The 50,287-nt window shown below is 45.5% G+C and carries 22 protein-coding genes and 2 pseudogenes; 19 read left to right on the forward strand and 5 right to left on the reverse strand.

Annotation, left to right across the window (positions count from 1 at the left end; all coding sequences use genetic code 11):
* The first annotated feature begins 32 nt into the window (after positions 1-32).
* The 5 genes from AB4503_RS11535 (at position 33) to AB4503_RS11555 (ending at position 6,167) form a co-directional block, all read left to right on the forward strand.
* Positions 33-1,097: an HlyD family secretion protein gene (locus AB4503_RS11535; RefSeq protein ID WP_017072190.1), complete on the forward strand. Its 1,065-nt coding sequence runs from the start codon at positions 33-35 to the stop codon at positions 1,095-1,097.
* Positions 1,098-1,100: 3 nt separating this feature from the next.
* Positions 1,101-2,651 carry a DHA2 family efflux MFS transporter permease subunit gene (locus tag AB4503_RS11540; protein WP_017060506.1) on the forward strand — a complete coding sequence of 517 codons (1,551 nt, stop codon included), beginning with the start codon at positions 1,101-1,103 and terminating at the stop codon, positions 2,649-2,651.
* Positions 2,652-2,940: 289 nt separating this feature from the next.
* Positions 2,941-4,530, forward strand: coding sequence for a response regulator (locus tag AB4503_RS11545; protein ID WP_017064673.1), 1,590 nt, complete (start codon positions 2,941-2,943; stop codon positions 4,528-4,530).
* Positions 4,524-4,856 carry an Hpt domain-containing protein gene (locus AB4503_RS11550; RefSeq protein ID WP_017060508.1) on the forward strand — a complete coding sequence of 111 codons (333 nt, stop codon included), beginning with the start codon at positions 4,524-4,526 and terminating at the stop codon, positions 4,854-4,856. Before AB4503_RS11545 ends, AB4503_RS11550 begins: the two co-directional genes overlap by 7 nt.
* Positions 4,857-5,270: 414 nt before the next feature.
* Complete coding sequence (locus AB4503_RS11555) at positions 5,271-6,167, forward strand: RNA polymerase sigma factor RpoD/SigA (protein WP_229647550.1); 897 nt, start codon at positions 5,271-5,273, stop codon at positions 6,165-6,167.
* Between the two features lie 201 nt (positions 6,168-6,368).
* Here AB4503_RS11555 and AB4503_RS11560 read toward each other — a convergent pair whose 3' ends face one another.
* From AB4503_RS11560 to AB4503_RS25730, 3 genes and pseudogenes are all read right to left on the reverse strand, one after another.
* Complete coding sequence (locus AB4503_RS11560) at positions 6,369-6,722, reverse strand: hypothetical protein (protein WP_372114707.1); 354 nt, start codon at positions 6,720-6,722, stop codon at positions 6,369-6,371.
* Between the two features lie 192 nt (positions 6,723-6,914).
* The gene (locus tag AB4503_RS11565) at positions 6,915-27,788 is read right to left on the reverse strand and encodes a tandem-95 repeat protein (protein ID WP_408063665.1); all 20,874 of its coding nucleotides are present in this window, start codon (positions 27,786-27,788) and stop codon (positions 6,915-6,917) included.
* 9 nt (positions 27,789-27,797) lie between these two features.
* Positions 27,798-29,579, reverse strand: a pseudogene (locus AB4503_RS25730) (cadherin-like domain-containing protein); the annotation flags it as partial.
* 186 nt (positions 29,580-29,765) lie between these two features.
* Here AB4503_RS25730 and AB4503_RS11570 point away from each other — a divergent pair.
* The 12 genes and pseudogenes from AB4503_RS11570 to AB4503_RS11625 all read left to right on the forward strand — a co-directional run.
* Entirely contained in the window at positions 29,766-30,128 is a 363-nt protein-coding gene (locus AB4503_RS11570; protein ID WP_016793662.1) for a hypothetical protein, read from the forward strand.
* A 2-nt stretch (positions 30,129-30,130) separates the two neighbouring features.
* Positions 30,131-31,480 carry an HlyD family type I secretion periplasmic adaptor subunit gene (locus AB4503_RS11575; RefSeq protein WP_372052464.1) on the forward strand — a complete coding sequence of 450 codons (1,350 nt, stop codon included), beginning with the start codon at positions 30,131-30,133 and terminating at the stop codon, positions 31,478-31,480.
* A gap of 3 nt (positions 31,481-31,483) precedes the next feature.
* Complete coding sequence (locus AB4503_RS11580; protein ID WP_102332850.1) at positions 31,484-33,715, forward strand: response regulator; 2,232 nt, start codon at positions 31,484-31,486, stop codon at positions 33,713-33,715.
* The gene (locus tag AB4503_RS11585; protein ID WP_372114712.1) at positions 33,690-35,114 is read left to right on the forward strand and encodes a TolC family protein; all 1,425 of its coding nucleotides are present in this window, start codon (positions 33,690-33,692) and stop codon (positions 35,112-35,114) included. The genes AB4503_RS11580 and AB4503_RS11585 overlap by 26 nt, the downstream gene beginning before the upstream one ends.
* On the forward strand, positions 35,104-36,690 hold the full coding sequence (locus AB4503_RS11590) for an ABC transporter transmembrane domain-containing protein (RefSeq protein ID WP_017060462.1): 1,587 nt from the start codon (positions 35,104-35,106) through the stop codon (positions 36,688-36,690). The genes AB4503_RS11585 and AB4503_RS11590 overlap by 11 nt, the downstream gene beginning before the upstream one ends.
* Positions 36,687-38,825, forward strand: a complete 2,139-nt coding sequence (locus AB4503_RS11595; RefSeq protein WP_372114714.1) for an ATP-binding cassette domain-containing protein — start codon at positions 36,687-36,689, stop codon at positions 38,823-38,825. The genes AB4503_RS11590 and AB4503_RS11595 overlap by 4 nt, the downstream gene beginning before the upstream one ends.
* A gap of 108 nt (positions 38,826-38,933) precedes the next feature.
* The gene (locus tag AB4503_RS11600; protein ID WP_017060464.1) at positions 38,934-39,308 is read left to right on the forward strand and encodes a hypothetical protein; all 375 of its coding nucleotides are present in this window, start codon (positions 38,934-38,936) and stop codon (positions 39,306-39,308) included.
* Positions 39,309-39,521: 213 nt separating this feature from the next.
* Positions 39,522-42,725: a response regulator gene (locus AB4503_RS11605; RefSeq protein ID WP_372114715.1), complete on the forward strand. Its 3,204-nt coding sequence runs from the start codon at positions 39,522-39,524 to the stop codon at positions 42,723-42,725.
* A gap of 10 nt (positions 42,726-42,735) precedes the next feature.
* Positions 42,736-43,212 (forward strand): hypothetical protein, encoded by a 477-nt coding sequence (locus AB4503_RS11610; RefSeq protein ID WP_017060466.1) that lies wholly within the window; start codon positions 42,736-42,738, stop codon positions 43,210-43,212.
* A 1-nt stretch (position 43,213) separates the two neighbouring features.
* On the forward strand, positions 43,214-44,305 hold the full coding sequence (locus AB4503_RS11615) for a sulfate ABC transporter permease (RefSeq protein ID WP_372114716.1): 1,092 nt from the start codon (positions 43,214-43,216) through the stop codon (positions 44,303-44,305).
* A 145-nt stretch (positions 44,306-44,450) separates the two neighbouring features.
* Positions 44,451-44,534, forward strand: coding sequence for a hypothetical protein (locus tag AB4503_RS11620; RefSeq protein WP_371726260.1), 84 nt, complete (start codon positions 44,451-44,453; stop codon positions 44,532-44,534).
* Positions 44,524-44,736: pseudogene (locus AB4503_RS11625) on the forward strand (gamma-glutamyltransferase); the annotation flags it as partial. The gene AB4503_RS11620 and the pseudogene AB4503_RS11625, both read left to right, overlap by 11 nt.
* A 147-nt stretch (positions 44,737-44,883) precedes the next feature.
* On the opposite strand, the gene AB4503_RS11630 reads toward AB4503_RS11625, so the two are convergent.
* On the reverse strand, positions 44,884-45,924 hold the full coding sequence (locus AB4503_RS11630; RefSeq protein ID WP_372114718.1) for a hypothetical protein: 1,041 nt from the start codon (positions 45,922-45,924) through the stop codon (positions 44,884-44,886).
* Positions 45,925-46,011: 87 nt separating this feature from the next.
* Positions 46,012-47,343 carry an anaerobic sulfatase maturase gene (locus AB4503_RS11635; RefSeq protein WP_017071217.1) on the reverse strand — a complete coding sequence of 444 codons (1,332 nt, stop codon included), beginning with the start codon at positions 47,341-47,343 and terminating at the stop codon, positions 46,012-46,014.
* A 137-nt stretch (positions 47,344-47,480) separates the two neighbouring features.
* On the opposite strand from AB4503_RS11635, the gene AB4503_RS11640 reads away from it, so the two are divergent.
* Both AB4503_RS11640 and AB4503_RS11645 read left to right on the forward strand, forming a co-directional pair.
* A complete protein-coding gene (locus AB4503_RS11640; RefSeq protein WP_017060470.1) occupies positions 47,481-48,269 on the forward strand; it encodes an SUMF1/EgtB/PvdO family nonheme iron enzyme in 789 nt (262 codons plus the stop codon).
* Positions 48,270-48,434: 165 nt separating this feature from the next.
* The gene (locus AB4503_RS11645; RefSeq protein WP_102332856.1) at positions 48,435-50,117 is read left to right on the forward strand and encodes an alkaline phosphatase family protein; all 1,683 of its coding nucleotides are present in this window, start codon (positions 48,435-48,437) and stop codon (positions 50,115-50,117) included.
* The last annotated feature ends 170 nt before the right edge of the window (positions 50,118-50,287 follow it).

Raw genomic sequence — 50,287 nt, forward strand, 5'->3', positions numbered from 1 at the left:
CATCTAAATAAAAACAAAATGAGAAAGAAAAAATGACAGAGAACAACAACGCTTCGCAAACAGTAAGCACAAAAAAACGTAAAAAAGCTCCGCTTATTGCTACTGCGATCATGCTGTCATTGGGTTTAGCCGGTGCTGGATACTGGTACGGCTATGGCCAGTACTTTGAATCTACCGACAATGCCTACCTACAAGGCGACATCACGAATATTAGCCCTAAGGTCTCTGGCTATATTGTTAAGTCTTATGTGAGTGATAACCAATCGGTTAAAGAAGGTGATTTGCTGGTTCAAATCGATGACCGTGATTACCAGTCAGCACTCGCTCAAGCAAACGCCCATTTAAGCGTCGTGCAATCAGACGTCAAAAATCTAGTGGCACAACAAACGTTACAACGTAGCAAGATCAATCAAGCAGAAAGCCGCGTTGATTCTGCACAAGCTGAATACGAACGCGCGATTCAACAAGTGGTACGTTCTCGTAGCTTACTAAAGCGTAACTACGCGTCTCAAGATGAAGTCGATAGCATGGTTGCACAACAAAAAGTAACTCAGGCAGATTTAGAAGAAGCAAAAGCAAACCTCGTTGCAACCAATGACCAATTAACCGTTATCGCTAGTGAGATTGAGCAAGCAAATGCATCCGTGACCGAAGCTCAAGCCCAGAGAGATCAAGCACAGCTTAACCTTGATTACACCAAAATTTACGCGCCAGCAGATGGCGTGATTGGTAAACGCAGCGTACGTGAAGGCTTGCTGATTCAAGCAGGCGCACCACTGATGAGCTTGGTACCAAACAACCAAGTGTGGATTGAAGCCAACTTCAAAGAGACACAGCTAAGTGGTATTCACAAAGGTCAGACGGTTGAAGTAGAGCTGGATGCGTTCCCGGGGCAGCCTCTTGAAGGTGTGGTAGACAGTTTCTCCCCTGCGACTGGCGCTAAATTTGCGCTCCTACCACCAGAAAACGCGACCGGTAACTTCACTAAAATCGTTCAACGTGTACCGGTTAAAATTACTATTCCAGATCAGCAAGAGTTGAAAGGTCGACTGCTTCCTGGTTTGTCTGTGGTAGCGACCATCGATAAACGAGGCTAGACCATGAGTAACGCTGGTGTTGTCACCCAAACAAATGATGATGACGAGGTTTCGAGACGCCATTGGATCGCCCTATTTGGCGGCTTGATTGGCGCGTTTATGGCGATCTTGGATATTCAGATCACCAACTCGTCTCTCAAAGATATTCAAGGTGCGCTATCAGCCACCTTGGATGAAAGCTCGTGGATCTCTACCTCTTACCTAGTCGCAGAGATGATCGCTATCCCACTCAGTGGTTGGCTTTCTAAAGCGCTCGGTAAACGCCGTTATATCACGTGGACGACAGCCATTTTCACCATTTCATCTTTGTTGTGTTCGTTCTCTTGGAACATGACCTCGATGATCGTGTTCCGCGCGATGCAAGGCTTCAGTGGTGGTGCTCTAATCCCGCTTGCTTTCTCGCTGGTGATTCAGTTATTGCCGGTCAACAAGCGTGCTGTGGGTATGGCACTGTTTGGTGTAACCGCGACCTTTGCTCCATCGATTGGCCCTACCTTTGGTGGCTGGCTGACGGAGAACTTCTCGTGGCACTATATTTTCTACATCAATATTCCGCCAGCTTTGCTTGTGATCACCATGATCCGATATGGCTTGGACGATGAAAAGCTCGACCTTGGCACGCTGAAAAAAGCCGATTGGTTTGGTATCGCCACCATGGCATTAGGGCTAGGTTGTTTGGAAGTGGTGTTAGAAGAAGGTAACCGTGAAGAGTGGTTCAGTTCGAGCTTTATTATTGGCTTGAGTATCGTGTCGGCGGTGAGTTTGGTTTACTTCGTGATAAACGAACTCCAACACAAGAAGCCATTGGTTAACCTGCGGCTATTGCGGGATGGGCAATTTGCGATGTCTTGTATCGCCTATTTGATTCTAGGAATGGCATTGCTCGGCTCTATCTATGTTCTACCGATGTATCTCACTCAAATTCAGCAATATAACGCGATGGAAATTGGTGAAGTGCTAATGTGGATGGGTTTCCCACAGCTTCTGATATTCCCAATTGTGCCAAAGCTAACACAGATCATTAAGCCTAAGTACTTGGTTACCTTTGGCTTCGCGATGTTCGGTTTTAGTTGTTACGTAAATACACACATGACAATCGATTTTGGCGGGCAACAGCTGATTTTATCTATGGTTCTGCGTGCTATTGGTAGTCCGTTCATCATGGTTCCGCTGTCTTTGGTTGCCATGAAGAACATCAGCAAAATGGACACGCCAGACGCATCAACGTTAACCAACGTAATGCGGAACTTAGGGGGCGCTTTCAGCATCGCGATTATCGCTACGCTATTGGATAACAAAACCCGTGAGCACTTAGCACACATCAAGGAGTCGCTACCTTCAGTGAGTCAACTTGGTTGGCAGACGCTTCAGCAACAACAAGCGTTTTTCATTCAGTCAGGAAGTGATGCCGCAACTGCGATGCAACAAGCACAAGCAAGTTTGCTCGGCACAATGCAACGTGACGCAGCCATCATGGCTTACAACGATGTGTTCTTAATGATGACGGCGTTCTTGGCTCTAGCGGCAGTATTGATTCTAAACATGCGTGATTAACGCTAGAGTTTCGGTAAATAAAACTTCAAGCAAAGAACAACATTTCGAATAAAAACTCGAACAATAAAACAGATAGGTGAGCTTATCGGCTTGCCTCTTTTTTATTTCTAAAACACGTATAACCCCACTAAAATCAGGTAAAAGTCACCTGCGTTTGAAGGCTTTCATAAATGTTATCTAATACTCTTTAATTACCAATAGTTTATTGAGTGTTTGTATGTGATATAGGCACCTTGACAATGTGCAACTTGACACCTAAATTAAAAAATAACATTTGGTATTAAGGAAAATGGATTTGACCTTACCAACAGACCTTCGAATTTTGATCGTCGACGACTCTAAAAGCGCAACAATACTTATTAAGCAGCAACTGGCTAGTTTGGGAGTTTCGCGCGACTGTATTTTTATTGCGACCGACTATCGAAAAGCAATTAAAGCGGTCGAGACACACTCTTTTCATGTACTCCTCATTGACTACCACTTAGAACAGTCTTTTACTGGCTTTGAGCTGTTGGGCATTCTGTATCGAAACCGCCTCATCGATCATACTGTGGCGACAATCTTGCTCTCTGGGGATATGCGTCAGGAAACAGTATTAACCGCCCTTTCAGGTGAAGCACACCACTTCGTTTCTAAACCGATTAATACTCAAACGTTGGGTAAAAAGATCCAAAGTGCCGTGTCCGTTTCAAAGAAACTCACCCAACTGAATGATTTGTATCCCATTGCCAGTCAAGAGAGATTAGCTCAAGCTTTGGCGATCTCCCCTAATGGTACTAGCGTTCAGTTCGAAGCGACATTGATTGAACATTTAATTGCAGGTAAGAAATGGCAGTTACTCTCTAGCGTCATTAACAACTCCAAAACCAACATGCACCCAACCAAATTGGTGGCTGAGGCGCTGATTCTCGACAGCTTAGGCAAGCCAAATTTAGCCATAGATAAGCTCCACAATTTTCTAATAGCACAGCCACTCTCATTGAGCGTGATTGACTGCTTAAGCTGTATCTATGAAAAACATAAAATGCTGCTGCCTGCTCTTAAATTAGCGATTCGTGCATTTGAGATGACTCCCAGCATCAGCCATCGTGCAATCAGGGCCATCGACTTAGCTGAGAACGCAGATAACACACATATGATCATAAAGTTAGGTGAGATGTATGCAACCCACATTTCAGCTGCTGACATTGATGTCATCCATTCCATTGGTGCGCACTTTAATTCCTTAAAAGCAACGTATCAGCGCGAGACGCAACTAAAGTACAAACGTATTTTGCTTGAGCACGCCAACCAATTCACCGAGTTGGTAAACCTGAAACTTCCGGTAAAACAACAGCAGCAAGTTTTGGCCAGCCTTGCCCTATTTCAGAGCAGCATATTGCTCATCGAAAATAGCCCTCAAATTGCCCACAAAAAAGTGATTAGAGCTTCGACACTGTTAGCGAACAATTTCCACAGCCAACCGACTTATTTGCTCACTCAGTTATTACCCATGCTCGCCCACTTTGGTGAGTACTCTCTTTATCATTTAACAGTGGAATGTCTCAAATCTCGTGGAGAAGCCATAAATCACCAACTTGAGTCCAAAAATGTCGACCCTTCAACGTGTATAAACATTGAAAATTTGGGTTCGATCCAAGAAATAAAGGACTACATTCACAGTTACCCATATTCAGTTGCCGCCAAACTTGACTATATATACGCCGTCAATAAAGCTCATATAGATGAGAAACTTAGCGACGACTATCTAGAAGAAATCTTACAGTTAGAACTTCCTCCAAAATGGAATCAATGGATTAGTGATTCATCAAGGTATGGTTTTTCCACTAAGCCGCCTAGCCCATTTTCAACATTCAGCCGACAGGAGTCCACATGCTAGACTTTGATGCTTTAAACGCCTATTTAGACAATGACAGAGACGTCATTTACGCCGTTTTGTCTACATATCAAGAAGACCATGGCAATTCGCTACAAGAGATCGAAGAGTTGGTTCAACAACAAGATTGGGGCAAGCTTCATTTTACCGTGCACACCTTAAAAGGCATTTTAGCCAGCTTTGGTGAAGAAACGGCCACAGTTGCATTGGAAAGAGTAGAACAAAACACACTCAATAAGCTTGCGCCGCAAGATGATGATCTTTCGGTTATCTACAGCGAAATGAAGATCATTAATCAGCAAATCGATGAGGTTCTTAGCACTTATTAGTCGATAGAATTAAAACGTGCATGGCGATACTTAACAGCCGACACAGCTAAAAGAGTTGAGGTGCTTGGAAACATTGAACCTCGACTCTTAACATTTTTCTCATCATTTCTCCTCTCAATTATAGTTCTAACCCACACCTATAAATTCACGTCATTTATCTAGATAAACCGATGTATAACACATGCTTTATAAACTATCCGTCTTAATGTTTTAAACGAAAAACCAACACACTTGATGAGATGCAAAATAGTTAAATATTTGTAGATCTTTTTGTGACATAAACATACGAAATTGCATTTTATTTATTGGTAAAGAAGAAATTGTTATCTACACTCTAATGAAACCAAGCGTTAATCACTTGGTGGCATAATAAAAAAAACTAAAACGTTCAGTCGGCTAGATAAGGACAAGGAAATGAACAACGATAGTTTTGCTGCGTTTCAGGGGCTCACGGATGAAACACCCATTACCGAATCATTTTCTACCAGTGCAGACCCTTATGCTCATTATCTGAAAGATATTGTTGGCATTGATCTGCTGTCGCGTGAAGACGAGGTGTATTACGCAAAATTGAATCGCGCGGGTGAGAAAAAAGCGCGTGATGTAATGATCGAATCAAACCTGCGCCTTGTTGTGAAAATCGCAAAGAGTTACCTAAAACGTAAAGGCAATAATTTCACCCTGCTCGACCTGATCGAGGAAGGCAACATTGGCTTGATTAAGGCCATCGACAAATACGATCCAGAACCAGGCTATCGTTTTTCAACCTATGCTGTTTGGTGGATCCGCGAAAACATTGAAGCCGCACTCATGAACACGGGTCGAACCGTTCGATTGCCAGCCCACGTGTGTAAAGAAATAAACAGCCTCGCCTCAAAAAAGCTCGATGCAAGCAAAAAAATGAGTAAAGAGGTTTCAATTTCTGAGCTATCAGACAGTTCAGGTGTAAAGGCCGAACGCGTCGATCAACTGGTGGCGTTAAGCGGGTTTATTGACGTGACGACAACGGTTGGAACTAGCCATGCGCCTATGGTGCTTGATCAATGCGAAAGTGAATATATCCCAGACCCTCAACAAGATTGTGAGGATCAATCCTTTACCCAAGCTCTAGAACAAATCATCTATACACTTCCTCCAAAATTACAAAAGGTGCTCATCCACCGTTTTGGTTTCTTTGATAACAAGGTGAAAACGCTGTCTGAGGTCGGACAAATGTTGGATGTGAATGTTTCTAATGAACGTGTTAGACAAATGCAGAAAGAAGCGGTCGAAAGAATTCAAAAACGACTCAAATTTGATGGTTGGGTGTAAGTCGTAGCCCAGTTGAGAATTAGTTGAAAATAACGTTAAGCCAAAACAAAGACCTTTAGGGTGAGCCTCCAAGCTTGCCCTTTTTGTTTGCTGATTCGTTAGAAAAATAAAAAAATCGTAAGCACACGAACCCTAAGTCGCTAATGCCTAATGAAAAATGACAAATGACAAATGACAAATGACAAATGCCACACCATTAACTTACCTTAAAGAAGTGACTCGCTCACTGCGTAAAATGAGATAATGGATATAAGTGGTTTCAAGACAATCTTGTTCCCACACTGATAAAATCCGTTTGGCCGCAAAATAATAATCTTTGTTTCTCAACAACATCCCAACGGTGCGGCTATGCTTTTCAAATCGAACGTGATCGCTCGCAGAGATGTAGTCATCTTCACTTTCAATAATGGGCGCTAAACCATCAGCAAACCAATTATTCAATATTTCTCGCATCTCTAATTCAGACTCAGGCACATCCACACTAGACAACTCACGATGTTGAGGTGGTCGCACTATGTACTTCGACGCTTGCGGTGAACTGACATAACGATACATGTCGCCCCTCCTGTCTAACTGACCCTTCTAATAATTAAGGACATATTTACCTGTTCTCAAGTTTATTTATCGAAACAAACAACAAAAAAATTAAAAAGAGCCATGTATCAATAACGCTACATGGCTTTAATGAGGGCAACTTTACGCTGCCCTATCTGCTTGTCGGTTTAGACTAAAACTAAGCTCTCTCGATTAAATCGAGCTTTGGTCGAAGTCGTTGCCTTGATCAGTTCCAGTTTGAGAATCTGAATCGAAGCTTCCAGAGTCGTCCGTGAAGTCGACACCTTGGTCTTGACCTCCCGCACTTGTCCAGTCGCTGCCACCAGATTCCATACCCGCCATGTCTGGTTGCTGTTCTTGCGTAGAGCCTTGCATGGTGTATTGATCATCGACCTCAACTTCAACAGAACCGCTAGCACCGTCTATTGAGCTACCCAATTCGTCGTAACCTTGGAATTGGATCTCGCTAGTACCTTCGTAACCTTCTGGAAGTTCAACAGATACAGGCTGCTCTAAGTTGCCACTGATTGTGAAGCTACCATCACCGTTATCCAGTGCGTTACTTACAGTAGCGCCCTCAGGTAAGCCAGACATATCAGCGTAATCAACCGATTCGTTACCACTCACCTCATCTGGAATCGAGATAGAGATAGTATCGCCCGGCGCCGCAGTTACATCTGCTGCGCTGTCTTCAGTTTCAGCATCTTGAGCTTGGTCATCAGCTTGTTGAGCCACTTCCACTTGTTGCTCTTCTGTTGCTTGAGCAGCTTGAACTTGTGGTTCATCACTTTGCACTGATTCATCGGCTACTTGAATACTTACACTGTGACTTGATACTTCACCGCCGTCGTTAACTTCGACATTCATCGCTAAATTGCCATCGAAGTCTTCGTTCGGCCAGTAAGTCCACTCACCTTCACCTGATTCGGCAAAGAAGCCAGCATCGTTCGCGTCTGCAACATCAACAACCTGTGCAGAATCACTCACGCCTAACTCATCCACCAGCTGTGCATCCGTGATAGTTAGTGAACCATCATCAGCTAAGGTATAACCTTCGCTCGCCGCTGCTTCATCGCCACTTTGGATATCCACATTGAAGAAGCTTTCGATGCGATTTTCGCCATCGGTCGCTATAAACGCAACTTGAACATCGCCGGTGTAGTCTTCAGCAGGAGTGAATTGATAGTTACCTTGGTTATCGCTCTCAATTACGCCCTGACCTTCCATCAAGCTTACTGACTCAATGCTCAAGCTGTCGCCTTCTGCATCGCTAAGATTCGCTAACATGTCTTCATCAGTGAACGACAAGGTGGCATCCGCTGCGATTTCCGTCGTTGTGATGCTGTTAACTTCTGGTGCTGCATTCCCTTGCGAGTCACCTTCTTTCACGACTACGCCAGTTTGCTCATCATGAAGCACGCCATCTTTATCAACTACGTACGCAATGTCTGCTTCGCCCGTGAAGCCTGGTGCTGGTGTGAACGTCCAAGTGCCATCGCCATTATCGACAATCTCACCTTGGCTGCGGTCGGCAAGATGAACCAGTTTCACTTCATCATCGCTGTCTGCATCCACATTCTCAGCCAAACCAATTAGGTCGTCCGCCGTTAGGATGATGGAATCACCCGCCACAGTTTCGAAATCACCTGAATCGATACCATCATCAAACGCTTCCGGCTCATCTCCGTAATCAACCGTTGTTGCGCTTACGGTTACGAAGAACTCACCATGGAAGTCTTCAGGCGGCGTCATTTGAATGTTTGAGATATCCCAGTCGAACAGGTCGATGTATTGACCCGGCTCGGTGATCATCACGGTATTCACACCATCTGTTACCTCGAATCCAACAGGGAAACCTGTCATCACCAAGTTACTTAGTGTTTCTGAATCATCGACTAGGCCAACGTTCAGTCCCAAGTGACCCGTTTCATCTTCGCCGAAGACTAATGGACCGTCATGGTCAGTTGAAATAACCGCGCCATCTGCGACAGGACGTACGTACACAGGAACATCGAGAACCGTTTCGAACTCACCGTCACTCACGACAACTTGTAGGTCAGAAACACCCGCAAAGTCGCCTGTTGGTGTGAATGTCCAAGTACCATCACCGTTGTCTGTAACTTCTCCGCCATCTTCACCGTCTGCGGTGATAATGCGAGAAACAACAAGGTCTGCGGTATCAATGTCACCGAACAAGTTCATCAAGTCGCCAGCATCGAAGGTGAACGCGCCATCTTCGTCTGTGGTCATCATTGCGTTGCCGACATTGAATGGTGCGTCGTTAACCGGAATGACATCCACATTCAGCGAGCCATCAACCACTTCTTCACCGTCAGTAGCTTGATAACCCAGTTCCACTAAGCCATTGAAGTCTTGAGTAGTCACTAAGTGATACATGCCGTCTGGTTGCTGAGTTAAGGTCGCGTTCGCTGGAGCTCGAACTGTGATGCTCTCAATGCTGATCTCGTCGCCATCAAGGTCTGTCACTTGATCCGCGATGTAAGCTGGGTCAATCACCATGACCACATCTTCTTCGCCTTGCATCTCAATCATTGGCGCTTCAGGTGCATCATTCACTGGCGTAACATCGATGTTGCCGTCGACTGAAATTGTCTCTTGGCCATCGCTAACGTTAAACGTCATTGGCACATCGCCATTGAAGTTTTCGTTTGGTGTAAATGACCAAGTACCATCTTCGTTATCTAGCAACTCACCCAAGCTAGGGTCGATTTGTAGACCAGAAGCCGACAGCTCGTCTGCGGTGTTATCGATGTCGGTAGCTTGAGCTAACAACATGTCTTGTGTGATAAGAATGGTGCTGTCTTCGGCTGTGGTTAGTTTCACATCCTCAGATTCAGGTCCATCGTTCACAGCCAGAACTTCGATACCTGCCGTTGTTGTTGCCGTTGCACCGTCATCATCGGTCACGACCACATCTAGGCTGATATCACCATTAAAGTTCTCGTTTGGCGTGAAGGTCACAGACCCATTATCGTTTTGAACCAAGGTGCCGTCAGAGCCTGAGTAAGTCACGCTTTCAAGTGACACTTCACCATCAACGTCAGAGCTATTAGCAATTAACTGCTCAGGGCTGATTGTGATGGTGCCATCTTCGTTCATTTGGTAAGACGTAGAACCCGCTACCGGCGCATCGTTAACATCCGTTACCGTCACACCAATATTGGCATCGACTGTCTCAGTGCCATCAGTCACTGTGAAGCCTAGGTTGACATCGCCATTGAAGTTCTCGTTCGGAGCAAAGCTATAAGTGCCGTCACCGTTATCAGTGAACACACCTTCTGCGCCCGTGTAAGACACGTCAACGATAGACAAGTCATCGCCGTCAATGTCTGCAGCACCTGCTAGTAGGTCTGCATCCGTGAAGATTAGCGTTCCATCTTCCTCAACAGTAAAGTTTTGGTCTTCTGCTGTTGGTAGGTCATTGACTGGGTTAACCGTTAGGTCGACTCCAGCTTGAACAGTTTCAAGGCCATCTGACACATCGAAGCTCAAATCAATGTCACCGTTGAAATCAGCATCCGGAGTGATAGTAAATGAACCATCTTCGTTCGCTGTTACGGTCGCATTGTCACCTGCAGATAGGTTGCTTGCGGTTAGTGCATCACCATCAACATCGGATGCGTTAGCCAGCAACTGCTCTTGAGATAGCGTAATTGAACCGTCTTCATCAACCGAGTAAGCCACGTTTCCGGCCACTGGTGCGTCGTTAACTGCAATAACTTCAATACCAGCGGTAGTCTGAGCCGTTGCACCGTCGTCATCAATAACCGTCACATCAAGGTTGATGTCGCCGTTAAAGTTTTCGTTTGGTGCGAACGTTACCGACCCATCTTCATTTTGAACCAAGATACCGTCTGCACCTGAGTAGCTCACGCTATCAAGCGACACTTCACCGTCCACATCGGAGCTATTAGCAATCAACTGCTCAGGGCTCAATGTGATGGTGCCATCTTCGTTCATTTGGTAAGACGTTGCGCCTGCCACTGGTGCATCGTTAACGTCTGTTACCGTTACGTCGATGTTAGCATCGACCGTCTCTGTACCGTCAGATACTGAGAAGTCTAGGCTTACGTCACCGTTGAAGTTCTCGTTCGGTGCAAAGGTGTAGGTTCCATCGCCATTGTCGGTAAACACACCCTCTGCGCCAGTGTAAGACACGTCGGCAACTGAAAGCTCATCACCATCAATATCAGAAGCACCTGCTAGCAGTTGCTCGTCCGTAAAGGTAAGCGAACCGTCTTCTTCAATGGTGTAAGCGACATCTTCTACAACTGCGATGTCATTCACTGGATTCACAGTAAGGTCAGCCGTTGCCACAACCGTTTCAGTACCATCAGAAAGGTCGAAGCTTAGGTCAATATCACCATTAAAGTCGGCATCCGGTGTAATAGTAAATGAACCATCATCGTTTGCCGTAACGGTAGCGCTATCACCCGCGGTTAGGTTGGCCGCGGTAAGATCATCGCCGTCCACATCCGATGCTTGAGCCAGCAGTTGCTCTTGGCTTAGCGTGATTGAACCATCTTCATCCACTGAGTAAGCCAAGTCACCTGACACTGGCGCGTCGTTAACCGCGATAACTTCAATACCCGCAGTGGTTTCAGCCGTTGCACCCTCTTCATCAGCAACGGTGACATCTAGGCTGACATTGCCGTTGAAGTTTTCATTTGGTGCGAAGCTGTAAGTACCATCACCATTGTCAGTAAATATACCGTCTGCGCCTGAGTAGGAAACGTCGCTAACGGATACATCACCTTCAATGTCTGAGCTGTTCGCAAGAAGCTGTGCTTCAGAGATGGTAATCACGTTATCTTCGTCAACGCTGTAGGTCGTTGAACCTGCAACCGGCAAGTCATTAACAGCAATGACGTCGATACCTGCGGTTGTTTCAGCGGTTGCGCCATCTTCATCCATAACAGATACATCAAGACTGATGTCACCGTTAAAGTTTTCGTTTGGAGCAAAGGTGTAAGTACCATCACCATTATCAGTGAATACACCATCAGTGCCGCTGTAGCTTACATCGCTGACAAACACTTCCCCTTCAACATCCGAGCTATTCGCTAGAAGTTGTGCATCGCTTAGGGTGATACTGCCGTCTTCTTCAACACTGTAAGTCGTAGAACCCGCTACCGGTACGTCGTTGATTGGAACCACTTGAACATCAATATTCGCCGATACAACATCTGTACCATCACTCACATCGTAAGTTAGGTCGACATTACCATTGAAGTTCTCGTTTGGAGCAAAGGTATAAGTACCGTCGCCGTTATCCGTGAACACACCGTCTGTACCTTCGTAGTTAACCGACTCGACAGAAAGGTCATCGCCATCAATATCCGTTGCACCAGCCAATAGCTGTTCATCGGTAAAGGTCAGCGAACCATCTTCATTAATGGTGTAGTCGTGGTCGTAAATTACAGAAAGGTCGTTAACTGCTGTTACGGTCACGTCTAGTTCCGCTGGAGTAACCCCACCGTTGCCATCGTCTACGTTGTAGCTAATCGAGAATTCACCATTGAAGTTCTCTTCCGGTGTAATGGTGTAAGTACCATCACCATTGTCAGTGATAAGAGCGTTCTCAATGGAAACATCTCCAACACTTGGTTCGTTACCACCCGTTTCACCAGAATCATCACCTTCCTCGCCGGTTAGCAATTCAGAGATATCAATGCCGTTTTCATTCGCGAGCGCTTCTTCTGCCGTTGGTAAATCAAACGCATTCTCGCTGCCTACATCTTGGCTTGGAACAATAACGCCGTTCACGATATCGAATACATGCCAGTGGTCACCCGATGGGCTTTCAGATAAATCAGGGCTAAAGGTTTCAACCAATGTATCGCCTACAAACACCTGAACTTGTACATCTTCAACACCATCTACATCCCAACTTCTGTTGGTGTAGTTGTGTACTGAATAGTGCATGTCCGCATCTTGGTAGTTTGGAATGGTGATGGTTTCAGGGCCGCCACCATTTGTGTCATCTACATCTTGTTGAACAACGTTACCTTCACCAAGATCATGGCTCATGTCGCGGTAGTAGATATGGTCTAACTCATTGCCATTCTCTGTATCGTATAGCCATAAGTGGTTATCCATATCACGAGGACTTTCACCCCAAGTCACCACGATACGCATATCTGTTTCTTCAAGTACTTCCGATATTGCGGTTACGCCGCCATTCACATCTTCGCCCGCAGGGACAAGGAAGCTACTGGTAATTGAACCTTCTTGTTCAATGGTTACCGTGCCTTGGTCAACGACTGAACCTGTAACAGAGTAATTACCTGAATCATCCGTTACTGTGGTGTAGCTATTGCCAGCGCTGTCGGTCAGGGTGACTTCTGCACCAGACACTGGATTACTGGTTTCAGCGTCCAACACTGTACCGGTTACGGTTGTTTCATCGCCCTGTTCTCCAATAATTGCGGTCATGTCATCGTCTTCGATGTCAGTCGCGAATTGTAGGAGCTCTTCTTGAGTAATGGTGTATGAACCATCTTCTTCAATGGTTATCGCCACATCAGCAGAAACAATCGGTGCGTCGTTCACTGGGTCAACGGTTAAGCCTAAGTTAGCGGCAATTGGAGTGTCGCCATCGCTGATGCTGTAGGCAACATCGATGTAGCCATTGAAGTTTTCGCTTGGAGTGATTGAGAACGTGCCATCGCCATTGTCGACAATCGTTGCATCGTCACCCACTAAGGTTAAGTCGGAAGCGACAAGGTCGTCGCCCTCAATATCAGCGGCATTCGCAAGTAGCTGCTCCTGCGTGATAGTGATGACATGATCTTCATCAACGTTCGCGTAAACATCAGATGTCGTTGGCAAGTCATTGACTGGGTTTACCGTCAGATCGGCGTTCGCCACAATTGACTCAGTGCCGTCTGAAATATCAAAGCTTAGGTCGATATCGCCATTGAAGTTCGCATCTGGCGTTACCGTAAAGGTGCCATCGCCATTATCAACAACGGTTGCATTATCGCCTGCGCTTAAGTTGCTTGCGGTCAGATCATCGCCATCCACATCAGATGCTTGAGACAGCAACTGCTCTTGAGTCAGAGTAATCGAACCATCTTCATCAATGCTGTATGCCAAGTCACCCGATACTGGTGGATCATTAATTGGAAGAACATCAATACTTGCGCTGGTGGCTACTGTCGCACCGTCTTCATCTGTCACCACTACATCGAGGCTAACATCGCCATCGAAGTTTGCGTTCGGTGCAAAGCTGAATGTGCCGTTGCCGTTGTCAGTAAAGATACCGTCAGCGCCTGTGTAAGTAACACTATCAATCGCCACTTCACCTTCAATATCAGAAGAGTTCGCCAACAGTTGCTCTGCACTGATGGTGATAACTTCATCTTCGTTGACTGAGTAACTGGTTGAGCCTGCGATTGGCGGATCGTTCACCTCAAGTACAGTGATTCCCGCGGTAGTCGCTTCTGTTGCCCCTTCTTCATCGGTAACAACAACCGCTAAACTCACATCTCCATTGAAGTTCTCGTTTGGAGAGAAGGTGTAAGTGCCGTCACCGTTGTCTTCGAACACACCATCACTGCCAGTGTAAGTCACGCTATCAATCGCAACCTCACCTTCAATATCTGAAGAGTTGGCTAATAGCTGTTCGTTACTGATCGTGATTGAGTTGTCTTCATGCACAGTGTAAGACGTGCTACCCGCCACTGGTGGATCGTTCTCAGGCGTCACGCTCACATCAATGTTGGCTTGAACCGTATCCGTGCCATCTGACACATCAACGCTGAAGTTCACATCACCATTGAAGTTCTCGTTTGGCGCAAAGCTGTAGCTTCCGTCACCATTGTCGGTAAGCACACCATCAGCACCAGTGTATGTCACACCTTCGACTGTTAGGTCGTCACCTTCAACATCCGTTGCACCCGTTAACAGGTCTGCGTCAGTGAAGTTAAGAACCCCATCTTCACCAATAGTGAATGCTTGATCTTGTGGCTCTGGCGCATCATTGACAGGTGTTACCGTCAAGTCTAGGCCAGCCGCGACCATGTCCTCTCCATCGGTGACATCGTAACTAAATTCGATTTTACCGTTGAAGTTTTCACTCGGTGTAATGGTGAAACTGCCATCGTCGTTCATTTGAACGGTCGCATTTTCATCATTGGTGGTTAGGTTGATTGCTGATAGGTCATCACCATCAATGTCGACAGCGTGCTCTAGCAACTGCTCTTGAGTTAGCGTGATGCTGTTATCTTCGGCTGTAACGGCACTAATATCACCGTCAACTTCTGGAGCATCGTTCGCAGGTGAGATGTGAATCGTCACATCTTGGGTTGCCGTCGCGGTGGTGCCCGTATCAACATCAGTCGATGTCGCATTTACAGTTAGAACCACATCACCATTGAAGTCACCTGAAGGGATAAACTCTAGCCCTTCTAGCTCGCCTGGTTGCAATGACCATGTGCCATCACCGTTATCGGTACCTGCAGAAAGCGAGCTGCCTTCCGGCACATCTTCAATCAAAATAGCAAGGTTTTCTGAACCATCGGTATCAGTAAGCGCCGCATCAATATCAAGTGGTACAGGTGTATCTTCGGTACCAATGATTTGGTAATCCGCGTCAGACACTGTGATTTCAATGTTATCGATGCCAAACGACTCATCACTTACACCTTGATTCAAGGTTGAACCGAAGCCTAACTCAAGTTGGCCGTCTTCAACGGGTACCGTTAGGTTGATTTGGTGTGCTTGGTCGTTCCAACCACTGAAGCCTTCACCTTGCGACACGCCGTGAACAACTTCACCGACTTCATTGCCCGCTGAATCGTACAACGTTGTAGTGCCATCTTGAGTTTGGAACGCCGAGTTATCTAACGAAGTAAGCTCTTCGCCGCCGACAAAGATTTGGAATGACTCACCATCCCAAGAATCAATTTCGTAGAAACTGAACGAGATATTAACTTCGCTCACATCACTTGGAATGTCGTAAGTTTTGCTGACAGCTTCATCGCCACCAGTGCCACCAATACGACCTAGCATGTCACCTGATTCGAAGCCTTGTGAGCTTTCAGTACCGGTATTCCAACCGTTTGAGCCAGACTCGAAGTTGTCTGAAGCAATGACCAAGTCAGACGCAATCGACAGCTCTGGCATATCAACCACAGATTGAACATCAATTGTCGCTTCTGCTGGTACTGTCGCGGTACCGTCATTCACGTCGAACGTCACATTCACATTGCCGTCGAAGTTTTCATTCGGTGCGAATGTGTAAGTGCCGTCGCCGTTATCAACCAAAGTACCGCTATCTGAAGCCACATTTTCAACCGATAGGTTATCACCATCAATGTCGCCCGCATTTTGCAGCAGTTGTTCTTCTGTGAAGGTAAAGCTGGTGTCTTCTTGAGTCACAAATTGTGGCTCACCGACTGTTGGCAGGTCATTAACTGGGTTAACCGTTAGGTCAGCCGTTGCTTGAAGCGTCGCATCACCATCGGTAATGTCGAAGTTCAAATCAATGTCGCCATTGAAGTTCGCATCTGGTGTGATAGTAAAGCTACCGTCATCGTTTGCAGTGACGGTCGCATCACCACCAACGGTCAGGTTAGCCGCTGTTAAGTCATCGCCGTCAACATCACTCGCTTGAGCAAGTAATTGCTCTTGGCTCAAGGTAATTGAACCATCTTCGTCCACGCTGTACGCCAAGTCGCCCGATACCGGAGCATCGTTAACAGGCAGAACATCAATGCTTGCGTTGGTCGCTACGGTTGCGCCTTCTTCATCAGTAACGACAACATCAAGGCTTACGTCGCCATCGAAGTTAGCGTTAGGTGCGAAGCTGAATGTTCCGTCACCATTGTCGGTAAAGATACCGTCTGAACCTGTGTAGTTAACGCTATCAATCGCCACTTCACCTTCGATATCAGAAGCGTTTGCCAACAGTTGCTCTGAACTGATGGTGATAACTTCGTCCTCGTTGACTGAGTAGCTGGTTGAGCCTGCGATTGGTGGATCGTTCACCTCAAGTACAGTAATACCCGCGGTGGTCGCTTCAGTTGCGCCCTCTTCATCGGTAACGACAACATCAAGGCTAACTTCGCCGTTGAAGTTTTCGTTTGGCGAGAAGGTGTAAGTACCGTCACCATTGTCTTCAAAGACACCGTCAGCGCCAGTGTAAGTAACGCTGTCAACGGCCACATTACCTTCAATGTCCGAAGAGTTAGCAAGTAACTGTTCGTCGCTGATGGTAATTGAGTTGTCTTCATGAACGGTGTAAGACGTGCTACCTGCAACCGGTGGATCATTCTCTGGTGTCACGCTGACATCAATGTTGGCTTGAACCGTATCCGTGCCATCTGACACATCAAAACTGAAGTTTACATCACCATTGAAGTTCTCGTTTGGCGCAAAGCTGTAGCTTCCGTCGCCATTATCAGTAAGAACACCGTCCGCACCTGTGTAAGTAACGCCTTCAACCGATAGGTCATCCCCATCAATGTCGGTCGCACCTGTTAGCAAGTCTTCATCAGTGAAGCTCAAGATGCCGTCTTCGCCAATGCTGAACGTTTGATCTTGTGGTTGTGGAAGGTCATTAACTGGGTTAACGGTGAGGTCAGCCGTCGCAACAAGCGTATCTGTACCGTCGCTAATGTCGAACGTTAGGTCAATGTCACCATTGAAGTTCGCATCTGGCGTAATGGTAAAGCTGCCGTCATCGTTAGCAACAACCGTCGCGTCTCCATCAACAATCAAGTTAGAAGCAGTAAGGTCGTCTCTGTCTACATCGCTTGCTTGAGAAAGAAGCTGCTCTTGGCTCAAGGTAATCGAACCGTCTTCCTCAACACTGTATGCCAGGTCGCCTGATACTGGCACGTCGTTGATTGGTAATACATCAACCGTAATAAACGTATCAACTTGAGCGCCGTCTTCATCTTGAATGGTCACATCCAACTGCACTTGGCCGTTGAAGTTTTCATTCGGAGCGAAGCTACATGTACCGTCACCATTGATTGAGAAGATACCGTCTGGGCCATCGTAGTTGATCTCAACAAGCTCAACATCACCTTCAATATCAGAAGCGTTCAGCAGAACTTGAGACTCATTGAAAGTCAGTACTGAATCTTCATCGATGGTGTATGACGTTGGGCCAGCAACTGGCGGATCGTTCACCTCAAGGACAGTAATACCCGCAGTTGTTGCTTCGGTCGCGCCATCTTCATCCGTAACGACAACATCTAGGCTAACTTCGCCATTGAAGTTCTCGTTTGGAGAGAAGGTATATGTGCCGTCACCGTTGATTTCCAGAACACCGTCGCTACCACTGTAAGTCACGTTATCAATTGCGACTTCGCCTTCGATATCCGAAGAGTTCGCTAGCAATTGTTCGTTACTGATCGTAATAGAGTTGTCTTCATGAACCGTGTAAGACGTGCTACCCGCAACCGGAGGATCATTCTCTGGCGTCACGCTCACATCAATGTTAGCGGTTACCGTATCGGTTCCATCTGATACATTGAACGAGAAGTTCACATCGCCATTGAAGTTTTCATTCGGCGCGAAACTGTAGGTGCCATCGCCATTATCGGTTAGGACACCATCTGCGCCAGTGTAAGTTACACCTTCAACACTTAGGTCGTCCCCTTCAATGTCCGTTGCACCTGTTAATAGGTCTTGGTCATTGAACGTTAACACGCCATCTTCGCCGACTGTGAATGCGTGGTCTTGTGCTTCTGGACCGTCATTTACTGGTGAAACTGTTAACTCAAGGTTGGTAGAGACAACATCATCACCATCAGACACATCAAACGTAAAGCTCACATCGCCATTGAAATCAGCATCTGGCGTTAATGTGTACGTACCATCACCGTTATCGGTAATCGTAACGCTCTCATCATCGGTTGCTAAATTCAGAGCCGTCAACTGATCGCCATCTAAATCACGCGCATTAGCCAATAAGTCTTCTTGCGTAATGATGATTGAACCATCTTCTTCAACCGTTGCAGAAACCGGAAGTGCTTCAGGTGCGTGCTCAATGTGCGCGCCTGTCGCGTTAATGTAGATGGTTTGAGATACCGTTTCAGAATCATCATTCGATAACTCTGTCGCAGTTGCGGTTACATGAACTTCAAGCTGCTCATTGAAGTCTTCTGGTAACTGGATTTGTAACGCATTTTCGATAGCCGTTGTTGGTAAGTTCACCGTACCATCAGGGCCAACCGTTACTTCACCGCTGTAGATTTGGCTGTTCACTTCACCGACATCGATTGTGAAGTTGAAGTCAGAATAGTCAGCATCACCGCCGCCATACAAATCTTCAAATCCGTAAACCAGCTCGCCGTCTTCATTAACCGTAGTACGAGTATGTTCGATACCATCTTGGTTTAGCTGAGAGCTTGAACCACCATGGAAGATCGCGTCACCATTCTGGCCTTGAATCACTGTCTCGGTTCCATCAGCAGCCACAAAGACAAGTTGAGGATCAACCGTATCCATGTTCGCAGGCGAACCATCCTCAGCACGGAACTCGTACTGACCGTCTTGCATCGCATCAAAGTCGTTGTGCTGATGTCCGTTTGGAATTAAGAACAGGTTAAAGCTTTCGCCTTCCTCGACTTGGAAGCTGAATTGATCTTGCCCTGGAACAAGGTCGCCGCCACCACCAACTTGTGATGCGTTTTCGTAAACAACTTCAACACCTGTGATGTTGCCGTCTTCGTCTACTTTGTAGTAACCCGCAGCGTTTTGGTAGCCAGCCGTCTCACCTTCAAACGTTACTATGATTTCAGTGTCGTTGTAACTGGTGATACCGTTCTCTTGGTCATTCAGAACGCCTTCGTTATCGTATTGAATAACCGAACCTTCTGGCACACCATCTACTGTAACAGTGAGTGTTTCAGACAAGTCTTGGTCGACAAGTGCCGCAGCAATGTTCAGTTCAACAATACCGCCTGGCTCAACCAAAATCGCCTGGTCGTCGACGTTAACACCATCACCATCCGTGATAACTAAGTCAGGCGCATCAGCAACTGCTTCAATGTGAACATTAATGTCTTGTTCAACTTCATCCGTACCGTCTGTCACAGTAAAGCTGAACTGCAGATCACCACTGAAGTGCTCTTCAGGAACGAAGCTGAACGTGCCATCGCCGTTGTCGGTTACTGTGCCTTCATCACCAGAGTAATTGATGCTGGTAACGCTTAGGTCGTCGCCATCAATATCAATTGCAGCACTCAATAGATCTTCTTGAGTGAACAGGATGCTGCCATCCTCTTCGATGTGGTACATTCCTGGAGCAACAATTGGAATGTCATTCACCGGATTAACGGTCAATGTCATATCATTAGACGTGCTCAGCTCACCGTCGCTCACCTCATAAGTGAATGCAATATCGCCATTGAAGTTCTCTGAAGGTGTCACTGTGTACGTGCCATCACCATTGTCTACAATGCTGGCATTTGGATCGTTAGTTTCAAGCGCGCTTGCAAACAACTCATCGCCATCTTGGTCGCTCGCGTTCTCCAACAACATTTCTTGTGTAACGAGGATTGAACCATCTTCGTCGACATCTGCCACCATTGGCGTCGCTTCTGGCGCATCGTTGACGAACTCAACTTTTAGGTCGATGTTTGCGGCAACCACATCAGTGCCATCGCTCACATCAAACGCTAAGTCAACGTTACCGAAGAAGCCCTGCTCTGGTGTTAATGTGTATGTTCCATCGCCATTGTCTGTGACTTCTACCGTGTCGCTTGCACTCGTCACATTCACAACTGACAGTTCGTCGCCTTCAATGTCTGTCGCTTGTTCTAATAGTTCAGCTTCGGTAATGGTAATCGCTTGACCGTCTTCCGTAGTGAAAGACATGTCAGGCACGTCTGGAGCATCGTTGATAGGGTTTACGGTTAGGTTGAGGTCAGCCGCAACAGTTTCGATCGCGTCAGTGACATCATAAGTAAACTCAATCTCACCAAAGAAATCTGCACTTGGTGTAATAGTGAAGCTACCGTCTGGGTTTTCTACAACAACCGCATTTGGATCGTTGGTCGCAAAGTTAACCGCTTCAAGGTTATCGCCATCTACATCGGTTGCATTCGCTAACAGATCCTCTTGAGTGATAGTGATTGAACCATCTTCATCAACAGCGGCTTCAATTGGACCACCAACCTCTGGGCCTTCATTGACAATTTCAACGTCAACTCTTGCTGTACTTGGTGCGCTTGCTTGGCCATCACTGATATCGAAAGTCAGATTCACTTCACCGTAGAAGTCTTCTGCAGGTTCGAAGGTAAATGTATTATCACCGTTATCCGTTAACGTACCTTGCGTTTGGTCTGCAAGTAATAGGTTTTCGACATGAAGAATGTCGCCATCAACATCGGTAGCACCAGACAATAGGTCTTTCGCTTCGATGATCATGGAGCCGTTTTCAAGCATTTGGGTGTGCAATGGTTCACCCGGAACCGGCACATCATTGACTGGTACGACCGTTAGGTCTAGATGCGTTGCAACTTCATCAGTTCCATCAAACACCTTGTAGTCGATGTCGATTTCACCATTGAAGTTTTCATTCGGCATGAAGGTAAACGTACCATCGCCGTTATCAACTAGCTCACCGTTATCACCACCGTAAGTGATGTCAGAAATAGACAGCGTATCGCCTTCCACATCTGTGGTGTTCGCTAGCAAGTCATCTGCACTGAACGTGATACCTTCATCTTCATCTGTCGATAGAACAATCGGGCCAGAAACGATTGGCGCATCATTTACTGATTCGAAATTGATATTGATGATATTGCTGTCTGTCAGCTCACCATCGGTAACTTGGTAACCAAGTTCGATTTCACCATGGAAGTTTTCATCCGGTGTTACCGTCCAAGTGCCATCACCATTATCGGTGAGTGTTGCATGCTCTGAGTTTTCACCCACTAGCTCTAGATTTTCAATATCAAGGTCGTCGCCATCAATATCAGATGCTTGCGCCAGTAGTTGCTCTTCGGTAATCACAACCGAAGCAAACTGGGCAGAACCATCGGTATCGACAGTAATATTCGGAAGATCAGCCGTTAACTCGATTTCGTTGTCACCCGCATGGATATTCAACTCAACCGTTTCAGTAATCTCTGAGCCATCTACACCAATCGATGTAAACACCGCTTCATCATGACAAGTTTGTGACACTGTCATGTTTTGAACGACGTAAGTACCATTACCTTGCACGGTACCGAGCTCAAAGTAGGACACTGGTTGATCAACCGTTAGCGTGTAATCTGTCTCGAAAGTACCACGGTCTTCTTTGTGGTAAGTCATCGAGTCAATTAGGTCGCCATCCTCATTGAACGCTTTGATTTCTACTTCTGTAAAGTGACGAGACTCTTCCATGAACCAGCCACCCAAACCATCTAGGTGGAAACTGATTTCATTGATGTCTTGACCTTCAACTGAAACCGTCAGTTTCTCATCACCACTTAAGCCTTGGCGGTCAGTATCACCGATACCATGACCAATGTGGGTGTTGCCATTCCAGGCACCAAGAGGGTCATCGTTACTTTGAACAGTTACCGTTAAGTCACCATCTGAGAACTCACGCGTATAAGGGTCAACTTCTGTACCCCAATCATCCACACTCGCGTTATCGTCAAACGTACCGATTTGTGTGGTGTGTGTACCTTCAGCAAGAGCATCTTCACTTGGAACAAAGCGCACTTCGGTATCTGCAGGAACTTCTTGTCCTACTTCCAGTACCACCCATTCGTCATTCACATTTGCTTCAATGATGCCGTTTTCTGGCGCTTGGTCTAAACGTAGTGCTGGTTCTTCACGAAGTGTCACACCAACTGTTTGGTCTTCTTGCGCTTGGATGAAGATTTCATCGCCCGCTTCTGGCGCATCGTTGACAGGGTTAACCGTCAAGTCGAGTGTCGTCAGAACTTCATTCTCACCATCACTGATGCTGTATGTGAAGTCCAACTCGCCATTGAAGTTTTCTGTGTGCGTAATAGTGAATGAACCATCGTCATTAGTAACAATTGTCGCATCTGGATCGTTGGTTTGTAGGTTAGATGCCGTTAACTCATCACCTTCAACATCGGTCGCATTAGCGAGTAACTGCTCTTGAGTAATGGTGATTGAATTATCTTCATCGACTTCAGCCTGAATGCCCGAAGTTTCAGGTCCGTCATTCACAGCGATAACATCGATGCTAGCGGTTGTGGTTGCGGTTGCACCGTCTTCGTCAACGACAACAACGTCTAGTGAAATATCACCATCGAAGTTTTCATTTGGCGTAAAGGTGTAAGTACCATTGCCATTATCAACAAAAGAGCCGTCATCACCGGAGTACGATACTCCAGACAGTGAAACATCACCTTCTACATCGGAAGAGTTTGCCAATAATTGCTCATCACTGATCGTGATTTGGCCATCTTCTTGAACTGTGTACGATGTTGAGCCCGCTACTGGTGGGTCATTCTCAGGCGTTACGCTGACATCAATAACAGCTGATGTTGAATCAGTACCGTCAGAGACATCGAATGAGAATTGAACATCACCATTGAAGTTCTCGTTTGGAGCAAAGCTATATGTGCCGTCGCCATTATCGCTAAGAACACCATCTGCACCTGTGTAGAGTACGTTTTCAATCGACAGTTCATCACCATCAATATCCGACGCACCTGCAAGCAGGTCAGCATCGGTGAAGAGTAACGTACCGTCTTCTTCAATCGTGAACTGTTGATCTTGCGCTTGTGGCAAGTCATTAACCGGATTCACGGTAATGTCTAGGCCAACTTGAACTGAACCACCATCGTTATCGATGATATCGAAGTTCAGATCTAGGTCACCGTTGTAATCTGCGTTCGGTGTGATGGTGTAGCTGCCATCATCATTGTGTTGGATGGTCGCATTTTCATCAGTAGATAGATTGATAGCTTCTAAGTTATCGCTATCGATATCACCTGCTCTTGCTAGCAATTGCTCTTGGCTTAGCGTGATGGAGCTATCTTCATTGATGGTGTAAGCCAAATCGCCCGATACTGGCGCATCATTGATTGGCAATACATCAACGCTAATGTGTGTTTCAACCGTTGCGCCATCTTCATCTTGAATGGTCACACCCAGTTGAACCTGACCATTGAAGTTTTCGTTGGGTGCAAAGCTGCATGTACCATCACCATTTACAGTGAAGATACCGTCAGAGCCATCGTAGTTAATGCCAACAAGTTCTACATCGCCTTCGATATCCGAAGCATTCACAAGAATCTGAGATTCACTGAACGTCAGAACCGAATCTTCGTCAATGGTGTATGACGTTGGACCCGCAACTGGTGGATCGTTCACTTCAAGAACGGTAATACCTGCTGTGGTTTCATCAATTGCACCTTCTTCATCTGCAACAATCACATCAAGGCTGATATCACCGCTGAAGTTTTCATTAGGAAGGAAGGTATAGCTGCCATCGCCGTTATCTTGGAACACACCATCAGTGCCACTGTAAGTCACAGTATCAACCGACACCGCACCTTCAATATCCGAAGAGTTAGCTAGCAACTGTTCATCAGAAATTGTGATGGCATTGTCTTCATTGACCATGTATGAGGTTGAACCCGCAACTGGCGGATCGTTCTCAGGAGTCACACTCACATCAATGTTAGCGCTAACGGTTTCTGTGCCATCAGACACATCGAAACTGAAGTTCACATCGCCATTGAAGTTTTCATTTGGCGCAAAGGTATAAGTACCATCACCGTGGTCGGTCAGTACGCCATCACCACCTGTATAGCTAATACCTTCAACGGTTAAGTCGTCGCCATCAATATCGGTGGCACCGGTAAGTAAGTCGGCGTCTGTAAATTGAAGCGTACCGTCTTCTGCGATACTGAATTGTTGGTCTTGAGGAACCGGCAAGTCATTAACTGGGTTAACAGTAAGATCGGCGGTTGCTTGAACCGTGTCAGTACCGTCAGTGATGTTGAATTGAATATCAATGTCACCATTGAAGTTCGCATCTGGTGTGATGGTGAAACTGCCGTCATCGTTAGCTACAACCGTCGCATCACCACCAACTGTTAAGTCACTTGCGGTTAGATCTTCGCCTTCTACATCGGACGCTTGAGACAACAGCTGATCTTGGCTCAGTGTGATTGAACCATCTTCGTTAACGTTGTAAGCCAAATCACCAGACACTGGCGCATCATTGATTGGTAATACGTCAACATTGATGACGGTTTCCACTTCTGCACCATCTTCATCACGAATGGTGACATCAAGCTGAACTTGGCCATTAAAGTTCTCATTTGGAGCGAAGCTGCAAGTGCCGTCACCATTTACTGAGAAGATACCCTCAGGGCCATCGTAGCTAATACCAACAAGATCAACATCCCCTTCTACATCTGAGGCGTTAAGCAACACTTGAGACTCACTGAAGGTCAGTACTGAGTCTTCATCAATGGTGTAAGACGTAGGGCCTGCAACCGGCGGATCGTTCACTTCAAGAACATTGATGCCCGCGGTCGTTGAGTCGGTCGCACCATCTTCATCAGCAACAACCACATCCAGTGCAATTTCACCGCTGAAGTTCTCATTTGGCGAGAAGGTGTAAGTGCCGTTACCATTGATTTCGAGGACACCGTCGCTACCAGAGTAAGTCACGCTGTCTATCGATACATCACCTTCAATATCTGAAGATGTTGCCAATAGTTGTGCATCAGAAATGGTAATCGAATTATCTTCATTCACCGTGTAGGACGTTGAGCCCGCAACAGGCGGATCGTTCTCAGGAGTCACGCTAACATCAATGTTTGCAGACACGGTATCGGTACCGTCTGACACATCGAAGCTAAAGCTCACATCACCATTGAAGTTTTCGTTTGGAGCAAAGCTATATGATCCCTCCCCCAAGTCAGTCAGTACGCCATCAGTGCCTTCATAAGTGATGCCCTCAACCGTCAGGTTATCACCTTCAACGTCTGTCGCGCCTGTAAGCAGATCCGCGTCTGTGAACTGTAAAGTACCGTCTTCTGCAATACTGAACTGTTGATCTTGAGGTACTGGTAGGTCGTTTACTGGGTTAACCGTTAGGTCAGCCGATGCTTGAACGGTATTGGTGCCATCAGAGATATCGAAACTGATATCGATGTCACCGTTGAAGTTCTCATCTGGCGTAATCGTGAAACTGCCGTCATCATTAGCAACGACTGTTGCATCACCGTCAACCGTTAGGCTGCTAGCTGTTAGGTCATCGCCTTCTACGTCAGAAGCTTGCGATAGAAGCTGCTCTTGGCTTAGACGAATCGAACCGTCTTCGTCGATTGAGTACGCTAGGTCACCAGACACAGGCGCATCATCTACGGCAGTTACGCTTACGTCGATGTTTGCTGACACCGTATCGGTGCCGTCAGACACATCAAAACCGAAGTTTACGTCGCCATTGAAGTTTTCATTTGGCGCAAAGGTGTACGTACCGTTGCCATTGTCAGTAAGGATACCGTCGCCACCATCGTAGGTCACACCTTCAACCGTTAGGTTATCACCTTCAATGTCGGTAGCGCCTGTTAACAGGTCGGCATCAGTAAAGATTAACGTGCCGTCTTCTTCAACGCTGAACTGTTGATCTTGAGGTACTGGCAGGTCATTAACTGGGTTAACGGTTAGGTCAGCTGATGCTTGAACCGTATTAGTACCATCTGAGATATCGAAGCTGATATCGATGTCACCATTGAAGTTCTCATCTGGCGTGATGGTGAAGCTGCCGTCATCATTAGCTACAACCGTCGCATCTCCACCAACCGTAAGGTCGCTAGCTGTCAGGTCATCGCCTTCAACATCTGACGCTTGCGATAGCAATTGCTCTTGGCTTAAACGGATAGAACCGTCTTCATCGATTGAGTACGCTAGGTCACCAGACACAGGCGCATCATCAACCGTAGTCACACTTACATCGATGTTGGCAGAGACCGTATCGGTGCCGTCAGAGACATCGAAGCCGAAGTTGACGTCGCCATTGAAGTTTTCATTCGGAGCAAAGGTGTACGTGCCGTTACCGTTGTCGGTAAGGATACCGTCGCCACCATCGTAGGTCACACCTTCAACCGTTAGGTTGTCACCTTCAATGTCTGTCGCGCCTGTAAGCAGATCCGCGTCTGTGAACAGTAAAGTACCGTCTTCTTCAACACTGAATTGCTGATCTTGAGGAACTGGCAGGTCATTGATTGGGTTAACGGTTAAATCGGCAGAAGCTTGAACGGTATTGGTACCATCTGAGATATCGAAGCTGATATCAATGTCGCCATTGAAGTTCTCATCTGGCGTGATGGTGAAACTGCCATCATCGTTAGCTACAACCGTCGCATCACCACCAACCGTTAGGCCGCTGGCAGTCAGGTCATCGCCTTCCACGTCAGATGCTTGTGATAGCAATTGCTCTTGGCTTAAACGGATAGAACCGTCTTCATCGATTGAGTACGCTAGGTCACCAGACACTGGTGCATCATCAACGGCAGTTACGCTCACATCGATGTTTGCAGATACCGTATCGGTTCCGTCTGACACATCGAAACCGAAGTTTACGTCACCATTGAAGTTTTCATTTGGCGCAAAGGTGTATGTGCCATTACCGTTGTCGGTAAGAATACCGTCGCCACCATCGTAGGTCACACCTTCAACCGTTAGGTTATCACCTTCGATGTCTGTAGCACCTGTTAACAGGTCTGCATCGGTGAAGATGAGCGTGCCATCTTCTTCAACGCTGAACTGTTGATCTTGAGGGACTGGCAGGTCGTTAACTGGGTTAACCGTTAGGTCAGCTGATGCTTGAACCGTATTGGTGCCATCAGAGATATCGAAACTGATATCGATGTCACCATTGAAGTTCTCATCTGGCGTAATCGTGAAACTGCCATCATCGTTTTGAGTAACGGTTGCATCACCGCCAACCGTTAGGCCGCTGGCAGTCAGGTCATCGCCTTCCACGTCAGAGGCTTGAGAAAGCAGCTGCTCTTGGCTTAGACGAATCGAACCGTCTTCATCGATTGAGTACGCTAGGTCACCCGATACAGGCGCATCATCAACCGCAGTCACACTTACATCGATGTTCGCAGAGACCGTATCGGTGCCATCTGACACATCGAAGCCGAAGTTTACGTCGCCATTGAAGTTTTCATTCGGTGCGAAGGTGTATGTGCCATTACCGTTATCAGTAAGAATACCGTCGCCACCGTCGTAGGTCACACTTTCAATAGTAAGGTTGTCACCTTCAATGTCAGTAGCGCCTGTTAATAGATCTGCATCGGTGAAGATAAGCGTTCCATCTTCTTCAACACTGAACTGTTGATCTTGAGGTACTGGCAGGTCGTTAACTGGGTTAACCGTTAGGTCAGCTGATGCTTGAACCGTATTGGTACCATCAGAGATATCGAAACTGATATCGATGTCACCATTGAAGTTCTCATCTGGCGTGATGGTAAAGCTGCCATCGTCGTTAGCAACAACCGTTGCATCACCGTCGACCGTTAAGCCGCTGGCTGTTAGGTCATCGCCTTCAACATCTGATGCTTGTGATAGCAACTGCTCTTGGCTTAGACGAATCGAACCATCTTCGTCGATTGAGTACGCTAGGTCGCCTGACACCGGTGCATCATCAACGGCAGTTACACTCACATCGATGTTTGCAGAGACCGTATCGGTGCCGTCAGAGACATCGAAGCCGAAGTTGACGTCGCCATTGAAGTTTTCATTCGGAGCAAAGGTGTACGTACCATTACCGTTATCAGTAAGAATACCGTCGCCGCCATCGTAGGTCACACCTTCAACCGTTAGGTTATCACCTTCAATGTCTGTAGCGCCAGAAAGGAGGTCAGCGTCGGTGAATACAAGAGTTCCGTCTTCCTCGATTTCAAACGTTTTATCTTCAGGAACAGGCGCGTCATTAATCGGGCGTACCGTTAAATCAATTGCGCTGCTAATCGTTTCTTGGCCGTCACTGATGTCGAAAGTAAGGTCAAGTTCACCATTAAAATCAGCTGAAGGAACAACGGTGAAAGTACCATCACCATTGTCTTGAACTGTTGCATCATCACCAACTTGAACGTTAGAAGCAACAAGCTCGTCCCCATCTACATCACTTGCGTATTCGAGTAATTGTTCTTGAGTGAATGTTATGGAGCCATCTTCATCCATGATGTAAGCCAGATCTTGTTCAGCTTCTGGCGCATCATTTTCACTTTCCACTTTGATTTTAAACGTTTCGCTTACCGTTTCAGAATCAAAGTCATCCTCTACTTCGCTAATGGTCTCTTCGTCAGAAGCTTGAACATCAACTGCAAACGTCTCTTCTACTGTTTGTGAATCTAGCTCATCACCAACTTGTTGGTCACCCGACTCTGAAGATGTCGCACTCGGCGCTGCTGAAGTACGCGCAGCTTGGCCTTGTTCTTCATTACCTTCAGCGTCTACACCACCTGTCGCAGCCTCTGCGATATCACCACCTACAGCTTGTGCGCCCGCTCCAGCACCGCCACCACTGCCAGCAGCGTTATCCGAGCCAGCTTCAGAAGCGGCTCCACCAACTACATTGGATTGTGCTGCGTCTGAATCTCCATCGCTTTCTGGCGTCTCTTCTTGAACAGCCGCACCAGAAGCCGACGCATCTTCAGCATTACCTGCGCCACTCGGATTTTCGTCTAAAGCCTGATTAACTTCGTCGGCCGCATCCGTGTTTTCAGCACCCGTCGCTATTGTCGACGCAATCGTATTTTGTTGATTTTGTTGATTCTGCTGTTGGGAGGGCGTACCCGCGTCGTTCGTGTCCGTTTGTTCTACCGCGTCATTTAGATCTTCATTTTGGTTGTTTTGGTTATTTTCGCCTGCCATTACAGCCTCCGTTGCTACTAGCTAACTGATCGTATTTAGAGGCATTAAAGGACACCATTTTGAAAAACCAAGTTTTTATACAACATTTTTCATATTTTTCTTTTTATACATAAAGAATCAAAAAAAATTTGAAAACTTCCTTTAAACATCCTTAGTTATTGTGATTAAAGCAATTACGGCGGTGGAATGATGATAGACATGACGAGTTTGCTGCGTTCAATCGACAACAACCACAAAGGGCTTCAATTGCTATTAGGCGATTTTTATAAGGACTTTTCAGACGCAGCGATCAACATAGAGACGCTTCATAAAAGTGACCGTTTTGATGAGCTCAACAACTACTCAAAGAGATTAAAGACCATCTTAACTTTACTGTGCGATCAAGACTTGCCACCCAAAATGGCCAAATTGGAACATTTGAGTAAGCACGAATTCCCTGCACCAGAAGATCTTTTAGAGGATGTAAAAACTGAATTGCACAACGTCAATCGACAAATCAATCACTTGTTGGACATTAAGGAAGTAATAGATGACAAGTCATCGAGGTAGTCATGAGCAATAACCAAATAGAACACCACTTAAGAAAAGCGCTCGTCTCTAATAATGAGGCTTCTAAGGTCACAGCTGATGACACCATTGTGCTTGCAAGTGCCATGACCAGTGTTCACAAAACGTTGCTCATCATATTCCTACTCGCTTTAGTCGCTATCGCCGTGGCATCACAAGCGCGTATCGACATCGTCGTTTCTGTACGTGGTGAGCTGTTGTTGGAATCTGACGTTGAGAAGGTTCAACACCTAGAAGGCGGCATATTGGAAGAGATGTTAGTCCGAAAAGGAGAAGTCGTTTATGAAGGACAGCCGATCGCACGAATACGCTCACTAGACCGCAACACTCAACTTGATACCGTGAATACTGAAATTATTCAGATAGAGCTCGATAAGATTCGTTATGAAAGCTTACGCGACATGATAGAGCCTAACTTCGACGCTTTCATTGAGAAATACCCTGAGCAAGTTCAGGTCAACATGAATACCTGGAGACAAGAATTCTCTAAAAACCGTTCAAATGAAGAACTCATTACACACGATATTAAGCACAAGAACTCGTTGATCAGTTCAATGTTAAAGCGTCGCAAAAGTTCAGAGAATCAACTCTCTCTGATACGTAAGCAGCTCAACATCAAAAACACCCTCTATAAAGAAGAGATGGCGTCTTATGTCGACGTTCTTAACATGAAAGTACAAGAGTCGAATATGGTGCGTGAGATTGAGAACCTTGACGAATCTGTGATGAATGAGCGTTTCCAACTCGACAAACTGGAAAAGCAACACCGTGACTTGGTTGAGAATCGAAACTCTGAGTACCAAGCACAAATCATTCAAGCGAACAAAGACCTCAAGCTAAAGCGAATCTTACAACCGCAGCATTCCGACAAGGTTGATCGCCTAGTCGTCTACTCGCCAGTCGATGGTGTGGTCGATAAACTTCACTTCAATTTCCGTTCTGCTGTGATTCCGCCAGGAGAAAGTATCGCCGATATTGCCCCAATAAATAATTCGTTACACGGTGAAGCGAAGATCCCACGTAAAGACATGGGATTTGTCGAAATTGGTCAGGCAGTGAAAGTAAAAATGGATACCTATAACTTTGCAAAATACGGGTTTGTTGAGGGAACCATCGCCTCAATCAGCCGTTCATCATACGAAGAAGAAGACGCTGAATTCTATTTAGCTGAGATTGAAATTGACCGAAACTTTCTTGAACGAGGAGGCACTCAATACAAGTTATCACCTTACATGGAGTTTACCGCTGATGTGAAAACAGGCTCGCGTCGCGTGATCGAATACGCTGCGAAACCGGTGATGTCAGCCATCGAGGATGCTTTCGATGAGAGATAATCAATGAGCGGTAAACCTTCGTACAATATTTCCATACCCGCCCTACGTCTAAGCATACTATTTAGCGTGGTATTGGCTGCGCTCGCTTTCTATTTATACTTTTCTTGGTCAAAAATAGATTCAGTCGCACAAGTGCAAAGCGCCCCACTGCTCATACAAGCCCAGAAGCTTAATCAGACCATAGAACAAGATATTCAAACTCTGCAACAGTGTTTAAGTACCAACACTTGCGGCACTAACGAATTCAACCTGGTTAACTTGAAGCTTGAAATTGATGAATTTCGCTCTTTAGCCTCGTTGAACAAAACCGAGTTCAGCTTGGTTGGGGCAACTGAATACACACAACTGGAATTGGCGATTAATCGTTTCTCCGATAGCGCAAAAACACGTAACGACGTATTAGGCTTGTACCTTTCATTGACCAATAACTATCTGCAGATGGACGACAACTATCGCACCATGTTTAACAACCATGCAAATGACTTAATGTCAGAAAAAAACGAGTTCTTTATCTGGTTGTTTATGGTGGTCGTGATATTGGCTGTGATTACGATTCTATCCAACTCAGTTGCTATGTTGAAGCTAAAGAAATCCAGTTCTAACGAACGCGAAATCGACTATGAATTCGATGCCCTGTATCAAGAGCTGAAGCAGCTAGATTTACAACGTCTTGAAGAGCTTCTTAATGAAGTTAGCATCAACCCCAAGCAGCGTCAGATTTACTCTCATCTCAAACTTATTTTCAGTAAATTAGAAGACCAAAAGCGCAATAACGATCTCTACAAACAGTTGTATGCGCTGATCGGTTATGAGATTCGCGGAATTACAAACACCATCAACGGTGGCGTCCAATATCTGGTTCAAGAAACCGATGAAAACGGCGTGTTGATGGCGAACGATATTACCTCTGCGTGTAGCACACTATCTGAGTTAGCAGAAAACTATAATCGCTTGATATCACAGGGTACGGAAAGCAAGTCGAAAGAGTTCTCTTTACTGAGTGTGTTATCTGAATTAATGATTCATATCAGTGCCAAAGTACAACGTAATGAAAGCCAACTTGACTGTTTTATCTCTGACAACTTACCCAATCGTGTAGAAGGTCAATCCACCAGCTTGTTCTGGATATTGTTCCTGCAGCTTTCCAATGCCATTCAACTCAAATCAAATAAGAAACTGTTTGTAACGATTGAATCGGGTGCGGCTTCAGACATGGAAAATACCCGTGTCACCATCAACCTCAACTTCTTATCAACACTGGATGTTTCTGTTGCCAAGCTCAACAAACTCCATTGGAGCGCACACAAAGACCATACAGCCAGCACAGATGACTTAGCGAAAAGCGTTCTGAAGGATTACGGATATTACGAGAGCCACTGGTTCCAGTCAGGGGCTCAGGAACGTTTTCAGATCGAGCTTGATCTTAAGGCTAAGAACTTCCACACAGAGAAAACTCGCTTTGATGGCAAGCGTTTACTCTTGTGTGCTAATACTCAAGTTCGCATCGATGTGATGAAGAAAATGCTCAGTAACTTAGGGCTTGATATCACCGAGATTCGCACTGCAAATGAGCTTTTCTCAGCGGCGAAAACGTTCGGTGATTACGATGCGATTATGCTCACCGATACCTTTGAACCCAACAAGCTGCCGTCGTTGAGCAAGACGGTGAAATCTCAGCTTAAGAACCACCCAAATACCAAGTTACTGTTGTCAGTGACCAACACTCAGCAAGCACAAGAGTGTCATAGCTTCGTCGACAAAATCATCAACGCCCCTGCTATCCCTTATGAGTTCATTCCAAACCTACTCACCATTATGGAAGCGGAAGCATCGGAAGAACAGATGGAGAACAGCTCATTCCTGATCGTAGAGGATGACCGAGTTCAGCAGATTTTACTGAAACGAATCTTGACCAAGCAAGAATACGAACCAGACATGGTTGGCGATGGCGCCGATGCTGTGAAGCACTTCATGAATAAGCGCTCTGACATCATCTTCATGGATTGCATCATGCCGGGGATGGGCGGCATCGAAGCCACAAAACGCATTCGCCAATTCGAACAAGAAAACGAGAAAAACCCTTGTACCATCATAGGTGCAACCGCATTGACCAGCAGTAACGAACACCAGGCTTGTATTGAGGCCGGAATGGATTACGTAATCAGCAAACCTTATAAAAGCGACCAAATCATCAAGGTGATCAACAAGTATGTGGCGGTACAAAAACTTAACTAGCAGCATCATAGCTGCGCTTACATTAAGCACGACACCTTCAGCATCGGCGACTACCCTGCTTGAGGCGGTAGAACTCGGTCTGCAGAACAGCCTTTCTCTTCGCGCTAGTGATAAAGGGGTCGAAGAGAACGAGTACAACATTGGTATCAGCCGCTCAAAATTTCTTCCTTCCCTCAATGGTGCTGCCGATACCACATGGAACGAAAATGAAACCTTGCTATCAAGTGTACCCGATGAAACCTCTAGCTATAACTCAAACAGCTACAGCCTTTCGTTATCGCAATCCATATTCAACCTTGGTGACATTTTCAAATATGGGACAGCAAAGCTCGACTTCAATATCGAAGAGATTAAACACGAGAACAAAATCCAAAGCACCATCTCTGAAATTGGCTCTCAATACTTTGAGTATTTGAAAAACAACGCACAAATTAAAGCGACCAAGGTAGAGCTTAAGTCGTCTGAGACGCGTGAACATCAAATGCGACGCAATGTGGAACTCGGCAATACAGCCGCCAGTGAGCTTTACGAAGTGATTGCTCAGAAAGAAGGTGTGTCGAACCGATTAAGAACCTTGCAGAAAGACCGTCGCGTCATTCTCAACGGGCTATCGATTCAGATTCAATACCCTATCACTCCGTCTCAAGATATCTACGAAAGTGTGCCTTTAAAAGAGATAAACGAAACCGAACAACGATCAATCATGGATCAAGCGTTAAAGCTCAACAACGACTTGTTAGTGGCTAAGAAAAACGTCGAGAGAAGCCGCAGAAGCTTAAAAGAGAGCGGTTCGAACTTCTTACCGACCGTATCGCTTTCAGCCAGCTATCGACACGATGACGCCAATAACTTCGACAAAACCGACATTACAGCGACAGGCGAAAGTAACTCAACCAGTGTTGGGTTAAACCTAGCAGTTCCTATCTTGTCTGGTGGCTCTGATTACTACGGCTATCAAAAATCATCGACGGCCATCGAACGTACTGAGCTGCTTTACCAAGATTCGCTTTACACCACACGTAACAGTGTGAATACCTCCGTGCTCAACATTAACGATTTCTCGCAGTCTATAAGCAGTTACGAAAACATCATTCGCGCCAACTACGCGTCTTATAAAGGGATCCAAATAGCCTACCAATTGGGCACGCGTACTATCACCGACTTGCTGGCGGCGGAAAGTAAACTATTCAGCGCCTTAAGAGACTACGAAAGCGCACGGTACGACTACATCATCGAGACCATCAAGCTTGAACAAATTAAGGGAATACTCTCAATTCAATCTATCGAAAGCGTGATGCAATTAATGAGCGATATTGAGGGACGAGACAATCAAGATTTGGTGCCTAAACATCTTCTCTCAACGGAGTCGTTGAGGAAAGGAGGTCGCAATGCAAACTGAGCAGTTTTCGCAAAAGATCAACATGGCAGATAAGTGTTATCTGACTTTCTCAACGATAATATCGACCCTGTTTGGTTTGGTACTGCCCTTCTCCATTCTGATCATTTTTGACCGAGTGTTACCCAACCAAGCACAAGATACTCTGTTCTTATTGTTCGCGATTATCTTGATTTCTATCTTCCTCGACTATCACTTAAAAAATCAGGAAGAGAAGATTTCCTCTGTCATCATGAGGCAGTTTGAGACCAACTTAACCAATAAGGTATTTCAATCCATCTGTTTGGCGGAAATCTCTAAGTTCCGACGTTTGGAGCCAGGCGAATACCTAGAACGAATCTCAACCATTCCTGAATTGAAAACCTTCTTTGGTGGCGAATCGGTTCGAGCGCTTATCAACCTTGCCGTCAGCGTGATCACTATCCTCATCATAGGACTCATCAACATATGGGCTGGCATTACCCTTCTGATTGCCTCTGTCATCTTGGCTATTTTTGCGTGGAGCCTTTCCAAACAAAAGATTGGTAGTTTGCAGAATAAGTCAGACATCGAAGGGTTAACTACCTCCAAAATCATTGAGATCATCTCTAGCCCGCTTGATATCAAAGCTCGAAATATGGAATACCGCGTTGAAAGCCTGATGACACAAATGGTCGAAGAGCGCGAAGTTGAGAACATCAAATATGAGCAGATTGAATCTAACTTCAGCCTAATATTGGCGCTCATCCAACAGCTTTCTATTGCTTGTGTTGTTGTGGTACTGGCAACGGCCGTTATCAATATGGAATCTAGCCAAGGCATCATGGCCGCGATCATCATGCTAACCAACCGTTATTTTGCGCCTTACCAACAAGTGATGCGCACCGCGAGCCGTTGGGAGTTAAACAAACTCCATATCCAACGTATCGTTGACCTCCTTGAATTGGCCGCCTCTGTTGAACACCAACATGAAACAACAGAAGTAGAACGTATCTCGGTTAAGTATTCTGAAAAGCAGCGTATCGAGTTCGAACTCGGACAAGCCTATTTGCTGACAGGGAAAAGTGGTTCAGGTAAGACCCACCTCGCTAACTGTATTACGCGTCAGAACAGTGATAGCAAACTAGATATCATGATTAACGACACGCCTTTGGATGACGTCAATTACAACGTTTGGCGTAACAGTGTTCTGATGGTTGATAAGACCAGTTCGTTCGTAGAAGGGACGATTATCGATAACCTCACCTGTTTCCGCCCAAGCTTGAATAACACGGCGTTTGCACTGTGTGAAACCATGAACATCAAAGCTCAAATTGATGGGCTTCCTGCCGGTTTTTATACAGAACTCAAAGGCCATATGCGTAACCCATTCTCACGCCAAGTTGGCTACGCCCTATTATTAGTTCGCGCCCTGCTCGCCAGTAAGCGCGTATTGATATTTGATGACATCGACTGTGTGTTTGATGAGGAATTTGCACGAATGGTTCTCACCAGTACGGCTTATCGAGCCAACGACAAAATCTTGATCATCGCCAGTAATAAAATGGACAAGCTTAACCATCGCCTCAAACGCGTAAAACTTACCGGAGGTGACCAATGAGTATCTTAGTCGACTTCAATAATGTACCGCAACGTGTCTTGGATTTTGAATCCAGCGGATACGACGAACGTTACAGTCAATCGCCACTTATCCGCGGTTTGGCCTACACCTTGATAGCACTCGAATGGGAAGGCACACCCGCGATACTCAGCGATGCTTTTATTCCGAAACACAAAGACAGCGACAGCTTTACAGCAACCATAGAGCGTCTTGGGTATCGCTGTGATGTGACCAAATTAAAGACACTCGAGAATATAGATAAACACCCTCAGCCATGCTTTATTGAAATAGAGAATCTAAGTGCGATTTTCTTAGGCACCAAAGATGGAAAGTTGCTGCTGTTTGATTACACGAACAACAACACCATTGAATACCCAATGTGCAAAAAGCCCTGTTTGCTGATTGCGATTAGCGAATATTCTCGTCTGTTCCGCGAGCCACCTCCGGAATCGCAAGACAGAAGCAATTGGATTAAATACGCTTTCTATCGTTATAACAATGAACTTAAAAGCCTGATCATTCTCAGCTTCGTCATCAGTATTCTCGGTGCATTGCAGCCATTCTTTATTATGAGTGTATATAACTTCGCACTGACTTCGAGCTCCGAAGCCACACTCTATTGGCTAACCTTATTCGCCATTATTGTCGGCTTCTCTGAATACTTCTTTAAGAAAATGCGGGTCAATATCATTGCCACTTCCGGTAAAGACCTCGCCGTGCACATCTCGCAAGCCGTTATATCTAAATTGCTTTGGCTACCCTATTCGATGACATCTACTGCTGGGGTCTCTTCTCAGCTAGCACGTTTGAAAGATATCGATACCTTCCGACGCTTGGTGACCGCAGAATCAACGCTTAGCTATTTTGATATGCCGTTTGTGATTGTATTTATCATCGCCATTGCTCTGATGTCTGGTACAGCGGCATTAGTGGTGATGGGTGGTTTAATCCTGATGTTAGTGTTCTGTATTTACTCTCGCTATATCTACTCGCAAGCCACATCCAAAAGTTCGCGCGCCAATGCGATGGTCTCGTATCAATGGAACGAAATCCTTCGTGGTATCAAAACAATCCAAGGCCTGCCTTTACTTCGTGTCGTTCAATCTCGATTCAGTGCATCGCATATGCAAAGCACCAGCGATGCAGAGAACGTTGCCGTGACTAACAGTAAGATTCAGGCCGCTGGTGGCAGTTTGATTCAAGTGATTGGTACAGCAAGTATCGTGACCGCGGTAATCGGCGTGATGGAAGGTACTTCTGATGCGGGTGCCATGCTCGCAACCGTTATTTTGGTTTGGAAAGCGTTAGGCCCAATCATGGGTATCTATAACTCAATTTCCAAGTTCCAGTCGATCAAAGCTTCGTCCGCACAGATCAACAATTTAATGTCGATGAATGACGACAAATTAACCTTAGAGAAAAGCCCGCCTATTCGCCTGTTCCAAGGCAGCATCGTGGGCAGCGGTGTCAGTCACCGATACGCGGGAGCAGCAACCGGCTTAACTAACTTGGGGTTCAAAATCCCACCCAGTGCAAAAGTGGTCATTTGTGGCCCAACGGGCTGCGGCAAAACCACCTTAATTTCAATCATTGCTGGGTTAGAAGACCGCTATCAAGGCGCAGTCTCTGTCGATGGTTACAACATTAAACAGTTCAATAGCTACCGTTATCGCACCTCGATTAACTACATCCCTTTTAATTTGCATATTTTTGAAGGCTCACTCGAGACCAACTTCATTCTACACAACGGGCTGATTCCAACAGACAAGATGCAAGAGATGGTGAGCTTCTTCGAGTTAGATGAATGGCTTCCGGAAGGCTTAGCTACTCAGTTAAGCGTGGATAAATGCAAAAGTCTCCCGAATGGAATTCAACAAAAATTGCGTCTGGCACTCGGCTTAGGTAACTGTGAGCAATCTCTGATTATTATTGATGAGCCATTCAATGGTGCAGAAAATGAAAATGCGCAGTACTTTAACCGTTTGTTCAGCGATAAGTTGCTGAATAAAACAGTCATTTTTTCGACCAACGACCCTGGTTTGATCGCAACATCAAACATGAGTTTAGTGTTAGAGCCGGATGGAAATTTGAAATATTTTGGCTTAACAGACAAATACTTAAACAGCTTAAGCTAAAACCTCAACGCTTAATCACAATTCGCTATTTAGGGAAATGGATATAATTGACAAATTCATAAGCGAGAGGGATGATTCGCCCCAATACCACAGGTAACAAGGAAGAATATGTACACATTCGTTGCAGACAAGCTTGATGTAGCTTACTTATCCGCAATTCCTGAAAACCACCAACTTCAGGAGTGCGATGTACCTGAAGAAGAGATGGAGCTTCGAGAGATCGTTGAGGTTTGGTATGAGTCTGCCTTCCTACCCGCTTTCAATCTTCAGAAAATAGACATTGAGAACAAAGCAGAGCTCACCATCGTACAAATGCACGTATTCAGCAATGATACGAGCACACTCGCCTTCCTACTAAAAAACAGAGTGTATCGCGCCGCACTTAACAGAATGCTCGGTATTTGGACATTAGAACCCTCTGCAAAAACCGTATTAGAGCAACTTCTTTTCGAATTAAGCCTCGATAACAATCGTCCTCATTAGTAAGCTTTTTAAGTGATTCATCAATAAGCATAAAATTAAACAAACTGCCAAACGCTATAAATTACTAATAAAAGAACGCATTTCAAAATAAGCTCTGGAATCACAAGAACTTATACCTCTCCCACACTTACGTAAAATTTACCGTTTCAAAGTTTCCATATCGGCATTTTTATTCTACTGTTTTTATATAACGACAGTTGGATGGATCCTTATATGGCGATTACGGTTTGGAATAACCTTTCAGTCAAACATAAACTCTTTGGCTTAGTTCTACTTCCCATTTCATTATTACTCTTCCTAGCAGTTAGACAGGCTTATATATTAACGACTCAGTTAACCGATTTTGAACGAACCAATCAGTTATCTGTCTATCTTCAAGATATTTCTATTTTGTATAGAAGTACCTTAGCCTCTAGCCCTGAAGAGTTTGCTACTCAAAGCAACCAAGTAAAGGCAGAACTTAAAAACCTGTCTCCCATCATTTTTTTAGACGCATCTGATGAAATGAATCAACTTGTTGCCGATTTCAGCGAAGCGACCTTATCGACGATGCAAGTGACTGACACTTACGATAAATTGGATGCCCTCGAATGGCAGAGCGATTTATACAAGCAACTGTTACTTGAAGTAGAGAAAGTCCCTTTTGAAAACACTAAACGTGAAATTCAACAGCACCTCACTGCCCTTCAACAACTTGAGTGGTTGATGTTTTGGTCGAACGAAGAGTTCAAGCTTGGTAGTTCACTGATTGAGATCTTCCAAATCAGCCAAGAGTACGACCCAGAACTCGCCGAACAGATCAAAACCTTGAGTGAAAGACAGCAATTGTTCTTAGAGCGCTTTGTTTCATTGAACGCCAACGAACATCAAGTTTCTTTGATGGTTGAAGTGTTTCGAAATGATGTGTTTGCTCAAAGCCAAGAGATAAGAAGCGCGCTACTCGACCTAAATACAATCAGCCAACTGACGCCACAAGAAGTGTCTGTCGGCTTAGAAGCGATGAGCGCACGGCTCAACTTATTACAAAGCCTTGGCGGCGTAATCAAGCAAGAGTTTCAACAAGAAGTTGAGCAAGCCATCTATGACGCGCAAATACAACGAACCCTGTTTATTTCAATCGTCGCTTTGCTGGCAGCGATTGTTATGGGTTTAACTCTTAGCTTGGCGAGACAAGTCACTAACAACCTTAATTTGGTGTTAGCTTTCTTAAAAAGCGAAAATGATGACACGCGCCCTTCTTTAGATAAATTAATCCAAGGTAAAGATGAACTCAGTCTGTTTGCTCAGCAAGTTGAACGATTGACCATCGAACGAGAGCTCGCGAAAGAGAGATTGACGGTAGCAAAAGAAGACGCAGAGAGGGCCAAAGAGGATGCCGAACACGCGAAAGACAACGCAATACAAGCCAGCAAAGCAAAAAGTAGCTTCTTGGCCAACATGTCTCATGAAATTCGCACCCCGCTCAATGGTGTTATTGGTATTTCGGAAATCCTCGCAGATACGCCGCTTACACCGACACAACGTGACTATGTTGATACGATCGAAACTTCATCCCAACTGCTCCTTAGCTTAATCAACGATATCTTAGACTTCTCTAAAATTGAGTCTGGCATGCTATTAATCAGCCCGCATTCTGCATCGATTAGAGAGTCGATATACGACATCGCCTCTATTGTGGCACCAAAAGCGAAAGAACAAAGAATATCGATTAACGTTGATATCAGCCCAGATACACCAGCACGCGTGATGATAGACGATCACCGTTTAAGACAGATCTTGATGAACTTTATGTCGAATGCGGTGAAGTTTACGGCTGAAGGTGGCGTCACATTATCAATTCAAACGCTCAACAAAGCAGATAACAATGCCACCATTCGATTTGCTGTACGAGATACGGGTATTGGTATCGATTCACTGCAACAAAAACAGATATTTGAACCATTCGCTCAAGAAGACGATTCAACCACACGTCAATTTGGTGGTACTGGTCTTGGTCTAGCCATCAGTACACAGTTGGTAGAGCTGATGGGTGGTCAAATTCAACTCGACTCCGTCAAAGGTGAAGGAAGCTGTTTCTACTTCGACTTGGTATTGCCTGTTGACTTGATACTGCCAAAACCAAGTACAGCAACGGCTGATATTTATGTGCTGGGTAACGAAAACATGCTCTCCGAGCGAATCGAGTCCGACCTTAACCTTTATGGTTTGAAGGTTACCGATAAAACGAATGATATAACGGCAATTACAGAGCAGCTCTCCACTCAAAAACACACTAAACCTATTACTGTTGTTTTCGCCGAAGATGACGCATTCCTAGCTAATACCCACGCAGATAACTTAGAAAAGCTGCACCAAAACGGCATCACTATCTGTTTGATACGTTCCTTCTTAAGTGAGCCAGCGAATCTTGGTGACAGCGTTACTGCACAAGTCGCACAGCCCCTACTCGGCTTGCGTTTAATTAAAGCTATTGAGCTTTGTGATACACGAGGTTTGGCGGAACTATCAGAAGCAAGCCAGACATCAGTCGAGATCCAACACAAAATCCTCATCGTTGAAGACAACAAGATCAACCAAAAAATTGCTGGTCTTCATGTCGGTAAAAGTGGTTTTGAATTCGAGTTCGCTAATAATGGTCAAGAAGCTGTGGACATGTTCACCGCTAATCCTCATTACGCGGCGATACTCATGGACTGCATGATGCCGGTTATGGATGGCTTTGATGCAACAAGCAACATCCGAAGAATTGAAAAAGAAACGGAAGCGACGCGACGCATCCCTATCATTGCATTGACCGCCAGTGTCATCGATGACGATATTCAGAGGTGTTTCGACGTTGGTATGGATGACTATGTACCAAAACCATTCAAGTTCGAAATGCTTAAAGAGAAAGTACTCACCGCGGTAGAAGCTATGCCACTACCAGCTTCCTATAAAGCTCAACCTAAGAAACAACCTGCAACTGTCACTCCAATTATCAACGGGGCTGCGACCAAACGTACTTTGCCTGAAGAAGCGGAACAAAACGCAATTCCGAGTAAATCAGAGAGAATCTTGCTAGTCGAAGACAACCGCGTCAATCAAAAAGTAGCTTCTATCATGCTGAAGAAGGCCGGATATGCCTTTGAAATTGCAGACAACGGACAAATTGCCGTTGATATGTACCAGAACGACAGTAGCTTCGACATTATTTTGATGGATTGCATGATGCCTGTTATGGACGGTTTCACAGCAACTAAGGAGATTCGAGAACACGAGAAAAACCAAGGCTTAAGCAAAACTCCTATTATCGCGTTAACCGCTAGTGTTATCGATGATGATATTCAAAAGTGCTTTGATTCCGGAATGGATGGATACGTAGCGAAGCCCGTAAGAAAAGAAAAGCTATTCCATCAAATAGAAAGTGCGACTTGTTAGGAGATACCTCATGGATTGGATTAGAACAATAAAAACACTTCCCCGCAGAGTCATGTTGCCAGTCGCGGTAGGGCTATTAGGAAGCTTACTTTTTCTAAGCCCTGCTCACGCCGCTGAAGATTATGCCATATTTTCTTTAGACTCCGGATTTGAAGAGATATCAATAAACAAAGCGCGAAAGCTCTATAGAGGGAAAACTAAGCACCTCAATGGCAAACGTGTTGAACTGTCTGATTGGCCTGAGAACAGTGCCGAAAGAGAGGACTTTTATCAGCTTTTGCTTGGAAAAAATGCCGCTCAAATGAATGCACACTGGGCTGGTTTATCTTTTTCAGGAAAAGCGCGTTATCCAAGAGAAATCAAAACGGCGTCAACCGACAGCTTAGTCGACTGGCTTGATGACAAACCAAACCGTATTGGTTACTCCCCACTCTCTTCGGTTCCTCAAAATGCCAACGTTCTCTACGTTATAAGTTCGGAGAAATAATATGAAAAGAATAATTACGTCAGTGTTATGTGCCTCAATGGCCTCTCCGGCTTTTGCGAATATCGAACTTACCGATAATTTATCCTTGAGTGGCTTTGGCTCAACGTCTTGGGCAACATCGGATAACGATAATCCATTAATCATCAACCGCGGTTTTACTGATGAGAGCTGTTACGACTGTGATACCACATTTGGTGTTCAACTCGATTACTTCTACAACTCATTCAAAGCTTCCGTGCAAGTTGTCAAGCCACCCCAATATGATTGGAGTGAGCCGCAGCTAGAGTGGGCTTACTTAGGTTATGAATTTAATGACTTTGATGTCAGCATTGGTCGATTACGACTACCATTATTCCTTGCCTCTGAGTACTACTATGTGGGCCAAGCCTATATGACAGCAAGGCCACCGACAGAGGTGTATAACAGCGTTCTCGGAGTCACAGCTTTCAACGGTATAAAAGTGAGCTGGACTCATGATGTCAGTGATAAAGCAACGCTATTGCTCTCACCTTTCTTCGGTGTAAAAGACAAAAACAAAGTTGACTTTAATTCGAGTACAGAGCTGGAATTTGAAACCAACCGAATGTTCGGTGCCAATCTTCAATTGAGCGGTGAAAACTATCGTTGGAACTTGTCATTCCTCGACTCCAATTTTGATCAAACCGTTTCTGGCACGATTACAATCCCTGGGACTTCGATAACAGCTCCATTCAGTAGCAAACAAGGCAACCAACACATTCAACTTTGGTCGTTAGGTGTTGAGTATGAATTAGGTCAAGCGGTGCTTGCAAGTGAAGGACAGATCAGTGACATCTCGTCCTCGATGTACGCTAGTTTGGGCTACAGACTAGATTTATTCACTCCATACGTCGTTTACGGAGCAGAGTTTGATTCTCACGAACACCTAACAGGAAACAGCTACCTAATTGGTGTGGATTACGATGTGTTACCTAACGTCTCCATCAATGGCGAAGTGCAATATTTTGAGGCTCGTAAAGCAAACGGTGCCTTTGTTGAGAATTTCAACGCACTTACTGGTTTTGATGACAAAGATGCCGTCCTTTATACCATCATGTTGAGTTTCGTCTTCTAACCCAAATCCTTTTCCAATTACGCCAGACGAAACTGGCGAAGAGTTTATGGTAAGTGCAACGAATCCATATGTAAGCAGCACTGGGTATTCGGTACTCAAGCAAGGAGGTAATGCAGTCGATGCAATGGTGGCGATGCAGATGACAATGTCGGTGGTTGAACCGGATATGACTGGGATTGGCGGCGGTACTTTTGCGCTGTTTTACCAAAAAGACAAAGACCAAGATTGATCGCACCAAACCTTACGACCCAACGGGTTTGCTCGTCGAAAAGAAAACCTACGCCGAAATGTTAGTACCAGAGTTCATGCAGCTCGGTTATCCGGTGCATGTCATTCCAGTCGTCAGTGGCTTGAATGCCATTGAAGTCAAAGATGGCAAGATCTATGGCGCGACCGACAGACGCCGTGCATCAAGCTCTATGGGTGAATAATAAAACGAAATGGGCAAGTAACAGGCTTGCCCTTATTTTGTCTTTAGTTGCTTGAACCTCGTCTAAGCAGTTCATGGATGCGAAAAAGCCAGTCGAACGTGTCGACTGGCTTTTCATTATAGGCTTCGCTAATTACTCATTAGGATATTATGAGCTTGGCGCTACTCGTTTATCTTTCAACTGATCAATAACATAGTCAGGAGCTACTTTACCTAGCTCACCTAAGCAATCATCGGTCTTTTCATTTCCGTAGCGCACATAGATATCGCATACCGCGTATAGCTGCTCTGGAGAACCAGAGATCAAATATGCTTTCTCGAACGATTTAGTCGACTTGTCGATATCCAACTCTTCTTGTAATACCCCATTTAGGTACCAGTAGTAGCTGTTATCTTTCGCTAGCTTCGCAGCCACTTCAATCTCTTTGGCTGCCGCAGTTTTGTCTTCAAGGCGAACCAGAGTCAACGATTTCGAATAATGCAGAGCGGCGTTGTTTGGCACGCTCTCCAAACCACGATCTAATACTTCGACTGCTTGCTTATCTTTGTTCTGAGCTCGAAAATTATCTGCGTAGCTCAACCAAACTTGCGCTTCTTTTGGATGCGTATTGATCAGCTCTAGATAAACCGTTTCCGCCTTATCCCAGTCATTGTGCCAACGAAGCACATCAGCAAACAGTAATTGGTACTTTTCAGATTCTTGCTCTTCCAAGAAGCTAATAAGCTCTATGACTGGTGGTTCAATTTGTGCTTTCTGCTCGTCATCCAATGCATTGAAGTCACGGACTAGGTTTGACGTTGCCGTATGGCGAACCATGGTATCGCTGTCTTTTAGCAAGGGTGAAACTAACGCCCAGCGATGTTCAAGTTGGTAAGGTTCAGAACCGATAACCGCCGCTTCACGAACTTCAGGGTTTTGATCTTTTAAGCCTCTTGCCACCGCCACCAGCGCATTTTGGCTTGGATATGAAGCAAGCTCTTGCAGTGCACCAGTACGATTTTCAACAGATTGATTCTGATCTTGTGCCATGTAAGACAACTGTTGAATGCGGCTTTGAGTGTCCGTCATTTCAAGCACTTGATTGATATTTTGTGCTGGCGCGTCAACCGTTTGTTGAACGCTATTCGCAGCCATCGCAGACGTTGAAATCAATAAAGCAACAGCCGTCGCTAAACTCTTCTTCATCATAGTATTACCTTAAACTGGAGAACTTAGCCTGTCCTTAGACTCGTATCTGATTAAATTTATCTTGGACCTGTTGATCCAAAGAACGAGTTAAAACTTGGTCTCGAACGTAGCTTGTTGCGCCTGTTTTGCTCGATGCGCCATCAATACTGAGTCGCTGAATTTACCATGAGCAACCGGATGCCCCATCGCGCGAGCGATGTACGCCATCGACTTATCGACATGAGAAAAGAACTTATGCCAACCTGCACATAAGTAGTTCAAGCCCGGTTCGCCTGCACGAGTTTTGATAAAGCGGTTCTTAGGGCACTCACCATGACAAGCGAACTTGTAATCACACTGCTGACATTGACTGGTCAGTGTGCGGGATTTAGCAAAACCAAACTTTTGCTGTGGTGCGCTGTACGCCAAATCATCAAGTTTCTCGTGATGAATATTGCCAATTTTGTACTCAGGGTAAACATAGTGGTCGCATGAGAAAACATCGCCATTTGGCTCCATTGCCAAACCCTTTCCGCATATCTCGTTCAAGGTACACAATGGGTTCGGACGCCCAATCCACGTTTCTAAACTTGCTTCAAAATACTGAACAAACACCTTACCGATGTCGTTCTTAGCCCACTCATCAAATACAGAAATAAGGAAATTACCCCAAGCCAAATCCGACACACACCACGATTCCATGATCGAATCTTTATGGCCGGGGATCAGGCGTTTGTCGCCTTGTTTGAGCTGTTCGCTCACTTGGGATGTTTGTGGTGCAACCGTTCGGAACGTTTTCTGTTCAACGATAGGAATAAACTGCATTTGCGGTGACTTCACAACATCACGTAGGAAGCGATAGACCTCAAGTGCATTTTGACTGGTGAGGTTATTCACACAGGTAAGCGTTGCGAACTTCACTTGGTGTTTGTGCAGCAGCTCCACAGCCGCCATCACTTGTTTGAATGTGCCACGGCCAGCTCTGTTAACACGATAGGCATTGTGCAGCATTTCGGGACCATCAATACTCAAACCGATCAGGAAGTTGTTCTTCACAAGAAACTCCGCCCAATCATCATTCAGCAAGGTACCATTGGTTTGTAAATCGTTTGAAATCAATACACCTTCAGGTTGGTACTTTTTCTGTAGCTCAACCACGCGTTCAAAATACGCCAAACCTAGCATTGTCGGTTCACCGCCCTGCCATGAGAAGATAATTTCTGGCGTGTTTTGACCTTCGATGTATTGTCGGATGTAGGTTTCTAACGTCTCATCATCCATTCTTGGAGAACTGCCTTTCTTGTACTCCAACAAATCTTGCTTACTTAGGTAGTAACAATATTTACAGTCAATGTTGCATGCTGCGCCAATCGGCTTAGCCATGACATGCAAGCGCTTAGACGCTTTACCGTTATATTGTGGACCTTGAGTAATATGCATGATCTACCTACCTATTTTAGTATTCTGGACACATCATAATTCCTATTCGATCAGGTGACATGTTATACCCTTTATAACCAATAGGAATGACCTTAAACGTTAGAATTAGACCCTATTTCGAACATCTGAGGCACGTGATGAAATTTCTTAATTACAAACAGTTAGCAACAATTAGCAGCGTCACCATGACTATCCTTCTGAGTGGCTGTGCAAGCGTGCCTACACACCCCATCGCCCAACAAATTGACCAAGAGATGGTGTTGGTTGAAGGCGGCACATTCACCATGGGGTCGAACGGTCCAGAAGCGACCAAAGCAGAGCGTCCTGCACGTAATGTAACTGTAGATAGTTTCTATATTGCGAAGTTTGAGGTGACTCAAGAATTGTTCGAATCGGTGATGGGTTCATCTCTCAGTTATTTCCAAAACCCACAAGTTCCGGTCAATAACCTTAGTTGGCAGCAAGCAAACTATTTTGTTGAGCAGTTGAATGAATTAACGGGTGAAGAATACCGTCTGCCTACTGAAGCTGAATGGGAATTTGCAGCCAAAGGTGGCAATAAAAGTAAAGGCTATACTTACAGTGGTTCCAATAACTTAGATGATGTTGCGTGGTACTCAGCAAATTCTAAAAATAGCGCACATCCAGTCGGGCTAAAGAAACCAAATGAACTAGGCTTATATGACATGACAGGAAACGTGGGCGAGTTTGTTATCGATGCCTTCGATGACACCTTCTACCGATTCGGTCCAACAGACAACCCTAACAACGCAAAACACAGCGACGTCGGTTTATCACACAAATCGGTTCGCGGTGGCAGCTTTGCTTATGACGAAAATGAATCTGAAAGTTACCGTCGTGACTTCGCAAGCCAATCGATCACTATGTCAGATATGGGGCTGCGTTTAGTTAAGGATGTGAACTAGCTAACGAAGCGAACTAACTAAAGATGCCGAAGGTTATGGTTCACTAATCGTCACCAACAATACTAAAAATACGATTCGCACTGCACACACGTTACATGTCTGGCCAAACGTTGGAAACCTGACCAAACATTAGAACTCAGCGGCAACAGTGAATAAGGAAACTCTATGCAATACACCAAGCTTTCAGGACTAACCCTCGCGTTACTCTGCGCTCTCCCTGCTTCAGCTGAGGAAAAGCCAAATCTAGTCCTTCAAATCACGGTAGATGGCCTGCGCGCAGATCTAATCGAACGATATAAGCACAACTTCGGTGAAGGCGGTTTCCGGTACTTAATGGATGATGGTACCTACTACACCAACGCAAACTACCAACATGGCAACACGGAAACGATCGTGGGCCATGTGTCGCTTGCAACAGGTGCTCCACCGAGCGTACACGGCATGGTAGGTAACGTTTGGTATGACCGTAGCGAAGAACGTTTGGTGTATAACGTAGAAGACGGTAACTACCAAATGCTGACCTCTGGTGCAGGTGTCGATAAAGCAACAGAGATCGACCCAACGCAGAAGACAGCACAAGGCGATGGCCGCTCTCCAGAGCCAATACTCTCCACCACGTTTGGTGACGAACTGACGATTTCCAATAGTGGCAAATCAAAAGTATTCGGTGTATCAGTGAAAGACCGCGGCGCAATCTCATTGGCAGGACACAGTGGTAAAGCCTTCTGGTTCTCCAAAGCACAATCGGAGTTTGTCACCAGTAACTATTACTATGACGAGTATCCAGATTGGGTATCACGCTGGAACGAGAAAGCGATTGCTGCTCAGTATTCCAAACAGAAATGGGAGCTCTCATTACCGCGTGATAAATACACGTTGCAAGAACACGATACCGAACACAAAGTGAAACTCGGTGACTTCCAACGCACCTTCCCTCATCCTTATGGCCCGGCAAGTTACAAGTACTACAGCACAACGCTAACCGTCAGCCCTGCTGGTGACGAAATCACGGAAAACTTCGCTAGCACCTTGTTGATGCAAGAGAAGCTTGGCCAAGGCGACGTGACCGATTATCTGTCAGTGAGTTTCTCATCAAATGACTACGTGGTGCACCTTTACGGCCCTGAAAGCCTAGAAACAGAAGACAACCTTATCCGACTTGATAAGACTCTCGCTAAGCTTTTCAAAACCGTGGATAACCAAGTCGGGCTAGAAAACACATTGATTGTGCTGTCTGCCGACCACGGCGTTCCTGAATCTTCACCTGCGGCAAATGCACTTGGTTTCAATCAAGCTCAATACTTCAATAAAGACACACTACTCTCGAGTGGTGTTGAGAAACGATTGAAGGATGAATTTGGTTTAACCAAAGACGCGATTCGCTTGTACGCACAACCTTACATCTATCTGAATCATGATCTGATCGCTGAGAAGAAGCTTGATCTGGCTAAGGTCCAAGAAGCTATTGCGGATGAAATTGCAAAAGTGAAAGGTGTTGCGTTTGCTGTATCAAGTAGTGACATTGCGGCTAACCGAGTACCGGATACGCATGTGATGCAGCTAATTAAAAACAACTACCACCCTGCTCGTTCTGGCGACGTGTACGTAGTATTTGCACCGCGCAGCTACATTAACGACATGGAAGGCCTCCAAATTGCCTCTACACATGGTTCTCCGTGGAAATACGACACTCATGTGCCTGTGATCTTTGCAGGCTACGACGTTGAAGCTAAGAAGGTATCGCGAGCAGTCACGCCATATGACATTGCGCCAACGCTTTCGAACAAACTGGGTATCACCCAACCAAGCGGGTCAATCGGAGAAGTGCTGCAAGAGATCACTGAGTAGACTCAATCTCTAAGGTTTCGTGAGCTAGATTTCGAATCCAGCACCCACTCAATAAAAGAGCCGTTTATCTGTTTCTGACTCACTAGGTCGAAACAAATAAGGTTCATCGCGCATTAGCGGGAACTAAAAACAAAAACGGTAGTAAGTGACATGGTTTAGTCGCCAAACAA

The sequence above is a fragment of the Vibrio sp. 10N.222.55.B11 genome (assembly GCF_041473705.1).
Taxonomy (GTDB): Bacteria; Pseudomonadota; Gammaproteobacteria; order Enterobacterales; family Vibrionaceae; genus Vibrio; species Vibrio crassostreae_C.

Coding starts and splice junctions, on each gene's coding strand:
- AB4503_RS11535 (WP_017072190.1), top strand. CDS start 33: ATGACAGAGAACAACAACGCTTCGCAAACAGTAAGCACAAAAAAACGT.
- AB4503_RS11540 (WP_017060506.1), top strand. CDS start 1,101: ATGAGTAACGCTGGTGTTGTCACCCAAACAAATGATGATGACGAGGTT.
- AB4503_RS11545 (WP_017064673.1), top strand. CDS start 2,941: ATGGATTTGACCTTACCAACAGACCTTCGAATTTTGATCGTCGACGAC.
- AB4503_RS11550 (WP_017060508.1), top strand. CDS start 4,524: ATGCTAGACTTTGATGCTTTAAACGCCTATTTAGACAATGACAGAGAC.
- AB4503_RS11555 (WP_229647550.1), top strand. CDS start 5,271: ATGAACAACGATAGTTTTGCTGCGTTTCAGGGGCTCACGGATGAAACA.
- AB4503_RS11560 (WP_372114707.1), bottom strand. CDS start 6,722: ATGTATCGTTATGTCAGTTCACCGCAAGCGTCGAAGTACATAGTGCGA.
- AB4503_RS11570 (WP_016793662.1), top strand. CDS start 29,766: ATGATGATAGACATGACGAGTTTGCTGCGTTCAATCGACAACAACCAC.
- AB4503_RS11575 (WP_372052464.1), top strand. CDS start 30,131: ATGAGCAATAACCAAATAGAACACCACTTAAGAAAAGCGCTCGTCTCT.
- AB4503_RS11580 (WP_102332850.1), top strand. CDS start 31,484: ATGAGCGGTAAACCTTCGTACAATATTTCCATACCCGCCCTACGTCTA.
- AB4503_RS11585 (WP_372114712.1), top strand. CDS start 33,690: ATGTGGCGGTACAAAAACTTAACTAGCAGCATCATAGCTGCGCTTACA.
- AB4503_RS11590 (WP_017060462.1), top strand. CDS start 35,104: ATGCAAACTGAGCAGTTTTCGCAAAAGATCAACATGGCAGATAAGTGT.
- AB4503_RS11595 (WP_372114714.1), top strand. CDS start 36,687: ATGAGTATCTTAGTCGACTTCAATAATGTACCGCAACGTGTCTTGGAT.
- AB4503_RS11600 (WP_017060464.1), top strand. CDS start 38,934: ATGTACACATTCGTTGCAGACAAGCTTGATGTAGCTTACTTATCCGCA.
- AB4503_RS11605 (WP_372114715.1), top strand. CDS start 39,522: ATGGCGATTACGGTTTGGAATAACCTTTCAGTCAAACATAAACTCTTT.
- AB4503_RS11610 (WP_017060466.1), top strand. CDS start 42,736: ATGGATTGGATTAGAACAATAAAAACACTTCCCCGCAGAGTCATGTTG.
- AB4503_RS11615 (WP_372114716.1), top strand. CDS start 43,214: ATGAAAAGAATAATTACGTCAGTGTTATGTGCCTCAATGGCCTCTCCG.
- AB4503_RS11620 (WP_371726260.1), top strand. CDS start 44,451: ATGTCGGTGGTTGAACCGGATATGACTGGGATTGGCGGCGGTACTTTT.
- AB4503_RS11630 (WP_372114718.1), bottom strand. CDS start 45,924: ATGATGAAGAAGAGTTTAGCGACGGCTGTTGCTTTATTGATTTCAACG.
- AB4503_RS11635 (WP_017071217.1), bottom strand. CDS start 47,343: ATGCATATTACTCAAGGTCCACAATATAACGGTAAAGCGTCTAAGCGC.
- AB4503_RS11640 (WP_017060470.1), top strand. CDS start 47,481: ATGAAATTTCTTAATTACAAACAGTTAGCAACAATTAGCAGCGTCACC.
- AB4503_RS11645 (WP_102332856.1), top strand. CDS start 48,435: ATGCAATACACCAAGCTTTCAGGACTAACCCTCGCGTTACTCTGCGCT.